This is a genomic window from Cellulophaga geojensis KL-A (assembly GCF_000568425.1).
In the GTDB taxonomy this organism is placed as follows: Bacteria; Bacteroidota; Bacteroidia; order Flavobacteriales; family Flavobacteriaceae; genus Cellulophaga; species Cellulophaga lytica.
Map to the genome: position 1 here is coordinate 1 of NZ_ARZX01000026.1, position 50433 is coordinate 50433.

The 50433-nt window shown below is 32.7% G+C and carries 29 protein-coding genes; 12 read left to right on the forward strand and 17 right to left on the reverse strand.

Going from position 1 to position 50433, the window contains the following annotated elements; all coding sequences use genetic code 11:
* Positions 1-175: 175 nt before the first annotated feature.
* The 3 genes from KLA_RS15345 to thrA all read right to left on the reverse strand — a co-directional run bounded on the left by KLA_RS15345 (position 176) and on the right by thrA (position 5696).
* Entirely contained in the window at positions 176-2164 is a 1989-nt protein-coding gene (locus KLA_RS15345) for a DUF349 domain-containing protein (RefSeq protein WP_034646807.1), read from the reverse strand.
* Between the two features lie 158 nt (positions 2165-2322).
* Positions 2323-3249: a homoserine kinase gene (locus KLA_RS15350; RefSeq protein WP_034646808.1), complete on the reverse strand. Its 927-nt coding sequence runs from the start codon at positions 3247-3249 to the stop codon at positions 2323-2325.
* Between the two features lie 2 nt (positions 3250-3251).
* Positions 3252-5696 (reverse strand): bifunctional aspartate kinase/homoserine dehydrogenase I, encoded by a 2445-nt coding sequence (gene thrA / locus KLA_RS15355; RefSeq protein WP_034646811.1) that lies wholly within the window; start codon positions 5694-5696, stop codon positions 3252-3254.
* A gap of 269 nt (positions 5697-5965) precedes the next feature.
* Between thrA and KLA_RS15360 the strand changes: the two genes are divergently transcribed.
* Positions 5966-7510: a bifunctional ADP-dependent NAD(P)H-hydrate dehydratase/NAD(P)H-hydrate epimerase gene (locus KLA_RS15360; RefSeq protein WP_034646813.1), complete on the forward strand. Its 1545-nt coding sequence runs from the start codon at positions 5966-5968 to the stop codon at positions 7508-7510.
* Between the two features lie 28 nt (positions 7511-7538).
* Here KLA_RS15360 and KLA_RS15365 read toward each other — a convergent pair whose 3' ends face one another.
* Positions 7539-7961, reverse strand: coding sequence for a hypothetical protein (locus tag KLA_RS15365; RefSeq protein WP_034646815.1), 423 nt, complete (start codon positions 7959-7961; stop codon positions 7539-7541).
* A gap of 206 nt (positions 7962-8167) precedes the next feature.
* Positions 8168-10720, reverse strand: a complete 2553-nt coding sequence (locus tag KLA_RS15370; RefSeq protein ID WP_013621973.1) for an ATP-dependent Clp protease ATP-binding subunit — start codon at positions 10718-10720, stop codon at positions 8168-8170.
* A 257-nt stretch (positions 10721-10977) separates the two neighbouring features.
* Between KLA_RS15370 and gyrA the strand changes: the two genes are divergently transcribed.
* Both gyrA and KLA_RS15380 read left to right on the forward strand, forming a co-directional pair.
* Complete coding sequence (gene gyrA / locus KLA_RS15375) at positions 10978-13533, forward strand: DNA gyrase subunit A (protein ID WP_034646818.1); 2556 nt, start codon at positions 10978-10980, stop codon at positions 13531-13533.
* A 33-nt stretch (positions 13534-13566) separates the two neighbouring features.
* Positions 13567-14832 (forward strand): tetratricopeptide repeat protein, encoded by a 1266-nt coding sequence (locus KLA_RS15380; RefSeq protein WP_013621975.1) that lies wholly within the window; start codon positions 13567-13569, stop codon positions 14830-14832.
* An 81-nt stretch (positions 14833-14913) separates the two neighbouring features.
* On the opposite strand, the gene KLA_RS15385 is transcribed toward KLA_RS15380, so the two are convergent.
* Together KLA_RS15385 and KLA_RS15390 are read right to left on the reverse strand one after the other, a co-directional pair.
* Entirely contained in the window at positions 14914-15666 is a 753-nt protein-coding gene (locus tag KLA_RS15385) for an NlpC/P60 family protein (protein WP_034646820.1), read from the reverse strand.
* Positions 15667-15689: 23 nt separating this feature from the next.
* Positions 15690-16865: an acetyl-CoA C-acyltransferase gene (locus KLA_RS15390; protein ID WP_013621977.1), complete on the reverse strand. Its 1176-nt coding sequence runs from the start codon at positions 16863-16865 to the stop codon at positions 15690-15692.
* A 131-nt stretch (positions 16866-16996) separates the two neighbouring features.
* Here KLA_RS15390 and KLA_RS15395 point away from each other — a divergent pair, with 131 nt between their 5' ends.
* Genes KLA_RS15395 through KLA_RS15410 form a run of 4 tightly spaced genes read left to right on the forward strand, consistent with a single transcriptional unit; the run spans position 16997 to position 22584 of the window.
* Positions 16997-19033 (forward strand): HD family phosphohydrolase, encoded by a 2037-nt coding sequence (locus tag KLA_RS15395; protein WP_034646843.1) that lies wholly within the window; start codon positions 16997-16999, stop codon positions 19031-19033.
* 41 nt (positions 19034-19074) lie between these two features.
* A complete protein-coding gene (locus KLA_RS15400) occupies positions 19075-19554 on the forward strand; it encodes a biotin/lipoyl-containing protein (protein ID WP_013621979.1) in 480 nt (159 codons plus the stop codon).
* 2 nt (positions 19555-19556) lie between these two features.
* Positions 19557-21035 carry an acetyl-CoA carboxylase biotin carboxylase subunit gene (gene accC, locus KLA_RS15405; RefSeq protein WP_034646822.1) on the forward strand — a complete coding sequence of 493 codons (1479 nt, stop codon included), beginning with the start codon at positions 19557-19559 and terminating at the stop codon, positions 21033-21035.
* A 1-nt stretch (position 21036) separates the two neighbouring features.
* The gene (locus tag KLA_RS15410; protein ID WP_013621981.1) at positions 21037-22584 is read left to right on the forward strand and encodes an acyl-CoA carboxylase subunit beta; all 1548 of its coding nucleotides are present in this window, start codon (positions 21037-21039) and stop codon (positions 22582-22584) included.
* 69 nt (positions 22585-22653) lie between these two features.
* Here KLA_RS15410 and KLA_RS15415 read toward each other — a convergent pair whose 3' ends face one another.
* From KLA_RS15415 to KLA_RS15445, 7 genes are all read right to left on the reverse strand, one after another.
* Entirely contained in the window at positions 22654-24087 is a 1434-nt protein-coding gene (locus KLA_RS15415; RefSeq protein ID WP_034646824.1) for an alpha-amylase family glycosyl hydrolase, read from the reverse strand.
* A 2-nt stretch (positions 24088-24089) separates the two neighbouring features.
* Complete coding sequence (locus tag KLA_RS15420) at positions 24090-25052, reverse strand: alpha/beta hydrolase (protein ID WP_034646826.1); 963 nt, start codon at positions 25050-25052, stop codon at positions 24090-24092.
* Positions 25052-26977, reverse strand: coding sequence for a glycoside hydrolase family 13 protein (locus KLA_RS15425; protein ID WP_034646828.1), 1926 nt, complete (start codon positions 26975-26977; stop codon positions 25052-25054). Before KLA_RS15425 ends, KLA_RS15420 begins: the two co-directional genes overlap by 1 nt.
* 14 nt (positions 26978-26991) lie before the next feature.
* Entirely contained in the window at positions 26992-29295 is a 2304-nt protein-coding gene (locus KLA_RS15430; protein ID WP_034646829.1) for a glycoside hydrolase family 65 protein, read from the reverse strand.
* 56 nt (positions 29296-29351) lie between these two features.
* A complete protein-coding gene (pgmB, locus tag KLA_RS15435; RefSeq protein WP_034646832.1) occupies positions 29352-30008 on the reverse strand; it encodes a beta-phosphoglucomutase in 657 nt (218 codons plus the stop codon).
* Between the two features lies 1 nt (position 30009).
* Entirely contained in the window at positions 30010-31386 is a 1377-nt protein-coding gene (locus KLA_RS15440) for an MFS transporter (RefSeq protein WP_013621987.1), read from the reverse strand.
* A 135-nt stretch (positions 31387-31521) separates the two neighbouring features.
* Complete coding sequence (locus KLA_RS15445; protein WP_013621988.1) at positions 31522-32559, reverse strand: LacI family DNA-binding transcriptional regulator; 1038 nt, start codon at positions 32557-32559, stop codon at positions 31522-31524.
* 265 nt (positions 32560-32824) lie between these two features.
* Between KLA_RS15445 and KLA_RS15450 the strand changes: the two genes are divergently transcribed.
* From KLA_RS15450 to KLA_RS15470, 5 genes are read left to right on the forward strand one after another with little or no spacing between them, the layout of a single operon-like run.
* Positions 32825-35908 carry a SusC/RagA family TonB-linked outer membrane protein gene (locus KLA_RS15450; protein WP_013621989.1) on the forward strand — a complete coding sequence of 1028 codons (3084 nt, stop codon included), beginning with the start codon at positions 32825-32827 and terminating at the stop codon, positions 35906-35908.
* A gap of 4 nt (positions 35909-35912) precedes the next feature.
* Positions 35913-37448, forward strand: a complete 1536-nt coding sequence (locus KLA_RS15455; RefSeq protein ID WP_013621990.1) for a RagB/SusD family nutrient uptake outer membrane protein — start codon at positions 35913-35915, stop codon at positions 37446-37448.
* A gap of 19 nt (positions 37449-37467) precedes the next feature.
* Complete coding sequence (locus KLA_RS15460) at positions 37468-38832, forward strand: SusF/SusE family outer membrane protein (RefSeq protein WP_013621991.1); 1365 nt, start codon at positions 37468-37470, stop codon at positions 38830-38832.
* Between the two features lie 55 nt (positions 38833-38887).
* Positions 38888-42229, forward strand: coding sequence for an alpha-amylase family glycosyl hydrolase (locus KLA_RS15465; RefSeq protein ID WP_034646835.1), 3342 nt, complete (start codon positions 38888-38890; stop codon positions 42227-42229).
* Entirely contained in the window at positions 42229-42936 is a 708-nt protein-coding gene (locus KLA_RS15470) for a hypothetical protein (protein ID WP_034646837.1), read from the forward strand. The genes KLA_RS15465 and KLA_RS15470 overlap by 1 nt, the downstream gene beginning before the upstream one ends.
* 63 nt (positions 42937-42999) lie before the next feature.
* Here KLA_RS15470 and KLA_RS15475 read toward each other — a convergent pair whose 3' ends face one another.
* The 3 genes from KLA_RS15475 to KLA_RS17700 all read right to left on the reverse strand — a co-directional run.
* The gene (locus KLA_RS15475; protein ID WP_013621994.1) at positions 43000-44943 is read right to left on the reverse strand and encodes an OmpA family protein; all 1944 of its coding nucleotides are present in this window, start codon (positions 44941-44943) and stop codon (positions 43000-43002) included.
* A 1-nt stretch (position 44944) separates the two neighbouring features.
* Positions 44945-45898 (reverse strand): type IX secretion system membrane protein PorP/SprF, encoded by a 954-nt coding sequence (locus KLA_RS15480; RefSeq protein WP_034646840.1) that lies wholly within the window; start codon positions 45896-45898, stop codon positions 44945-44947.
* Positions 45899-45907: 9 nt separating this feature from the next.
* Positions 45908-50433, reverse strand: a 4526-nt coding sequence (locus KLA_RS17700) for an Ig-like domain-containing protein (protein WP_152536857.1), incomplete at its 5' end; no start/stop codon positions are given.

Below are 50433 nucleotides of genomic sequence, written 5' to 3' on the forward strand. Positions count from 1 at the left end.
TAAGGGCTTTTTTTTGCTTTAAACTTAAAATTAAGCTATTTAAAACCATTTAAAAGCTAATCACTAATACATACAAAAAAGCCCTAGAAAATATATTCTAGGGCTTTTGGTGTTTTATATGGGTAGAGTATTAAATGTAAAAAAAAGGAGAACATTAAATGCTTTCCTTTTTTATTTATTCTTCCTCATTAGAAGTATTTTCATCTTCTTTATTAATGCTATTTTCTAATATATTAAGCTTTTTTAGTTTTGCTTTCCAAGTATTTAAAGATTCTTTTTGATTGTTAATATTCTTTAAAACATTTTTAACTAAAGGGTTATCTTCAGATGCATTAGAGAAGAATTGTAAGTTATTTTCTAATTGACGAATTTCGTTTTTACTTTCATCTATTTTTCTTCTAATAAACAATCTTTCTTTATAAATAGCATTTTCATTATCACTAGCAGATAGCTTTTGTATTTTATCGCCATACTTTAGTAATTCTGACTCTTGTTTACTAATATCTAATTTTCTAAAAATAGCATCTAGGATTGTATTGAATTTGTTATTAATGTTTTTCTTTTTAAATGGTACATGACCATATTTTTTCCATTCATTAATAAATCCTTTTATTTCAGCTAAATCTTTAGACCTGTCTCCAGATAATTGAAATTCTTTTAGTTTATTTAAGCAGGCAGTTTTATGTTCTAAATTTTCTAATTCTTCTTTACTCGATTGGTTTTTTAGAGAATGTAATCTATCAAAATAATGATTGCAAGCACTTTTAAATTCATTCCAAATTTTATCAGAATATTTTCTAGGAACGTGACCAATAGTTTTCCATTCGCCTTGTATACGTTTCATTTCCTTGGTAGCAATGTCCCAATCTTCACTATCTTTTGTTTTTAGTGCAATGTCTAATAGTGCTCTTTTTTTATCTAGATTGTCTTGTTGTTCCCTTTTTAGATTTTTGTAAAATGCATTTTTAGATTTGTTAAATGTTTTTACAGCATCTTTAAAGGTAGCCCAAGTTTGCTCATTATATTTTTGAGGGACTTTTCCTGCTTTAAAAAACTCTTCTCTTAAGGCTTCTATTTGTTTTATTTGTTTTTGAAGCTCTTTATGATTGCTAGAAGTATTTTCTGCTATTTCTTTTATTTGAGAAATTATTTTATGCTTCTTTTCTAAGTTTACTTCATAAACTTTATCTAATTCTTTATAATAGTCTTGCCTTCTTTGGTGCAATACTTTAGTGGCGTTACTAAATTCTTCCCATATCTGCTCTCTATGCTTTTTGCCAACAGGACCAATATCTTCTTTCCAGATTTTATGCAAAGTCTGTAGTTCTCTAAAAGCTTTATTTAAATCGGGTTCATTGGCTAGTGCATTGGCACGTACTATTAATTTTAATTTTTCTTCTAAATTATGTTTAAAATCTAAATCCCTTAGCTCTCTATTTAAGTGTAAGAAATCGTAAAAAATTTCGATGTGATGATGGTAAGTTCTCCATACATTATTGTATTCTGTTCTAGGTATAGGACCAGCATTACGCCAATTTTCTTGAAGATCTTTAAAGTTTTTGTATGTAGTATTAATGTCTTCTTCAACATTAACCAAACCTTTTAATTCTTCAATTATTTGTATGCGTTTTTCTAAGTTACTCTGTAAATTTTGTTCTAAATTTTTGTAGTAAGCATCTCTTTTTTCTCTGTAATCTGAATACACTTCATTAAATTGTCTTTTAGTTACGGAGTTGTATCTAAAATCAATTTCATTACCACCATTGGTGATAAATTCTTCCTTTTTATGTTCTAGAAATTCTTGAAACTTTAAATCAAATTCATACTTGATACCGTCAACATGCTTTTTAATAGCTTGTACTTTTTCATTTTTTACTAGACGCTGTAATTCGCCTACTAAATTTTCCATACTCATAGCATGGTAATCTAGTAAAGGTATCTCATGTCTTTGATGATTGTCATTATCCTCTGCATCTTCGGCATTGGTTTCTTCAATTTCATCTAAGATTTCTTTATCACCTTGCTTGTCATTAGATGATATTTCTTCTGAATTATTACTTTCTATTTCAGTGCTTTTCTCTGAAACAGTTTTAGCATCAGTAGTTTCTGAATTTTCATCACCCCCTACATTGTTTTGTAGTTCTTCTTTGCTGTCTTCCAACATAATTATGTGTATTTGGATTTCTTTATAACGGTAATATACTAACAACCAAACAAACGGCAAAACTTAATATGTTTTTTTAGGAGTCTAATAATCAATATATAGTACCTTAATTTTATTTAGTAGACGAAATAATTTATGGTTTGTTACAGGTGTTGTTTTTATGATATGGTTTTTATTCCTTCAGTATTTACTGTAGATACGTGTGTGTCATAAGGAATACCTACTTTATTATAAACATTTTGCATTGCCTGGGCTACTTTTTCTGCTGTTTCTTTGCCTTTGCTAAGGGCGTAAATAGAAGGCCCTGAACCCGAAATGCCACAGCCCAATGCGCCAGCATTTAACGACGCGGATTTAACATTATCAAAAGCAGGAATTAGTATAGAGCGTATTGGTTCTATAATATGATCTTCTAGTGACCTGCTAATTAAGTCATAATCTTCTGTGTATAAACCAGCTATTAATCCACCAACATTACCCCATTGTTTTATTCCGTCCGCTAAAGAAATTGTTGTTTTTAATATTTTTCTAGAGTCAGATGTTTTTATCTCTATTTGTGGATGTATTACAGTAGCGTATAATTTTTTAGGAGTATTTATTTTTATAATATCTAAGGGACTATAACTGCGAACTAGGGTAAAGCCACCATATATAGCCGGTGCAACATTATCTGCATGTTGCACGCCACTAGCAAGTTCTTCTCCTTTCATTGCAAATTGTACAAGTTCTAAATTACTAAAAGGTTCTCCTAGTAATTTATTCATAGCGCAAACAGCACCAGTAGAACTAGCAGCACTACTGCCTATACCGCTTCCGGCTTTTATTTTCTTATATATTTCTATTTCAAAACCTCCTTCATAATCAGATGCAGATAGTAACGCCAATCCGGCTACGCCAGCTACATTTTTATGTGTTTCTAAAGGTAAATTTTGACCTTCAATTTTTGTAATAGTAATTCCTTTTTTGCTGGTTTTTTTAACAACCATTTCATCTCCAACATTGTCTAATGCAACACCTAGTACATCAAAACCACATGAAATGTTTGCGATGGTAGCCGGACAAAATACTTTAATTTCGTTTTTCATACTTAAAAGTTTCCTATTCTTATTATGTCTGCAAAAATACCGGAGGCAGTTACGTCTGCGCCAGCACCTGCACCTTTTATAATTAATGGTTGGTTAGGGTATCTTTCTGTAAAAAATAATACAATATTGTCACTTCCTTCAAGGTTGTAAAAATCATGTCCTTTAGGGATATGTTGTAGACCAACGCTTGCTTTTCCGTCTTCAAATTGCGCTACATATTTTAGTTTAGCATCTTTATTTGCTGCTTCTGTATACATTTCTTGAAAAGAAGGTTCGAATTTTATTAGTGAAGCAAAAAAGTCATTATTATTTGTTGTTTGTAAACTTTCTTCAGGTAAAAATGATTTGTTTGTGATTTCATCTATATCTAGTTTGTAACCACTTTCTCTAGCTAAAATTAAAATTTTACGAGCTACATCTATTCCGCTTAAATCTATTTTAGGGTCTGGTTCTGTATAGCCTTCTTCTTGCGCTTGTTTAACAATGTCATGAAATGTGGTTTTATTGCTAAAGTTATTAAATACAAAGTTTAAGCTACCAGAAAGTACGGCTTGTATTTTTAAAATTTTATCTCCGGAAGCTATTAGGTGCTTTAAGGTGTCTATTATAGGTAAACCTGCGCCTACATTGGTTTCAAATAAAAATGGAGCATTGTATTTTTGAGCTAAATATTTTAGTTTACTGTAATTTGTGTATACAGATGAACACGCAATTTTGTTGCAAGTAACAACAGAAATACTGTTGCTTAAATAATCTGCATATGTATTAGAAACTACCTCGCTAGCTGTATTGTCTACAAAAATACTATTTCTGTAATTTAAGCTATTTACTTTGCTAAAGAATTGTTCTTTATTTGCTTTTTCTCCTTTAGAAAGTAATGATTCCCAGTTTTTAAGAGATATTCCGTCTTCATCAAAAAACATTGTTCTAGAGTTTGATATTCCAATTACTCTAACATTAAGTTTGAGGTTTTCTTTTAAATACTTTTTTTGTTGTTTAATTTGGTGAAGTAATTTGGATCCAACATTACCAACACCCATAATAAATAGGTTAAGTTGCTTAATGTTTTCTTCAAAGAATTTTTCATGAAGAGAGTTTAATGCTTTTTTTACATCAGCCTTGTCTATAACTGCAGATATATTACGCTCTGATGAACCTTGTGCTATAACTCTAATATTTACATTGTTTTTACCAAGTGTACTAAACATTTTGCCACTTAAACCTTGGTGATTTTTCATAGAGTCTCCTACCAAGGCAATAATGGCTAAATCATTTTCTACTAAAACAGGTTTAATTTTTTTTAATGAAATTTCATACTCAAATTCATTATTAATGGCTTCTTCTGCAAGAGCCACATCATTTGCATCTATAGCAACACAAATAGAATGTTCTGATGATGCCTGAGTTATAAGTACAATGCTTATTTGAGCTAAAGAAAGTACTTCAAAAAAACGTTTAGAGATACCAGGAATACCTACCATTCCTGAACCCTCTAGAGAAATAAGACTTATGTTTTCTATATGGCTAATACCACGTACTGTTTTGCCGTTTTTATCTAAATTTTTAGTGATTGTAGTGCCAATAGCATCTGGGTTAAAAGTATTTTTAATGGCAATAGGAATCCCTTTACTTAATACAGGTTGTATTGTAGGAGGATAAAGAACCTTTGCACCAAAATGAGATAGTTCCATAGCTTCCTGGTAAGAGATGTTTTCTATAGCTTTAGCTTGTTTAACTAGTTTAGGGTTAGCGGTATACATACCACTTACGTCTGTCCAGATTTCTAAACTTTTTGCATCTACTGCAGCAGCAATAATTGCTGCTGTATAGTCAGATCCACCACGCCCTAGTGTAGTAGAATCTCCTTTAATTGAAGAAGCTATAAAGCCACCAAGAACAGTAATTTGGTTGTTGTTATAGTTAAAGTAGTTTTGAATTAAACTGTTTGTTTCTTCAAAATTATAAATAGCAGCTTTACCGTAGTTTGTATTAGTTTTAAGTAGTTCTCTACTGTCTTTGTAGCTGGCGTTTAGGCCTTCCGCAATAAAGTATTCACTAATAATGTATGATGATAATAGCTCACCATAGCTTACAATTTTATCTGATAATTTAGGTGTTATTTCGCCAATAAAAAAAGCACCTTCTAAAAGTGTTTCTAAAATGTTTAATTCACTTTTAACCTTACTAAGTACTTTACTTTGGTTAGAAACTGGGATTAATTCTTTTATGGTAGAAATATGTCTTTCTTCAATTTTTAAAAATACATTTTTGTATTCTTTATTATGAGTAGAAGCTAATTCTGCTGCATTTAAAAGCAGGTCTGTTACGCCACCAAAGGCAGACACAACTACTGCAGTTTTATTTTTTGAGTTTTTAACTATATTTTTAACTAACTCTATGTTGTTGGCGTTGGCAACCGAAGTTCCGCCGAACTTTAATACTTTCATGGTAAAATAATTATAGATTTTTATAAGTTGTATTGATAAAACAATACATATAACGGACGTGTATTATATAGCAGATTACCCCAAAGGGGTAATTGTTGTGTTTGTGATAACACAAGTAAAAATTGTAGTAGAAAATGTAGTTACGTTGTCCAAAATGTTTGTTTAAGCTTTGCTTATTAACAAGTCAAATGTAGTACTTTTGTATTTTTAAACAAATGATTTCTAAAACTTTTACCAATTTAATAGTAAAAGCTTAATATTTTTATAGAATGAAGATTTTTACAGGAGAACAGATATACCAAGCTGATAAATTTACAATTGAAAAACAGCAAATTACAAGTGATGAGCTAATGGAGCGTGTAGCAGTACAATTGTTTAATTGGTTGCATTTACGTTTGCAAGGCGCACAACCAAAAATACATTTGTTTTGTGGTATAGGAAATAATGGAGGAGATGGTTTAGCTGTAGCGAGACATTTACAAGAGCATGGCTATAATATAGAAGTGTATATTGTAAATTATAATGAAAAACGTACTGATGAGTTCTTAACAAATTTGAAAAGGCTAAAGGATAGAAATGTTTGGCCTAATTTTTTGTCTAAAGAAACTGAGTTACCGGCTATAAGTAGAGAAGATATTGTTGTAGATGCAATTTTTGGTATAGGACTAAATAGAACTCCAGATGATTGGGTGGCTAGTTTAATGACGCACATAAACAACTCTGAAGCTTTTGTGTTAGCTGTAGATGTCCCGTCTGGGTTGTTTTTAGATAAAGTTGTAGAAAATCCTAATGCTATAATACACGCTAACCATATACTTACATTTCAGTCTCCTAAGTTGGCGTTCTTTTTACCACAAACAGGTATTTATTGTAACCAATGGGAAATAATTGATATTGGAATAGATGTAGAATTTTTAACTGTTACAGAAACCACATATACTTTAATTAGTAAAAATGAAGTTTTACAGAGTTATATGCCCAGAGAAAAGTTTGCTCATAAAGGAACTTATGGTCATTCTTTAATAATAGGAGGAAGTTACGGTAAAATAGGGGCAACTATTTTAGCAGCTAAAGGAGCATTAAATTCTGGTAGTGGTTTAGTTTCTGCTTTTTTACCACAATGTGGTTATATACCTATGCAGAGTGCTATGCCAGAAATTATGGTGCAAACAGATGTTAATGAAAATACTATAACAGATTTTCATTTTAATTTAAAACCTACCGTTATTGGTGTTGGACCTGGTTTAGGAAAAGCATCAGAAACAGTAGAAGCTTTTACAAAGTTTTTGCAAAATAATAAAATACCACTTGTAATAGATGCAGATGCGCTAAATATTATATCTGAAAATAAAGATTTGCTTAAGTTGATACCAGAAGATAGTGTGTTAACCCCACACCCTAAGGAGTTAGAACGTTTAATTGGTGTATGGGATAATGATTTTGATAAACTAGAAAAAGCTAAACTATTTTCATTAGAATTAAAATGTGTTTTGGTTATAAAAGGGGCGCATACAATAGTTTTGTATAAGGGTAAAGGTTTTATTAATACATCTGGCAATCCGGGTATGGCAACTGCTGGCAGTGGAGATGTTCTTACAGGGGTAATTACTGGTTTAATAGCACAAGGATATCCAAAAGTATTGGCGGCAATTTTTGGCGTTTATTTACACGGTAGTGCAGGGGATTTAGCTGTAGAAAAATTAGGCTATCAATCTTTAACGGCTTCTTCTATTGCAAACACTATTGGAGGGGCATTTATAGAGTTGTTTAAAAGGCCTGAAGTTCCTCAGCAACAAGAACAACAGCAGGCATAAAATATAATCTATTAAAGTGGCGCTTAAACTATTCTTTAGTTTTTGCTGCCGCTGCTGTAGATAATTTTCTCTTCACCCAAGTTAATGCGTTAGAATATTCTATAAAAAACTTCATTGGTTTTTTGTAGAACATTTTTTCAATTTTAAAGTTATGCATATCAATTTCTTTAACAGAAACAATTGCAAATGCTTTTAGGTTTTCTAAACCTCTAACAAAATTATATACAGTTGGGTCTATTGCATAAGAATTTTTACGCAAACTAATGTATCCAAAATCTTTATCTCTAAAGTGTATTTCTGAAATTCCTATAATTTGAAAAGCTTTTTCTAACGTTATGGTAGTTCCTTCATCAAAAGATGCTACCATATAGTTGTCATATATGTATATTTTGCCAGACTCTAATTGATATTCTTTAACAATTACAGCCTTTTTGGTTTGCCCCATCTTCATATTCTGTATGTAATAAAATAGTGTTCAGAAGCTAAATTAATTTTATGTTAAGATAATTTGAAAAAAACTAGATAAAAGGTTAATATATCCTTTAACAGTTGCTAATATGCTCTGTTGGCTTATATTTTCTTACGTTTAATACAATTTGTATAAAAAAAGGAGTCAATAAAAATTGACTCCTTTGTACTTATTAACTTACGTTTTTTTTAAGCTTCAGATGCTTTTCCTTCTTTCTTAATTTTTATGGTAAGTTCGTTTTTTTCATCATTTAAATCCATAAAAATACTGTCACCTTCTTCTAGCTTAGAGTTTACTATTTCTTCAGCTAAAGCATCTTCAATATACTTTTGAATTGCTCTTTTTAAAGGTCTTGCTCCATATTGCTTATCAAATCCTTTGTCTGCAATATAGTCTTTAGCTTTTTCTGATAATGTTAAGTTGTAACCTATATCTTTAATTCTTGCATAAAGTTTGCTTAACTCAATGTCAATAATTTTATGGATATCTGCTCTTTCTAATGGGTTAAATACTATTACGTCATCAATTCTGTTTAAAAACTCAGGAGCAAATGCTTTTTTAAGTGCATTTTCAATAACACTTTTCTGGTGTTCATCTGCTTGTGCTTTTTTTGCAGAAGTTCCAAAACCAACACCTTGTCCAAAATCTTTTAATTGACGTGCACCAATATTAGATGTCATTATAATAATAGTGTTTCTAAAGTCTATTTTACGACCTAAACTATCTGTTAAAAAGCCATCATCTAATACCTGAAGCATCATATTAAACACATCTGGATGTGCTTTTTCTACCTCGTCTAATAAAACAACAGAATAAGGTTTTCTGCGTACTTTTTCAGTTAATTGTCCGCCTTCTTCATAACCAACGTATCCTGGAGGCGCACCAACTAATCTAGAGATTGCAAATTTCTCCATATACTCACTCATATCAATACGTATAAGTGCATCTTCAGAGTCAAATAATTCTTTAGCAAGTACTTTTGCTAATTGTGTTTTACCAACACCGGTTTGACCTAAAAATATAAACGACCCAATTGGCTTGTTAGGATCTTTAAGTCCGGCTCTGTTACGTTGTATGGCTTTAGATACCTTTGCAACAGCATCATCTTGACCAATTACGTTGCCTTTAATTAAGCTTGGTAATTCTGCTAATTTATTAATTTCAGTTTGCGCAATTCTGTTTACAGGAATACCACTCATCATAGAAACTACATCTGCTACATTTTCTTCTGTAACTGTTTCTCTATGTAATTTGCTTTCTTCTTCCCATTTTTCTTGAGCAAGAGCTAAATCTTTTTCAATTCTTTTTTCATCATCTCTAAGCTTAGCAGCCTCTTCATAACGTTGTTTTTTAACAACGGTATTTTTTAGTTCTCTAACATCTTCTAGTTGTTTTTCTAACTCTAAAATTTGTTTAGGTACATCCATATTAACTATGTGTACTCTAGAGCCAGCTTCATCTAGCGCGTCAATAGCCTTGTCTGGCAAAAAACGATCTGTCATATAACGGTTCGTTAATTTTACACAAGCAACTAAAGCTTCATCTGTATAATTTACATTGTGGTGTTCCTCATACTTGCCCTTAATGTTTTGCAAAATTTCTATTGTTTCGTCTACAGAAGTAGGCTCTACAATTACTTTTTGAAAACGACGTTCTAAAGCACCATCTTTTTCTATATACTGTCTGTATTCATCTAATGTTGTGGCACCAATACATTGTATTTCTCCACGGGCTAATGCAGGTTTAAACATATTAGAAGCATCTAAGCTTCCTGTAGCACCACCAGCACCAACAATAGTATGTATTTCGTCAATAAAAAGAATAATATCATCATTCTTTTCTAGCTCATTCATAACAGCTTTCATACGTTCTTCAAACTGTCCGCGATATTTTGTGCCAGCAACTAAAGAGGCTAAATCTAGTGTAACAACGCGTTTGTTGTATAAAATTCTAGAAACCTTTTTGTTAATGATACGTAATGCTAAACCTTCTGCAATGGCGCTTTTACCCACACCAGGTTCACCAATTAAAAGCGGGTTATTTTTTTTACGACGAGATAATATTTGAGATACACGCTCTATTTCTTTTTCTCTACCAACAACAGGGTCTAATTTGTTTTCCTCTGCCATTTTGGTTAAGTCTCTACCAAAATTGTCTAAAACTGGTGTTTTAGATTTTTTGTTAGATTTTGGTCCAGCTGTAGCACCTCCACCAAAGTTTTCTTTTTCATCATTATCACTATCTGCATCACCAGGGAAAGACTCTGCTCTTGGAGAATCTATATAGTCTTCATCTTTAGTAATAATGGTTTTAAATTCACTTTTTACATTATCGTAATCTACTTTTAGTTTGTGTAAAAGCTTAGTAGTAGGGTCGTTTTCGTTTCTCAAAATACATAGTAATAAATGCGCTGTATTAATAGAAGAGCTTTGAAAAAGTTTAGCTTCTAAAAATGTTGTTTTTAATGCGCGTTCTGCTTGCCTTGTTAAGTGCAAGTTTTTTTTATCTTTTTGCAAATTGTCAGAGCTAGGATTTGCTGGGCTAAGTATTTCCACCTTGCGTCGCAAATGATCTAAATCTACCTCTAATGCATCTAATATATTAATTGCTTTTCCGTTTCCGTCTCGTAATAAGCCAAGCATTAAGTGCTCGGTACCAATAAAATCGTGTCCAAGTCTTAATGCCTCCTCCTTGCTGTACGCAATTACATCTTTTACTCTAGGTGAAAAATTGTCATCCATAAATTAATCCTTAATCAATTATAAAAGTAATAAATCTATTTTTATATAAGGCAAATACTGTTCCTATATTCGTTAAAGTTTGATTATTTGTCGAAAAAAACAGCTTTGGCTGTCATAATTTAAATAATTATTAACCATTTGCCTATTAAAAAGTGTTAATAAATATTGTATTAAAGTAACTAAATATTGCTTTTCTCGTGATGATTTTATGTATATTGGCATCAATTTTTAATCAAATTAGTATATAAGATTTTAATATGGCAGAAGGGGAAAAAATTATTCCAATAAACATAGAAGACGAAATGAAATCTGCCTACATTGATTATTCAATGTCGGTTATTGTATCACGTGCCTTACCAGATGTAAGAGATGGTTTAAAGCCGGTACACAGAAGGGTTTTATACGGTATGCATGAGTTGGGTGTTCGTTCCAATAGCGCACATAAAAAATCTGCCCGTATTGTGGGTGAGGTTTTAGGTAAGTATCACCCTCACGGAGATACTTCTGTTTATGATTCTATGGTACGTATGGCTCAAGAGTGGAGTTTACGTTATATGCTTGTAGATGGCCAGGGTAACTTTGGTTCTATAGATGGTGATAGCCCTGCAGCAATGCGTTATACAGAAGCACGTATGCGTAAAATTGCCGATGACATGTTGGCAGATATAGAAAAAGACACTGTAGATCACCAATTAAACTTTGACGATTCTTTAAAAGAACCAACAGTTTTACCTGCAAGAATTCCTAACTTATTAGTAAACGGAGCTTCTGGTATTGCAGTTGGTATGGCAACAAATATGCCACCACACAATTTATCTGAAGTTGTAGATGGTACTGTTGCATACATAGATAATAAAGATATAGAAATAGATGAGTTAATAACACATATAAAGGCTCCAGATTTTCCAACAGGAGGTATTATATATGGTTATGACGGCGTTAGAGAAGCTTTTAAAACAGGTAGAGGTAGAGTTGTAATGCGTGCAAAAGCTACTTTTGAAGAAGTTCAGGGTAGAGAATCTATTGTGGTTACAGAGATACCTTACCAGGTTAATAAGGCTGATATGATTAAGAAAACAGCCGATCTTATTAACGATAAAAAAATTGAAGGGATTTCTACTATTAGAGATGAGTCTGATAGAAATGGTATGCGTATTGTATACATTTTAAAAAGAGATGCTATACCTAATATTGTATTAAATACATTATTTAAATATACAGCACTACAAACTTCCTTTAGTGTAAACAATATTGCCTTAGTAAACGGAAGACCACAGTTACTTAATGTTAAAGAAATGATTCACTATTTTGTGGAACACAGACATGAAGTAGTTGTACGTAGAACTAAGTTTGAACTTAAAAAGGCAGAAGATAGAGCTCACATATTAGAGGGTTTAATTATTGCATCTGATAATATAGATGAAGTAATTGCCATAATTAGAGGTTCTTCTAACGCAGATGAAGCAAGAGAGAACTTAATTAAAAGGTTTGAGCTGTCTGAAATACAAGCTAAAGCAATTGTAGAAATGCGTTTGCGCCAATTAACAGGTCTGGAGCAAGACAAGTTAAGAGCAGAGTATGATGAGATTATAAAAACCATTGCAGACTTAAAAGATATTCTTGCTAATGAAGAACGCAGAATGCAAATTATTAAGGATGAACTTTTAGAAGTTAAAGAGAAATACGGAGACGAAAGAAGGTCTGAAATTAATTTTGCAGGAGGTGATTTAAGTATTGAAGATATGATACCTGATGAGCAAGTGGTAATAACCATATCTCATGCAGGATATATTAAACGTACTCCTTTATCTGAATATAAAACACAAAATAGAGGTGGAGTTGGGCAAAAAGCATCATCAACAAGAAATGAAGACTTTTTAGAGCACTTATTTGTAGGTACTAACCACCAATATATGTTGTTCTTTACACAAAAAGGTAAATGTTTCTGGATGCGTGTTTATGAAATACCAGAAGGTAGTAAAACATCTAAAGGTAGAGCAATACAAAATCTAATTAATATAGAGCAAGATGATAAAGTAATGGCATTTATATGTACTCAAGATCTTAAAGATGAAGATTACGTTAACAGTCACTACGTTATTATGGCAACCAAAAAAGGTACTGTTAAAAAGACCTCTTTAGAGCAATACTCAAGACCTCGTTTAAATGGTATTAATGCCATAGGTATAAAAGAAGGAGATGAGTTGCTAGAAGCTAAACTAACAACAGGTACTAGTCAAATATTTTTAGGATTAAAATCTGGTAAAGCCATTAGGTTTGAAGAAAGTAAAACAAGACCAATGGGTAGAAATGCCTCTGGTGTTAGAGGTATTACATTAGCAGATGATAATGATGAAGTTGTGGGTATGGTATCTGTACACAACTTTGATGATGATATTTTAGTAGTTTCTGAAAAAGGATACGGTAAACGTTCTAGTTTAGAAGATTATAGAATTACTAATAGAGGCGGTAAAGGTGTTAAAACCATTAGCGTTACAGATAAAACAGGTGGTTTAGTAGCTATTAAAAATGTTACCGATTCTGATGATTTAATGATTATTAATAAATCTGGTATTGCAATACGTATGGGTGTAGAAGATTTACGTGTAATGGGTAGAGCAACACAGGGTGTTAGGTTAATAAACATTAAAGGAAAAGATTCTATTGCAGCAGTTGCAAAAGTTATGAAAGACGAAGATGCTGTAGATGAAGAAGGTTTAGAGGGAGAAGCTCCTGATACTGCAGAAGGTGATGCTTCTACAGAAGATGGCACGGCTCTTGATAATGATACAACGGAATCAACTGAAGAATAAATTTTTTACACTAATTATTTAATAGAAATTGAAATGAAAACTAAATTTTTAATATTAACAGCAGCAATGTCTTTTTCTGCAATGTCTTTTGCTCAAAAGAACGAAGTTAAAGCTGCTGATAAAGCATTAAAATCTGATAATGCAGCAGAAGCTAAAGCTGCTTTAGAAAAAGCAGAACCGTTATTAGGATCTGCAGACGCAAAAACAAAAGCGTTATACTACCTAGTTAAAGGTAAAACATACTCTAAATTAGCTAAATCTGGAGAAGAAGGTGCTTTTAAAAAATCTATAGCAGCTTTTAAAGATTTAATTGCTTACGAAGAAGAAGTAGGTAAAAAGAAATACACAGTAGAAGCTAAACAAGCAATGACTGGTATGACAGGAGATATTGTTAATGCAGCAATTAAAGATAACAACGAAAAAAAGTTTGATGCTGGTGCAGACAAATTATACCTAGCTTATAACTTAAGTAAAAAAGATACTGTTTACTTATTTTACGCCGCAAACAGTGCTGTAAATGCGCAGAATATGGAAAAAGCTCTTAAATATTACAATGAGCTAAAAGACATAAACTATGACGGTAGTGAAGTTAAGTACTCTGCAGTAAATATTGCAACAGGAGAAAGAGAAGAAATGGCTAAATCTCAAAGAGATTTAATGGTTAAGTCTAAGCAATACAAAGACCCTAAAGAGGAAAAGTCTCCATCTAGAAAAGCAGAGATAGTTAAAAATATAGCACTTATTTACACTCAATTAGGAGAAGATGAAAAAGCATTAGAAGCTTATAAAGATGCAAGAGCTAATAATCCTAGTGATGTAAACTTAATTTTAAACGAAGCTAACCTACAATATAAATTAGGTAACAAAGACAAGTTTAAAGAGTTAATGGCAGAAGCTACAAGAGTAGATCCTAACAATCCAGATTTATTTTACAACATTGGTGTAATAAATATGGAGCAAGAAAACATAGAAGAGGCAAGAGCTGCTTATGAAAAAGCAATTGAGCTTAACCCAGGTTATGTTAACGCACAATTAAACTTATCTACTACCTATGTTAACGAAGGTAACGGATTAATTGATGCTATGAATGCATTAGGTAGTTCTAGAGCAGATATAGCTAAGTATGATGAGTTAAAAGCTAAAAAAGATGGTTTGTTTAGAGAAGGAGCACAAATTTTAGAAGATGCTTTAAAACAAACTCCAGGTAACCAAGCGTTGTTATCACAGTTAAAAAACATTTACGGTGCATTAGGTGATACTGAAAACTTTATGCGTCTTAAAAAGTTATTAGGAGAATAATCTTTTTAATAACACAACATAAATAAAAAAGCCTTCAGAAATGAAGGCTTTTTTTATGCATTAAAGTAAACTAACTTTAGTTTAAATTATTTTTTTAATAACACGTAATTGGTGCGTATATTTTTTTAGTTCGGCATTAAAAATTCCTGTGTGGTCTATACGATCTATACGTACTTTACCGTGGCAGTGAATAATGTAGTTGTCTTGCATAATAATACCTACATGATCTATAATACCTTCTTTGTTGTCAAAAAAGGCTAAGTCACCAGGTTCACTTTCTTCAATAAAACTTAAAGGTTCTCCTTGTGTAGATTGTTCTTGCGCTGTACGCAATAACTTGTATCCATTTATTTTATAAACCATTTGTGTTAAGCCAGAACTATCTGTGCCAAAAGGAGTTTTTCCTCCGGCTAAATAAGGACTATTTAAATACAATAATGCGGTATTTACAAGTTTACTTTTACTTTGTATGCCTTGTATATAATTACCCTCAAAAGAATGATTTAATATAGGTATGCCATTTAAAACAGAACCTACAATAATTGGCATTAAATCGTTTTCTGATGCAGATATAAATGCAACTAAGTCAGAGCTTAGTGCTATATCTGTAGTAGCGTCTAGGGCATCATAATCATCTTCATCAATAAAGCTAAATTGATTGTTACTAACCCAAGCCTCTACACCATCAAAAGCAATTCTTATTCTACTCCAAAATTTACGATGCTCCAGAACCTTAAAATGGTCGCCATATAAAAGCTGAGCAACCATTTCTGAATTTTCTTCTGGAGTAAACCTTACAGGAACTATACTAAGATTACAAATACCGTATTGCATACAAATTGTTCTATTCCGCTATATTACGCTTTTTCTAAAACAATTGCAGAGGCACCACCACCACCATTACAAATAGCAGCTGCTCCAATTTTTCCGTTATTTTGTTCTAAAACACTAAGTAAAGTAATTACAATTCTAGCTCCAGAGCATCCTAACGGATGTCCTAAAGATACAGCCCCACCATTAACATTTACGTTGGAGTCATTTAAACCTAATATTTTCATATTGGCTAGGCCAACAACAGAAAATGCTTCGTTAAATTCAAAATAATCTACGTCTCCTATTTCTATACCTGCTTTTCCTAAAGCTTTTGGTAACGCTTTAGATGGTGCTGTTGTAAACCATTCTGGTTCGTGTGCAGCATCTGCATAACTTTTTATTTTAGCTAAAGGTGTTAGGTTTAATTCTTTTGCTTTATCTGCACTCATAAGTACAAGAGCAGCAGCACCATCATTTATGGTAGATGCGTTAGCAGCAGTTACAGTACCTTCTTTTGTAAAAGCAGGTCTTAATGCTGGTATTTTTTCTAGTTTAACGTTTTTAAATTCTTCATCTTCAGAAACTACAACTGGCTCACCTCTTCTTTGTGGTACTTCTACAGGTACAACTTCATTATTAAATTTCCCTTGTTCCCAAGCAGCTGCAGATCTTTTGTAAGACTGTATTGCAAAATTGTCTTGGTCTTCTCTACTAAATTCATATTCTGTAGCACATGCATCTGCACAAACGCCCATAGCGTTTTGGTCATAAGCATCTACTAAACCATCTTTTTGTAAACCATCTACTAATGATGTTGGTCCAAATTTTTGTCCGTTTCTTAAATGTACGTAGTGTGGCACCATACTCATATTTTCCATACCACCCGCAACAACAATATCATTATCACCTAAAGCAATAGATTGCGCAGCTTGCATTATAGTTTTCATTCCAGAAGCACAAACTTTGTTTACTGTTGTGCAAGGAACTGTGTTTGGTATACCAGCGTATATAGCCGCTTGCCTTGCAGGAGCTTGCCCTACACCAGCTTGTACTACATTACCCATTAATACTTCTTGAACCTGAGATGGCTCTAGTTTTATTTTATCTAATGCGCCTTTTATAGCAATTGCACCTAATTTAGGGGCTGCAACACTAGATAATGATCCTAAAAAACTCCCTATTGGAGTTCTTGCCATAGAAACTATAACAACATCTTTCATAAATTCTAAATTTTAGTGTTGCAAAATTAATAAATTAATGCACATAGAGTAGGGTTCTTTTGCCAAAACCATTATTTAAGCGCATAATTTTCTATTTTTGGAAAAAGTTACTTTTAACTACAAAATCTATCTTGGAGAAAATTTATAAAAATCAATCGTTACTATACAAGTGCTTTCTATACGTAGGTACCATATTTTTAATTGTATTTTTCTTTCCTAAAGGGGGAAAGTTTAAGTATGAGTTTCAAAAAGGAAAGCCATGGCAGTATGAAAATTTGTATGCACCTTTTGATTTTTCAATACAAAAAGATGTAGTAGAAATAGAAAAAGAAAAACAAGTAGTTAAAAATAACCATTTAGATTACTATACTTATAACCAAGACATAGTAGCATCGGTTACCAAAAATTACAATGCTAATTTTAGCAAAGTATTTAATAGTTTAGATCTTAACTCAGAAGAAAAAAGATATTTAAAGTCTGTAGGAGAAGAGATAATAAATACACTTTATTTAAATGGTATTATAAAGAAAAATAAGGTTGCTGCTAAAACTCAAAAGTTTTTTTTATTACGTAATAATGAAGCAAAAGAACTAAGCTTTAAAGAAGTTACAAGCATACAAAGTATAGATAAAGTAATAAACTCGGTTTTACGTAAAAAGCAGCTAACAACATATAACTCACAATTTAAAAAGCTATTTTTTAACATAGTAAAACCCAATGTTTTTTATAACGATAATATTTCTAAAAAAACATTGAATGAGGAGTTAGCCAAAATTTCTGTTACTCGTGGTACTATTGATGAAGGTAAGCTAATTATAGTTAAAGGAGAAGTAGTAGAGGCAGATAATTATAAAATATTAAACTCTTTAAAACAAGAGTATGAGTCTGAGCTTTGGACCGATAATAATTATTACATAATTGTATCTGGTTACACAATTTTGGTGGCTCTTGTATTGCTAATGTTGCTTTTGTTTTTAAAAAAATATAGGGCTTCAGTATTTAAAAATAATACTAAGGTTACTTTTATCTTTTTTAATATTTTACTAATGGTTTTTGTAACCACAATGGTTATAAAGTATAATGAGGCATACGTTTATGTAGTACCATTATGTATTTTACCTTTAATATTAAAAACATTTTTTGATGCCCGTTTAGGACTTTTTGTACATGTACTTACATTGTTAATTTTAGGGTTTGTTGTACCTAATAGTTTTGAGTATATTTTTCTTCAGATAATGGCGGGTATAGTTACTATTTTAACGGTATCTCAATTGTATAAAAGAGCTAATTTATTTATATCTGTAGGTCAAATTACTTTAATATATATAATAGGTTATTTTGCTTTTCATATTATACATGAGGGTAATTTAAATAATATGTATGCAATTACGTTTGGTGTATTTTTATTAAACGGAATGATTACTCTTTTTGTACAACCGCTTATTTATATTTACGAAAAGATTTTTGGATTAGTGTCAGACGTATCATTGTTAGAATTGTCAGATACTAACTCTAAACTTTTAAAAGAACTGTCTAACAAGGCTCCAGGTACATTTCATCATTCTTTACAAGTAGCAAATTTGGCAGAAGCAGCAGCACAGGAAATTGGTGCAAATGCTATGCTGGTAAGGGTAGGAGCATTGTATCATGATATTGGTAAAATGAATAATCCAACTTATTTTACAGAAAACCAAGTAACTAATGTAAATCCGCATAATGAGCATACGCCTATAGAGAGTGCTAAAATTATAATTAACCATGTTTTAGACGGAATAGAAATTGCACGTAAAAACAATTTGCCAGACCGTGTTATAGATTTTATTAGAGTGCACCACGGAACCTCTAAAGTGTATTACTTTTTTAAAAAACAGTCAGAGATTGATGAAGATGTAAACGAAGACGACTTTAAATATCCTGGGCCACTACCTTTTTCTAAGGAAACTGCAATTTTAATGATGGCAGATGCGGTAGAAGCAGCTTCAAAAAGTTTAAAAAATCCTACTTTTTTAATGATTGATGAGTTTGTAGATAAAATTATAGATGGACAAATGAGAGCCAATCAATTTTCTAATGCAAATATTACATTTAAAGAAATTGTAGAAATAAAAAAGGTGTTAAAATTAAAGTTAACCAATATTTATCATCTTAGAATTGAATATCCAGAATAAAAAATTCTAACTAAACACAAATATTTATAAACCATTATAGTATGAAAACATATGTTGTTTCAGTAAATGATGAAGAAATAACAGTAAATAGCAAAGAGGTTTCTAAGCTAAATATTGTTAAAGATTCAGATGAAGAATACCATATTTTAGAAGACAATAAAAAGTACAATGCTAAATTAATTAGCGCAAATTTTTTAGAAAAAACCTTAAAAGTTGAGGTTAATGGTAATAGTTATACAATTGCCATTGCAGATGAGTACGACCAGATGGTTAAAAAAATGGGCTTACTTGCTGTAAATACAAAAAAAGAGAAAAATATAAATGCTCCTATGCCAGGGCTTATTTTAGATATTTTGGTAACAGAAGGCCAAGAAGTTAAAGAAGGAGAGCAAGTTTTGGTTTTATCTGCTATGAAAATGGAAAATATTATTACGGCACCTAGTGATGGTGTGGTTAGTGTAGTAAATGTTGCTAAGGATGATGCTGTGGAAAAAGGACAATTATTAATAGAAATAGCATAAATATGAAAAAAATATTAGTTGCTAACAGAGGAGAAATTGCATTACGTGTTATGCGTTCTGCAAAAAAAATGGGAATTAAAACTGTAGCAGTTTTTTCTGAGGTAGATAGAGAAGCACCACACGTAAAATATGCAGATGAAGCTATTTGTTTAGGTGCTGCACCATCATCAGAGTCTTACTTGGTAATGGATAAAGTTATACAGGCAGCAAAAGATACTGCTGCAGATGGTATACACCCAGGTTACGGCTTTTTAAGTGAAAATGCAGAATTTGCAAAAAAAGTTACCAATGCAGGAATAACATTTATAGGTCCCAAACCCCACGCAATAGAAGTAATGGGCAATAAACTAGCAGCAAAAGAAGCTGTTAAAGATTATAATATTCCTATGGTACCTGGTATTGAAGAAGCTATTACAGATGTAGACTTAGCAACTAAAATAGCTAAAGAAATAGGTTTCCCTATTTTAATTAAAGCAGCAGCTGGTGGTGGCGGAAAAGGAATGCGTGTTGTAGAAAATATAGAAGAACTAGCAGACCAAATGAAACGTGCAATTAGTGAGGCAGAATCTGCGTTTGGAGATGGTTCTGTTTTTATAGAAAAGTACGTAGCATCACCAAGGCATATAGAAATTCAGGTTTTAGCAGATAATCACGGTAATGTAGTGCACTTATTTGAACGCGAATGTAGCATACAACGTAGACATCAAAAAGTTGTAGAAGAAGCACCATCTGTTGTATTAACACCTGCCATTAGAGAGGCTATGGGAGATGCAGCAATTAAAGTAGCAAAAGCCTGTGACTATGTTGGTGTTGGTACAGTAGAATTTTTATTAGATGCTGATAAAAATTTCTATTTTTTAGAAATGAATACACGTTTGCAAGTAGAACACCCAGTTACAGAACTAATTACAGGTGTAGACTTGGTAGAGCAACAAATTAAAGTTGCTAGAAATGAAACGCTACAAATTACTCAAAACGATTTAAAAATTAAAGGTCACGCTGTAGAAGTTAGGGTGTATGCAGAAGATCCCTTGGATAACTTTATGCCTAGTATTGGTACTTTATCAACCTATAAAAGACCAAGAGGTAAAGGTATACGTTTAGATGATGGTTTTGAAGAAGGTATGGAAATACCAATTTATTACGATCCTATGTTATCTAAATTGATAACCTACGGAGATACCAGAGAAGAAGCAATACAATTAATGCTTTCTGCTATTGAAAATTATAAAATTGAAGGAGCATCTACAACCTTGTCTTTTGGTAAGTTTGTTTGTGAGCATCCTGCATTTTTATCTGGAGATTTTGATACACATTTTGTTAAAAAATACTATTCTGCAGATAAGTTAATAGCTGCTCGTTTACCAGAACATAAAGTGGCGGGCTTATTTGGCGTGCACTTGTTTAATGAGTACACTAAAGTTGTAAAAACGCCAGAACAACAAACTTCCAATTGGAGAACTAACAGAAATACAAAGTAAAATGGGAGAGCAAAGCAAAGAAAATATATTACAGTCTAAAATAGATTTAGCTAAATTAGGCGGTGGCAAAACACGTATAGAAAAACAACACGCTAAAGGTAAATTAACTGCCCGTGAGCGTATTCATTTTTTGTTAGACGAAGGTTCTTTTGAAGAAATGGGTATTTTAGTAACCCACAGAACGTCTGATTTTGGTATGGACAAACAACAGTTTTATGGAGATGGTGTTGTAACTGGTTACGGAACAATAAATGGTAGACAGGTTTGTGTTTTTGCACAAGATTTTACTGTTTTTGGCGGTGCATTATCTGAGACTCACGCAGAAAAAATATGTAAAATTATGGATATGGCTATGAAAATAGGTGTGCCTGTAATTGGATTAAATGATAGTGGAGGAGCAAGAATACAAGAAGGTGTACGCTCTTTAGGTGGTTATGCAGATATTTTTCATAGAAATGTAATGTCTTCAGGTGTTATTCCTCAAATTTCGGCAATAATGGGGCCTTGTGCAGGTGGTGCTGTTTACTCGCCAGCTATGACAGATTTTACACTTATGGTAGAAAACTCTAGCTATATGTTTGTAACTGGGCCAAATGTTGTAAAAACAGTGACTAATGAAGAGGTAACCTCAGAGGAATTAGGAGGCGCAAAAACACACGCTACAAAATCTGGTGTAACACACGTTACTGCTGCCAATGATATAGAATGTATTAGCCAAATTAAGCAAATGATTAGCTATATGCCTCAAAACTGTGAGGATAAACCAGCTAAGCTTCCTTATACTTTGGGTGATGAAATTAGAGAAGAATTAGAAACTATGGTTCCAGCAAATGCAAATCAGCCTTATGATATGCGTACCGTTATAAACGGAATTATAGATAAAGAATCTTTTTTTGAAATTCATAAAGATTACGCAGATAATTTAGTTGTTGGTTTTGCACGCTTAGCAGGTAGGAGTATAGGTATTGTAGCTAACCAGCCAATGAGTTTGGCTGGAGTATTAGATGTAGAAAGCTCTAAAAAAGGAGCTCGTTTTACACGTTTTTGTGATTGTTTTAATATTCCGCTAGTTGTACTAGTAGACGTACCAGGATTTTTACCAGGTACGGACCAAGAATGGAATGGCATAATTACTAACGGAGCTAAATTATTATATGCATTAAGTGAAGCAACAGTGCCAAAAGTAACTGTTATTACGCGTAAAGCTTATGGTGGGGCATATGATGTTATGAACTCTAAACATATAGGTGCAGATATGAACTATGCTTGGCCTGGAGCAGAAATAGCAGTAATGGGAGCTAAAGGAGCTAGTGAAATTATTTTTAGGAAAGAAATACAAGCTGCAGACGACCCAGTAGCTAAACTTGCAGAAAAAGAACAAGAGTATGCAGATACTTTTGCAAACCCATATAGTGCAGCCCAAAGAGGATTTATAGACGAGGTTATTTTGCCAAAAGATACTCGTAAAAAACTTATAAAAGCTATGGCTATGTTAGAGGATAAGGTTGTAAACGTACCTAAACGTAAGCACGGTAATATTCCGTTATAAGTATATTTGAAAAAGTAAAATCGCCAATTTTTATTAAAATTGGCGATTTTTTAATGCGTGTTATTTTTATTATTTAGCAGTCAAAATATGGTATTCCCAAGGTGCTAATGTTAAGCTTTTTTCTTCATTAATATTAAAATCAGTACTAGAAATATAATCTGTAAAGTCTCCTGTAATACTAACAGTAACGTTTTGTTCTTTATCAGTTAAGTTAGCTATAAAATATACTGTTTCACTATTTTTTTCTCTTTTAAAAGCTAAAACAGCTTCATTTTTAGAGGTTTGTATTCTAGTGTAATTTGCAGCTTTTTTACCACCATTTAAAGCTGAATTGCTATTTTTTAGTTCACCTAATTTTTCTAATAAGGCAAAATATTCACCTTTAGTTTTAGGTATGGTATCTTTTTCAAAAAAACGTAATCTGTGTGCCATATCATATTCCTGTCCAGAATATATTAATGGCATTCCTGGCATAAGGTATGTTAATGCAGTAAATACTTCTTTGTTGTTTGGCATTCTTTCTAATAAAGTACCATTCCAAGAGTTTTCGTCATGGTTTGTAACAAAGTTCATATTAATGTCATCTGCTTCTAAAATAGTATCTAGTTTTACCATATAGTCATCAAACTTAGTAACGTTGGCTTCACCTTTAGCTATTTCATTAAAAATATGATGAACCTCCCAGCCGTATTGCATGTCAAAACCATTTTGTAGCAAATCTGGTTGTTCTGCTTCCGCTAGCATAAAAACAGGTTTTACAGTTTTCATTTCTTTTATAGCGGTATTAAAAAAGTCTACAGGTACTTTGTGTGCAACATCCATTCTAAAGCCGTCTATATCTGCTTTTTCTACCCAAAATTTCATATCACTAATCATTTCCTTGCGCATTTCTTCATTGTCGTAATTTAAATCAGCAACGTCTGTCCATCCCCATGATTCTCCTGTTTCTGGGTTTATTGGATCTATAATTTCTCCTTGTTCATTTTGAGTGTAATATTCTGGATGGTCTGTAATCCAAGGATGATCCCAACCTGTATGGTTTGGTACCCAATCTACAATAACTAAAATACCATTGTCATGTGCAGTGGTTACCATATTTTTAAAGTCATCAAACGTTCCAAACTCAGGGTTTATAGCTTTATAGTCAGATACTGAGTAGTAGCTACCTAAGTATTTTTTACGCTCTTCTTCGTCTTTAATATCGCTAGTAAACTGTCCGTCTGTAGCTTTACGTTTAATTTTAGATATAGGATTAATTGGCATTACCCAAATAACTTTAACTCCAAGTTTTTTAAGTACAGGAATGTCTTTTGTAAAAGCATTAAACGTACCTTCTGGTGAGTATTGGCGAATGTTGGCTTCGTAAATAACACCATCTTCCATAACTTCTGTTACAGCAATTGGTTCTTTTTCTACAATTACATTGTTTTCTTCTTTTTTAACTTTTTCCTTGCAGGATATTACTACTGCAAATAAGGATAAAATTGTAATTATTTTTTTCATTTTTAATTGTTTTTAAGTAAAAAAGTTAGTGGTATTTTTATGCGTTTTTGCCAAGAGTTTTCACTATGGTTTTCGCCTTCAAATTTTAGATTTTTATAATTTTTTTGTGTGTAGCCATTTTTTAAATAAATACTATCTACAGTGTTTGCATATTTTAGGTAGTAAGCATCTAGAGTTTCTGTGCCATAGTCAAAATACAATTTATGTGTTTTAGAGTCTGGTATATTAGATGCTGCATACTTAAAAATTAAATTAGGTAGCACATTATTGTCCATAGGCTTAAAGCCTAGCCAATGCGTAGATAAACAAGCAGCTCCGCCAAATATATTTGGATATTCTGATATGGCATACATAGACATTAAACCTCCCATACTAGATCCCATAACAAATGTATTTTTGGCATCTTTTTTTACAGAGAATGATGTGTCTATTATTGGTTTTAGCTCGGTAACCATAAATTTTAAATACTGGTCTCCAGTAAGCTTGTCAATATCAAAATTATCGTTTTTAAAATCTTGTACTAATGATTTGTTTATAGCGCTTACGTTGTTTGTTATTGCTTTTTTGGGAAACAAATCTTGCCATCTTAATTCCGCTATATTATGTACAGCAACAACTATAAATTTTTTAATGTTTTTATCATTATTTAATTTAGCAGCTACTTCGTCTACTTTCCATTCTTGTTTATTCCATGTTGTGGTGCTGTCAAACAACATTTGGCCATCATGCATATAAATAACAGCATATTCCTCTTTGGTAGTATAATTATTAGGTAGCCAAACATCTACTGGTCTAGGTGTTATGTATTTAGACGCTATATTATTTAGCCTTACCAGTTTTCCACTAGCTAAATTTATTTGTTCTACTTCAGCAAATGGTAAATTAGTTTTTACTTCTTCAGTTTTTTGTTTGTTTGTACAAGAAAGTAAACAGCCTAGTATAAAAATATATAATATTGGTTTCATTATTTTTTTAGCTTATTGGTAGTTAGTATGTAACATCCTTTTTTAGGAAGTGTTATATTATTGTCCCAAACTAAAGTTTCGCCAGTAAAAATATTGGTTACTTTTTTACCATCTAAACCAACCTCTTTAAACCTAGAAAGATCTAATTGGTATGGATCTTCATTTTTATTTAAAATGATGGTAACTATTTCATTATTTAAAATTCTAAATAACACATAAATACCATTTTGAGGTGCAAAATGTATGGTTTTTCCTTTGTGTATGGCTTTGCTTTGTTTTCTGAAATTTAGCAGGTTACTCATAAAACGCTGCATTTCTTTTTGATTATTAGTTAAGCCTTTACCGGTAAATGCATTTGTTGTATCTGTATCCCATCCGCCAGGAAAATCTGTTCGTATTAATCCATGATCTCCTGGTTTAGCAGTGTTCTGCATTAATATTTCTGTACCGTAATAAAACTGAGGAATACGTGGTAGGAATGCTAAATAAGCAACAGCCATTTTTGTGTTTTCTACATTTTCATTAAGTTGAGTATAAACGCGGTCCATATCATGGTTATCTAAAAAAGCCATAATATCTATAGGAGACTGATATGCAAAATCATTAGCTAATCCTTCATATGTTTTTATAAATCCTGTTCCCCAAGTTTCATCTTCGTTTAAAGCGTCTATAATATTTTTTTGCATAGCAAAATCCATTGTAGAGGTTAAGTTAGACTCATAACCATCTTTATTAGGATTATTTTTTTGCCAATATGCAATTAATAAAGGATTGTAACTCCATTCTTCTCCTACTATTGAAAAATTTGGATATTCTTCCATAATAGTTCCAGCCCAATTAGCCATAAAGTCTTTATCTGGGTAAGGGTATGTGTCTTGACGAATACCTCCTAACTCTAAAGTCTCTATCCACCAAATACTATTTTGAATAATATAAGTTGCTAAAAAAGGATTACGTTGGTTAAGATCTGGCATATGATTACCAAACCAACCGTCTGTCATTTCTTTTTTATCTGCTTTAGAGGCATATATGTCTTGGTTACTTGTTCTTTTGTGGTTTGCTATAGTTACAGGTTTATTATTTATAAATTTGTCTTGATAATTTACCCAATCTTTAAATGGTAAATCTTTCATCCACCAGTGCTCTAACCCACAATGGTTAGCCACTTGATCCATTATTAATTTAATTCCTTTTTCTTTAGATTTTATAGCTAATTGCTTGTACTCATCTAAAGTTCCAAACCTAGGATCTACGCCATAAAAATCTGTAATTGCATATCCGTGGTACGATTGTTTTGGCATATTATTAGTTAATAAAGGACTAGGCCATATGGCTGTAAAACCTAAGGAGTCTATATACTCTAAATGTGTAGTAATTCCTTTAATATCTCCACCGTGCCTTGCATAGTCATCTGTACGATCTATATTTTTCTCAAGTAAAGAACTATTTATGTCATTAGAAGTATCTGCGTTAGCAAACCTATCTGGAGTAATTAAATAAACTGCATCTGCACTAGAAAAACCTATATAATCTTCAGCTTTTTTAACTCTGTTTTTAAGTTCATAAGTTTTCGTTTTTGTAGCGCCATCTTCAGATGTAAAATCAATATTAAATAAGCCTGCTTTTGCTGTTTCACTAATCTCTACATCAATAAACAAATAATTAGGACTATCTGCTTTAGTTACTTTTTTTATAGAAATACCTGTTTTAGAAATCTTTGGAGTACTATTGGCTATATTAGGATTTTTAACCAATAATTGCAGTTTGTTGTTTTTAAAACCTACCCACCAATGTGGAGGCTCTACACGTTCTATATCATTAGAAACTGTAATAGGAGCTTCTTCTTGTTTCTGTTCCTTTTTAGGAGAACAAGAAACAAAAAGAGCAAAAACTAATACAAAAACACTTAAAAATCCTTTTTTCATAGCTTAAATAGTTTTTATGCGGTAATTAAGTTATTTTGATTAATAGTTATAGACTTACCATTAATCATTAACGTAAGCTCTTCTCCTTTTAATAGTTCAAAAGTATTTTTATTTTGTGTTACACTTACTTTAATAGTGTGGTTTCTAAAATTCACTTTAAATGAATAACCATCCCATTCTTTAGGTATTTTAGGGCTAAAAGATAAAGTGTTATTGCGTACGCGCATACCACCAAAACCTTCTATAATGCTCATCCAAGTACCAGCCATAGATGTAATATGTAAGCCTTCTTCTACCTCTTTGTTGTAATCATCTAAATCTAGTCTAGATGTTCTTAAGTAAAAACTATATGCTTGGTCCATACGGTCTAACTTTGCGGCTAAAATACTATGTACACAAGGAGAAAGTGAACTTTCATGTACTGTAAAAGGTTCATAAAAATCAAAATGACGCTCTATCTCTTCAATAGTAAAATTGTCTTCAAATAAATAAAAACCCTGTAAAGTATCTGCTTGTTTTATATATGGTGAACGTAAAATTCTGTCCCAAGACCATTTCTGATTAATAGGGCGTTGAGAATTTTTTAAGCTAGAAGCCGGAGTTAGTTCTTTATCTAAAAAACCGTCTTGTTGTAAAAATACATTATGCTCCTCAGAAAACGGAAAATACATATTATCTGCAACGTCTTTCCATTTTTTAATTTCATCGGAATTTAAATTAACTTTAGACATTATACGGTCATAATCTGAAGCATAATTTTCTTTAATATTAGCAATAGTTTCTACGGTATAATTAATACACCATTGCGCCATATAGTTTGTATACCAGTTATTATTTATATTGTTCTCATACTCATTAGGGCCAGTAACACCAAGAATAACATATTTATTTTGCTTGGTAGAAAAAGTAGCTCTTTGGTGCCAAAAGCGTGCAATTCCAATAAGAACTTCTAATCCTTTTTCTGGAATGTAACTGTAGTCTCCCGTGTATCTGTAATAATTGTAAATAGCAAAAGCAATGGCACCGTTTCTGTGTATTTCCTCAAAAGTTATTTCCCACTCGTTATGGCATTCTTCGCCATTCATAGTTACCATTGGGTACAATGCAGCTCCGTTAGAAAAATCTAACTTTTCTGCATTCTCTATTGCTTTTTCTAGGTGATTGTATCTGTATGCTAATAAATTACGACCAACATTTTGGTCTTTAGTAGCCATATAAAAAGGCAAACAATAAGCCTCTGTGTCCCAGTACGTACTACCGCCATATTTTTCGCCAGTAAAACCTTTAGGTCCAATATTTAGCTGTGCATCTGTACCTAAATATGTTTGGTTTAACTGAAAAATGTTAAAACGGATACCTTGCTGCGCTTTAACATCACCGTTAATGGTAATATCTGATGTTTCCCAGATTGTTGCCCATGCATTTTTTTGAGATTCTAATAAAGCATTAAAACCAGTAGAAGTAGCTTTTTCTAAAGCTTTTGTAGCAGCAGAAATAAGCTTGTCTTTAGGGTGGTTTCTATCTACAGTATACCCAGCAAATTTGTGTATAGTAAAAGAAGATTTTGCATCTACATCTGCAGTGTAATTGTATGTAATTTTATTTTCTAGCTTTTCTATTTTAGGAGTAATATCTGTTTTTTTATCATTTAAAAAACACTCAGACTCCATAAAAGTACAGGTGTTAAACTCTGTTTTTAAAGTATGTGCCTCTATAAATGCTTTATTGTCTTTAGAATTTATGCTAGTTATTTCCCAAAATTTATCATCCCAGTTGGTGTCTTCATTGGTAATGCCTGCATCTAAATAAGGACTATACGTTATTGTTGCATCTACGTTTACAGGAGTAATGGTGTAATTAATAGCACCAACTTCATCTAAAGTTAAACTTAAAAAGCGTTTTGTTTTTACAGTAACAACTACATTATTTTTTAGGGTAGCGGTAAAAGTTCTAGACAGCCAACCTTCTTGCATATTTAACTCTCTCTTAAAATTATCTACTTTACACGTAAATAAATCCAGATTTTCTCCGTTAACTTGCACGTTAATACCAATCCAATTTGGAGCATTTAATACTTTTGCAAAATACTCTGGATACCCTTTTTTCCACCAACCAACTTTAGTTTTATCTGGGTAATAAACACCCGCAATGTAGCTCCCCTGAAACGTTGGTCCTGAGTAGTATTCTTCAAAATTTGCTCTTTGTCCCATTGCACCGTTTCCAATGCTAAACAAGCTTTCTGAAGATTTAACTCTGTCTGTATTAAAACCTTCTTCTATGATAGACCAGTTGTTTGGTATGATATAATCTTGATTCATAATTTCTTATGCTATTGATTCTTGTAAATAGTACTTTTAGTAAGTTAGTATCTACCTTATTTTTTTATTAATTCTTGTATAAAGTCTGATGAAATTTCTGTAAAATCTTTAAAAACGTAATCTGCTTCATGTAAAACAGAAGCATCTCCAATACCAATGCTAATCATATTTGCAGCATTGGCGGCTTTAATACCAGCAGTGGCATCTTCAAAAACAATACAATTTTCTGGAGCTATAGAAAGTGCCTTTGCAGCATTTAAAAACACCTCAGGATCTGGTTTACCTTTAGTAACCCCATTACCATCTATAATGGCACTAAACTTTTGTATTAGATGTACTTTTTGTAAAATAACCTCTGCGTTTTTACTTGCCGAACCTAAAGCAATACCTTGTTTTTGTTTTTCTAAAAGCTCTAAAACTCTAGGTACATCTGGTAAAATTTCTGAAGCGTCCATTTTTTCTATATGCAGTAAATAATCTTCATTTTTTTTAGCCATTAAGCCAGTAAACTCTTCGTTATCTAGAGTAATATTACCCCAGCTAAGTATTTTTTCTAAAGATTTTACTCTGCTAACACCTTTTAGTTGCTCATTTTGTTCATGAGTAAATTCAACACCAATAGAATTAGCTAGTTTTTGCCAAGCTAAAAAATGGTATTTGGCTGTATCTACAATAACGCCATCTAGGTCAAATATGAATCCTTTTCTTTTCATTTTATTCTTCTATTGTTTGATAAGAAATTGCACTTTTTTCGGTAATTAAGAAGTTGCATAAACCAGCAATAATTAAGCTTATACCAGCAATAATCATTGCATTTATAGCGCCTTCTCCTAATAAATTAGAGATAATATTTATGCCACCTATAGCAGCAATAATTTGAGGTATAACTATAAACATGTTAAAAATGCCCATAAAAACCCCCATTCTTTTAGGGTCTACAGCACTAGAAAGCATAGCATATGGCATAGATAAAATACTACCCCAAGCAAAGCCAATTAGTATAAAACATAAGGTTAAATATTCTGGAGACGGAATAAAATACATTAACAAAAAGCCAACACCACCAATAATTAAAGAGCACATATGTACTATTTTTCTATTGATTCTTTTTCTAGAAGTATACAATACTAATATTAGGGCAAATGCCATAGATGATAAACCATAAGTTCCCATATAAGAACCTACTAAGTTTGATGATTTCTGGAACGCCTCATTAGTAGTATTAAAAGCAAGTAAATCTTCAGCTATCTCCATATTATAATTAGCCTCTACTGGAGCAGGTGTATTAAAAACGTGTTCTGTTAGTGCTGGGTTAGCCATACTCCACATTGTAAAAAAGGCAAACCAGCTAAAAAACTGAATTACACCTAACTTTTTCATAGTAGAAGGCATATTGCCAATATTGTTTATGATATCTGAAATAAACTGATTTTTTTTAGCCTTTTCTCTTTTAAATTCTTCCATATCTTCTGGCGGATACTCCGATGTAGTAAATATGGTGTACAGTATGCTAATTAAAAATACAACCGCACCTATGGCAAATGCTACTTTTACAGACATTGGTACCACTCCAGAAGGAGCAGCATCACTTACACCAAGTTTAGATACCATCCAGGGTAAATTACTGGCAACCCAAGTACCAATACCAATAATTAATGTTTGTATAACAAAACCGTAAGAGCGTTGTGAGTCTGGCAATTTATCTGCTACTAAAGCCCTAAAAGGTTCCATAGAAACATTAATTGACGCATCTAAAATCCATAAAAAACCAGCGGCAATCCACAAAACAGGAGAGTGTGGTACTAAAAATAAAGCTAGGGAACTTAAAATAGCACCAATTAAAAAATAAGGTTTTCTTCTTCCCCAACGTGCGCTCCAAGTACGGTCACTTAAATAACCAATAATTGGTTGTACAACCAGTCCTGTTAAAGGAGCGGCAATCCATAAAAGAGGTATAGCATCTTTTTCTGCACCTAGCGTCTGAAAAATTCTGGACATAAAACCGCCTTGTAGGGCAAATCCAAATTGAATTCCCAGGAACCCGAAACTCATGTTCCAGATCTGCCAGAAACCAAGTTTCTGTTTTTCCATAATGTAAATATTTAGTATAAAAATACAGCGCCAGTTTTTGTGTCAGTGTGGCGTGTATAGGGTGCGAAGTATAAAAATATTAAGTGTTAAGTTTAATATTTTGATGGGGTAAAGATATAAAATTTTTAATACAGATTACAAAACTGTATTTTTTTCTGATGATTTTCTAACAATTAAATCGGTAGAAATAACTTTACGTTGGTATTCTTTATTTGCTGTTTTGTTTTGAATACGATCTAACAATAATTCTGCAGCGTGCTCGCCAATTGTAATACCGTGTTGGTCTATTGTAGATAAAGAAGGTGTTGAGAATGAAGATATTAATCCGTCTGTAAACCCAACAACACAAAGTTCATTAGGAATTTGTAAATCTTTTTCTTTAGCTATTTTTATAACATTTGCAGCATAAATTTCATTTACAGCAACAATACCATCATAACTTAAATTAGAGTTGTGCATAAATGTGCTTATTTGTTTGGTAATGCTAGAGTTGTCGTTTACTTTAAAAATAAGATTTTCATCTATAGCAATTCCTTTTTCTTCTAAAGCTCTTTTGTAGCCAATTGTGCGTAATGCACCAACATTTACGTGGTCTGGAGTAGATAATATAGCTATTTTTTTACAACCAACATTAAGCAAATGTTTGGTTGCTTTGTAGCCACCTCCAATGTCGTCTACAATAACTTTGTCACAATCTATTTTATCAGAAATTCTATCAAATAAAACTAAGGGAATATTGTAATCTTTTAATTCATTAAAATGCTCAAAGTCGCCTTTTTCTAAGGTTTCTTTAGCTATAGAAACAAGCAAGCCATCTACGCTTCCATTAGCCATCATTTGTATGTTTAACTTTTCTTTTTCATAAGATTCATTAGATAAGCATATCATAACATTGTAATCTCTGCCGTTAGCAATTTTTTCAATACCACTAATAACTCTAGAAAAAAAATGGTGCACAATTTCTGGAATAATTACGCCAATTACCATAGTTTTATTATTACGTAATTTTTGAGCAAGCATATTAGGCTTGTAATGATACAAGTCTGCAAAGGCTTTAACTTTTTTACGTGTTTCTTCACTAATTTCTGGACTATTTTTTAATGCTCTAGATACTGTAGAAGAAGACACACCTAGCTCTTTTGCAATGTCTTTTATGGTAATTTTGGCTTTCATAATATAAAGATACAACGTTTGTAAACATCAATTAAGTATTAACTCTAAATTGATAATACCTAATTTTTAATAGCAAATAAATAACAATCTATTAAAATTGGAGTCATTTTTTATGATAAAAACACACTTTTTGATAAAGTTGTTAACATGCAACGCGTTGCGTAACTCTGTAGATTTGTTAAATTAAAGTTAAGCTTATACTTTCACTGAGCGAAATATAAAAATGTGTTAAGTTTTAATCAAATTATTAACTCAAACTAACTTTATGAATAAACTAAAAAACATCTTTTTAGGTGTGTTTCTTTTTTTTCCACTGCTGTTTTTTGCACAACAAACAGTATCTGGTAAAATTACAGACAATGTAACAAAAGCTCCATTATTAGGAGTTAATGTTGTTGTAAAAGGAACAACAAACGGATCTATTTCAGATTTTGACGGATTGTACGAAATTAGAAATGTAAATATGGGTGATGTACTTTTATTTACTTCTATTGGTTATAATCCTAAAGAAGTGAAAGTTACTTCTAGTACTTTAAATGTAGAAATGACAGAATCTACAGAATTACTAGATGAGGTTGTACTAATTGGTTACGGTAGTGCCAAAAAAGAAGATTTAACGGGTTCTGTAGATGTGTTATCATCTAAAGACTTTAACCAGGGCTCTGTGGTTTCTGCAGACCAATTGTTAACTGGTAAAATGGCTGGTGTACGTATTACATCTAACGGTGGGCAACCAGATGCAGCACCAAATATTAGAATTAGAGGTGGTTCTTCATTATCTGCAAACAATAGTCCATTAATAGTTATAGATGGTATTCCAGTAGATAATACTAACCCTGCTGGTGTAGGCAACCCTTTGTCTCTAATAAACCCTAATGATATAGAAAGTTTTAGTGTTTTAAAAGATGCTTCTGCTACTGCTATATACGGTTCTAGAGCTTCTAACGGTGTTATTATAATTTCTACTAAAAAGGGTACATCTGGCGAAGTTAAGTTTAACTTTTCATCAGACGTGTCTGTTAGTAATGTTGCTAACTCTATAGATTTAATGAATAGTCAACAATACGTTAGTTATATTCAGCAATACCACCCAACTTACACTAATTTATTAGGTATAGATGATCCTAGTACAAATGTTACAGATAATTTGGCTACTCCAGGTATAGAAGGAAGAATACTTTCAGATACTGATTGGCAAGACGAAATTTATAGAACAGCAATATCTACAAACACAAACTTTAGTGCTAGAGCAAATTTAGGAGGTAAAATTCCTTTTAGAGGTTCTATAGGTTACACAAATACTGGTGGTGTAGTTAAAACTAACGATTATGAAAGAGTTAGTTTATCTGCCAAATTAACACCAACTTTTTTTGATGATCACTTAAAAGTAAGTTTAAATGCTAAAGGATTATATTCTGAAAAAAATGCTATTGATGAAGGCGGTGCTTTAGGAGGGGCTGTAAATATGGATCCTACAAAGCCTGTTTTTGATGTAAACCCAAACAACCGTTTTGGAGGATTTTACCAAAATACAATTGTAGATGGTAATAGATTATTGCTAGATGGCCAGAGTAATCCTTTGGCATTATTAAAACAAAGAGAAAGGCCAGAAGAAGTAAAACGTTTTTTAGGAAATATAGAACTAGATTACAAATTACATGCTTTGCCAGAATTAAGAGCAGTTTTAAATTTAGGTTTAGAAGCATCTAAGGCAAACATTGAAGAAAGGTTTTTAGATAATTCTATTGCTACTTACAGGTTTAATAACGCAGATACAGATATTAATACCAATTATTTGTTTAATCCAGGTGTTAATTATACAGAAAATCAAGATATTACAAATACAACACTAGATGCTTACTTAGTTTATACTAAAGAGTTTGATGGCTTTGTAAAAAGATTTGAAGTACAAGGAGGTTACTCTTACCAAAATTTTAAAAATGATGGAACATCTGTTCAATACAGATACAATGATGAATCAGGTTTAAGAGAAGAGTTAATAAATCCCAACAATTTAAATAATAGGTATTATAATGTACTAAACCTACAATCTTACTTTGGAAGAGCAAATATAGATTTAGCAGAACAGTTTTTAGTAACATTATCTTTTAGAGCAGATGGTTCTTCATTATTTACAGAGGAAAATAGATGGGGATATTTTCCTGCGGCAGCGGTTGCTTGGAAAATTGGTAATGCTGGTTTTGTAGAAAACTCTAATGTTATTAATGACCTAAAATTAAGGTTAGGAGCAGGTAAAACAGGACAGCAAGATATTACTGGCGCTGTTGGTTATTACCCGTCTTCACCATTATTTACTATTGGTTCTACTACTAGTCAGTACTTAAGTGGAGTAAACTTATACTCTGCTAAGGCATTTAATCCAGACTTAACTTGGGAAAAAACAACAACATATAATGTTGGTTTAGATTTTGATTTATTTGCAAACGGAATTGTTTCTGGTTCTGTAGATTTTTATCAAAAACAAACAAAAGATTTACTAGCAAGAACAGCTGTGCCTCCTGGGCAAGCATTATCAGATGCATTTGTACAAAATGTAGGTGAAACAGAGAGTAAAGGTTTTGAAGTAAATTTAAACTTAAGACCTATTAGCACAGAAGATTTTACCTTAGAGTTTAATTCAAATGTTGGGTACAATAGATCTGAGGTTACTAGTTTAAAAGATGTAACTAGAATTACTGCGGCAGAGTCTGGTTTACCAACAGGTACAGGAGTAAGTTTAGCATACCATGCTGTAGGTTACCAACCATATTCTGCTTGGGTATTTAAGCAGGTTTATGACACAAATGGAGATCCTATTTCTAATGCATTTGTAGATATTAACGGTGATAATGTTATAAATAATGATGATAGATATTATGAAACATTAAGGCCTAATTGGACTTTTGGTTTTGGTCTTAATTTTAACTATAAAAACTGGGACCTAAGTTCTAGCTTTAGAGGACAATTAGGAGGTCAAGTATACAACGCAAGAAGGTTAACTTCTGGTTGGATTGATAGAGCTATACCAAACAATAGTAATAGTTTAAGTAATGTATTGGATTTTAATTCTGATGCAGCTACCACTTCTTTTGCAAATGTGCAGGGTAATATTCCTTTCTCAGATTATTTCTTAGAAGATGCTTCTTTTTTAAGAATGGAAAACATTGTTATTGGTTTTAGAGTACCTAATTTCTTAAAAGATACTTCTTTAAGAATATATGGTGCTGCTAATAACCTTTTTGTTATAAGTGATTATAGCGGACAAGACCCTGAGAATTTTAACTCAATAGATAACAATTTCTACCCAAGACCTAGAGTATTTACCTTGGGATTAAATTTAGACTTTTAGGATTATGAAAAAAATTATAATAGCTTTTCTAGGTATAACTATGTTAGTTAACATAAGTTGTACAAAAGATTTAGATACAGATCCACTAGTAGAATTAACTTTAGAAGAATTAATTAACAGAGATCCTAATGCTGTACAAGGTATTGTTTCTAGATTATATGGTTCTTTTGCCTTATCTGGTCCAGATGGTCCAGGTAGTTCAGATATTAGTGATGATGCAGGTGAATCTCCTTTTTTAAGAGGGATTGTAAATTTACAAGACTTTACTGCAGACGGTATTAAAAACAGATGGGGAGATGATGGTTTAGACCAACTTACAACTACAACTAACTGGGATGAAAATAATAAGTTCTTTAGATACCTTTACAACAGAATTTATTATACAATTCCGCAATGTAATAACTTATTATCTGTATTAGATAATGTAGATACAGAAGGTAAAGAACAGGTAATTGCTGAGGTACGTTTTTTAAGGTCTTTAGCATACTACTACTTAATAGATACTTTTGGGAAAGGTGTACTGGCTACAGAAGAAAACTTTGGATCTTCGGCCCCATTACCAGAAGCTACAAGAGCAGAGTTATTTGCTTATGTAGAGTCAGAGTTACTAGATGTTGTTGAAACTTTACCAGATTCTAATGACTATGGTAGAGCAAACAAGGCTGTTGGCAATATGTTACTAGCTAAACTGTACATTAATGCAGAAGTATACACAGGTACAGATAAGTTTGCAGAAGCACTAACTTCAATAAATAAAGTAATTACAGATGGTGGATACAGTTTAGCAGATAGCTATGTAAGTATATTTTCTGCAGATAATAATACATCACCAGAAATAATATTACCATTAATTGCAGACGCAGTAACTAGTCAAAGCTACGGTAATACTACTTATATTGTTAATGGCTCTAGTAGTTCAGAAACTATGACTTTAGCAGACTATGGATTAACAGATGGTTGGGGAGGACATAGAGCATCTAAAGGTTGGTACGGTTTGTATGGAGATTTAGAAACTTCTACAGATGAAAGAGCTAGTTTGTTTTTTACAGAGGGCCATTCATATGAAATGAATGATTATAAAACTTGGACAGATGGTTACCCTCCAATAAAGTTTAGAAATACTAATGCTTTAACACCTTCAACAGCTCCAACACCTTTTTCTAGTACAGATTTTCCTTTGTTTAGGCTAGCAGATGCTTACTTAATGTTTGCAGAATGTGCTGTTAGAACAAATCAAAATTTAGGCGAAGCATTAGGATACGTAAACCAAATTAGAGAAAGAGCCAATGCAGAGCCAATTAGCGCAGGAGATTTAACACTAGATTTTATTTTGGATGAACGAGGTAGAGAGCTAAACTTAGAAGGACACAGAAGAACAGACTTAATCCGTTTTGGCAAATTCACAGGCAGCACATACCTATGGCCATGGAAAGGTGGGGTGTTAGAAGGTACATCAATACCAGATACATATAAATTGTTTCCTATTCCTTTACAGGCTTTAGAAGCAAATCCAAACCTAAAACAAAACAACGGATACTAAATAACTAAAAACCATAACTATGAAAAATTTAAAAATTATAGGATTATTTATCCTAGCTGTTGCAGGCTTATCTTCTTGTGAAGACGATGATAATTTAATATACACCGCACAAACACCATCTGAAAATGTAGCTTTTACTAGCACGTTTTTAAATGAATATGTTTTAACTGATGAAACTAAGGCAAACGTAGCAGAACGCTTTGTTTGGAACTCGCCAGACTTTGGTATTGCTACGCCCAATGCATATGATTTACAAGGTTCTGCTACCGAAGATTTTGCAGAAGTATTAGAACTAGGTTCTACACCAAATAACAATAAGGCAGTTACAGTAGAAGAGATGTTAGAGTTGGCTACAATTGCTGGTTTAGATAATGACCCTAGTACTGCAGATATGCCAAATACAGGTGTATTGTATTTTAGAGTTAGAGCTTATGTTGGTGATGGTGCAGAAAATGCTCCAGAAAGCTTTTCTGAAGTAACAGCATTAAATGTTGTACTACCAGAAGATACAGGAGCAGGTAGTGGCATAGAAATGTCTTCTTGGGGTATTGTAGGTTCTGCAGCTAATGATTGGGGTGCAACACCAGATATTCCTTTTTATACAACAGAAACACCAGATGTTATTGTTTCTTATGCAAACCTTATTGCCGGTGAAATTAAATTTAGAGAAAACAATACATGGGGAGGAGATTTAGGTGATGCTACCTTAGATGGTATTTTAGATGCAGACCCAGATAACAATATTGTTATTGCAGAAGCAGGTAGTTATAAAGTTACTATTAATTTAAGTGATAATTCTTATACTATTGAAGAATACTTTTGGGGTATTGTAGGTAGTGCAGCTCCTAACGGATGGGATGGTCCTAACGTAAAATTAGCGTATGACTATAATACAGATACTTTTAAGGCTGTAGTTCAGTTAATTGATGGTGAAATGAAAGTTAGAATGAACGATAAGTGGGATACTAGCTATGGTGACGGAAACTTAGATGGTGTATTAGATACAGACGCAGACAATAATATTGCTGTTACTGCTGGCTATTACTTATTAACGGTTAACTTTAATACTTTAGAGTATACATTAGAAGAAACTACAATTTGGGGCTTAGTTGGTTCTGCTACTCCTAACGGATGGGACGGACCAGATACTAAATTCACTCCAGATTTTGCTAATCCTGGCGTGTGGACTATAGATAGTATTGACTTAGTAGACGGGGAAATAAAGGTTAGAGCTAATGATGCTTGGGATACAAGTTATGGTGATTTAGAATCAGACGGAATATTGGACACGGAAAATGACAATAATATTAGTGTTGTTGCTGGTACATATAAAGTTACTATAGATTTTTCTGATGAAGCTTCTCCTACAATAGTAATAGAATAAAGTAAATAAACTTAAAAGGGTTGCACATAGTGCAACCCTTTTTTAATAACTGACTATGAAAAAAACGTTACTACTTCTTTTTTTGTTTTTTACTACGCTAGGTTTTGCTCAACAGCAAAATGTAACTTATTCGGTTTCTCCAGATACTTTTGGAGAAAATGAAGAAATTACGATTACTGTTTCTAATTTAGATGTATCTACTTGGGGTGTATCAGATGTATATTTATGGGCTTGGTCCTTAGATGCAGACGGTGAAAACTCTCAGGATTCTCCTACAAATGGTAGCTGGACAAACTCTAGCGAAGACCAAAAACTTACCGCTAATGGAGACGGTACTTATAGTTTTGTCTTTACTCCATCTAGTTTTTTTAATAGAACTAATATTGGACAAATAGGAATGCTAATAAAAGCTAAAAATGGCGACGGAGATAAAAAAACACAAGATTATATTTTTAATGTTGGTACGTTTCAATTTAACTTAAATTCACCAACAGAAACTACAACCGTATTAAATTCTGGAGATAATTTATCTATTGAGGCTACTTCTTCTATAAACGCAACATTTGTTTTAAAAGCAAATAATGTAATAGTAGACACGCAAACAGGAATTACTGCATATAGTTATACGTATACCATAGCAGAAAATACTAATTTTAGTTTAGAGGTTACTAATGACACAGAAACTAAATTGGCAACATTTAATGCTGTAGTTTCACCAACAGTAGAGGAAGCTCCAGTACCTGCTGGTATGTTAGATGGTATAAATTTAGATCCGCTAGATGCTACAAAAGCAACACTTGTTTTATATGCTCCTTTAAAAGATTTTGTGCACGTTATTGGTGACTTTAATAATTGGCAAATAAACAATAACTATCTAATGAAAAAAGATAGTACTACAGATAGGTTTTGGATAGAGTTAACTGGTTTAACGCCACAAACCAATCATATGTATCAATATTTGGTAAATTTTGAAATTAATGTAGCAGATCCTTATTCTACTTTAGTTTTAGATCCATACTCAGATCAATATATAGATGAGGTTACATATCCTAATTTACCTGCTTACCCAACAAATTTAACAACAGAAGCTGTTACCATTTTGCGTACTGGTGATGCAGATTATAATTGGCAAACAACAAATTTTGTTGCTCCAGATAAAACAGATTTAGTAGTTTATGAGGTATTACTTAGAGATTTTGATGCGTTGCATTCTTTTGAAGCTTTAGAAAATAGGTTAGACTATATACAAAAATTAGGAATAAACGCAATAGAACTTATGCCTGTTAGTGAGTTTGATGGTAATGAAAGTTGGGGATACAATCCGTCTTTTCATATGGCATTAGATAAATATTATGGCACAAAAGATGCTTTTAAAAGTTTGATTGATGAATGCCATAGTAGAGGTATTGCTGTAATCTTAGACGTAGTTTACAATCACGCTAGTGGTCAAAACCCATATTTTAGGTTATGGAATGATAGCAATGGTGGTTTAGGCGGTAAGGTTACTGCAGATAATCCATTTTTTAATGAAGAGGCAAAGCATTCTTATAGTGTTTTTAACGATTATAATCACCAATCTACAGCTACACAAGAGTATGTTAAACGTACTGCTCAATATTGGATAGAGGAATATAATTTAGATGGTTTTAGATGGGATTTAACAAAAGGATTTACTCAAAATTGTACTGCAAATGACGAGAGTTGTACCAATGCATATCAGCAAGATAGGGTAGATGTCTTAAAACAATATGCAGATGACCAATGGGAAGTAAATGATGATTTTTATATCATTTTTGAACATTTAGGAGGTATAACAGAAGAAGAGCAGTGGGCAGATTATAGAGTTGCAGAAGGCAAAGGCATTTTACTTTGGAACAAACAAACAGAGGCTTATAACGAGGCTTTAATGGGGTATAATACAGGCGGAAAGTCTAATTTTTCTGGTGTGTCTTATGCTCAAAAAGGATTTAAGCAAGCGTCTGCAGTATCTTTTATGGAAAGCCATGATGAGGAACGATTGCTTTACAAGAGTTTAAACTTTGGTAATGAAGAAGGTAATTATTCTACTAAAAATTTAAATACTGCTTTAGCGCGTTTGCAGACGGCAGGAGCATTCTTCTTTACAGTTCCGGGACCAAAAATGATATGGCAGTTTGGAGAATTAGGGTATGATATTTCTATTGAAGAAAATGGTAGAGTAGGCAACAAACCAATTTTATGGGAGTATGCAAATAACCCTAATAGAAAAGCAGTTTACAATAGCTGGAGCAAGATTATCAACCTTAAGAAAAAAGCAGAAGTATTTAGCACTACTAATTTTACTGTTGATGCATCTAATGCTAGCGGATTAAAAAGGATTCATTTAACATTAGAGAGTGCTACAACAGACCAAATAAAGCATATTGTTGTTTTAGGTAATTTTGGAATGTCTGCTCAAAGCATAACTGCAGATTTTCAAGAAACTGGTACGTGGTATAATTTATTAGAAAAAAATACTCCTTTAGAGGTAACAACAACCGCTACAGGCTTAAATTTAGAGGCAGGTGAGTTTGTAATTTATGCAGATAAACCTTTTGTAGACCCTAATGATTTGGATAGTGATGGTGTTGCAAATGTAGACGACGCCTGCCCAAATACTCCAATTGGTACTACTGTAGATGTTACCGGATGCAGCTTGTTTACATTGCCAGTTACCAACTATCAAATAGCTACAGTTAGTGAAACTTGTAAAGATGCTAACAACGGAAAAATTGCTATTACTACTACAGAAAATTTAAATTATACGGTATCTATAACCGGTCCTAGTGGTTTTTCTTCTACTGAAGATTTTACAACAGAATTTAGCTTAGAAAATTTAAATGCAGGCACGTATACTGTTTGTTTTACTATTAATGGTGAAACTGGTTATGAGCAGTGTTTTACGGTACTTATTTCAGAACCAGAAGATTTATCGGTTTCTTCTAAAATAAATACTTCTGATAAAAGTGCTAGTTTAACCCTTAAAGGAGCGGATGTTTATTTTGTAACCATAAATGGCGTTACGTATGAAACCACAGAAAACAATATTAACTTAAACTTACAACCAGGAATGAATAGAATTTCTGCAGAAACAGGAATAGATTGTCAGGGTAAGTTCACTGAAGAGGTTTTTGTATCTGAGGAGGTTAGGTTTTTTCCTAACCCAGTACAAACAGAGTTAAAAGTGTATTGTGCTGGTAAGGACTTAAATGTAACATACACTTTGTATGATTTTACAGGAAGGCAATTAGAGTCTAACACAAAAGAGGTGGATGCTAATAGAGAAATTTCAATTGCTACTTCAGCCTTAAAAAAGGGTAAATATGTAGTAACTGTAAAAGGAAAAACTATACGTAAAACATTTAAAATTATTAAGTAATGTATACAAAGTATTTTAAAATATACGGATTTATAATAGCCATACTTTTAACAAGTTGTGGCGGAGGAGGAGATGATAGTCCGTCTGAGCCAGAAGTTTTTCCACCAGCAGAAGCAGTATTAAGTTTACCTGCAAATGATGAGGTTTGTTTAACGGGCGTATCTATAAACAGTACGCAGGCTACAGTAACATTTACCTGGCAAACAGCACCTAATGCAGATAGTTATAGTGTTGTGCTTAAAAATTTAGCAACCCAACAAGTAAATACATTTTTAGCAACAACAGAAACAACAGATATTACTTTAACCAAGGGAGAACCTTACTCTTGGTATGTTGTTTCTAAATCTAGTACATCAACAGAAACTGCAGAAAGTGACGAATGGAAATTTTATTTGGCAGGAGACGGAATTGTAAATTATGCACCTTTTATGGCAGAAGCAATATCACCAGAGATAGGAGGAACAGTTTCTGCGTCTAATAATAAAGTAACTTTAAGTTGGCGTGGTACAGATGTAGATAATGATATTAAAGACTATGAAGTTTTTGTAGCAACAACATCACCACCAGCTACAAGTATAGGTACAACTACAGATGCTTTTTTAGAGCATACTGTAAGTTCAGGAACGGTTTACTATTGGCAAGTTGTAACAACAGACCAAGAGAATAACAGTTCCAATTCACAAATATTTGAGTTTAAAGTTAATTAAACCAAGTGTGTTAGTAAGTTTTGTTTGGCCAGAAATAGTAGTATTTCTGGCCTTTTTTTATATTTATTTGTTTATAATTATAAATTCTGATCTCCTGTTAACTGCGTGTTCTTCATTGGAACATTTTACACCGTTTTTACATTTATTAAGTAGTTGAGACTCACCAAAACCAATACCTGTTATTCTACTAGCATCTACACCTTTAGATACAAGATATTTTACGGTAGATTTTGCTCTTCTGTTAGATAGCCATAAATTGTAGGTATCACTTTCTGTACTATCTGTATGTGCACCAACCTCTATAACTACTGTTGGGTTTTCTAACATATAATTAGCAACTTTGTCTAAATCTGGGTAAGACTCTACTCTTAAATACGAACTATTTGTATCAAAATAAATAGATTTTAATTTTAAATAGTTAGACAAGTCAGAGCCTACAGAAGTTGCTTCTTTAGAGTTGCTTAACTCCAAAACTACTTCTTCAATTTTGTTTTCATTTTTAGGAGAGTACATATATTTTACAGCATCTGTATAACCATTACTTTTAGCTATAAATCGGTATTTTTTTTCAGGTAAGTTAAGAGCTGTTGTAAAGGCACCATTTTCATCACTTACGGTTTCTATTAAATTATTATTTTCATAATCATAAATAGTTACAGTAGCATTTGCAACAAGTTGTTTGGTTGTTTTATCTATTACTATACCATTAATTTTTGCATTTAAAGATTGTAGCGGAGGATCACCAATAAAGGTATAAATGTCATCACTACCTTTACCTTTTGGTCTGTTAGAAGCAAAATATCCTTCGTTTTTAGATTCGTTTACAATTAAAGAAAAATCATCTTGTTTGCTATTTATACCTTTTCCCATATTAGCAACCTCAGCATTTTCTTGTTGTAGGTTGATGTAAAAAATGTCTAAACCACCCAAGCCAGGGTGTCCGTCTGAAGCAAAATATAAGGTTTCAGATTCAGATATGTAAGGGAACGTTTCTCTGCCTTCGGTATTAATGTTAGCGCCTAAATTTTGCGGAGTTCCAAAGCTTCCGTCACTATTAATAGCTACAACAAAAATATCTGAAGCGCCAAGCGTACCAGGCATATCTGAAGCAAAATAAAGCTTGTCTTCTTCATAATTTAACGTTGGGTTGGCCACAGAATACTCATCACTATTAAAAGGCAGCTCAGTAACATTTGCCCATTTTCCGTTTTCTAATGTAGCCTTATAAATTTTAAGTCTACTTAATCCGTTTTTATCTGGAGAAAATTTACCATTTTCTGAGTTATTTCTTGTAAAATATACAGTTTTGCCATCTTTAGTAAATGCAGTAGAAGACTCGTGTGTTTTAGTATTTAATTCTTTAGCAAAACTACCAAGGTACATAAAATTAGAACTGTCTTTTTTTGCAGTATGTAAATTTAAAAATGGCCTATTGTTCCACTCGTGTACATTATTTATTAAAAAACCAGTGTCTCTAGCACTAGAAAAAACTAAGGTATCTTTATAGAAAGATGGAGCAAAATCTGACTCTACAGAGTTAGACTCTAAATTGGTTAGAATATATTTTTGTGCTATGTTTTTGATGCGTTCTAAATAGTTTTGCTTTTCAATAAATTTAGAGGCTCTTAAATCTTTATTTTTAATAGCGTTAAATTGAAGCATTATTTTATCTGCTTCTGTGTAATTACCAGTAGACCTAAGTGTTTGTGCGTATTTAAACAAATATTCAGAATCAGAATTTTTAAGGTCTGGTGTTATTAGTTTAGCATAGCAATTAGCAGCTTCTTTATAGTTTGCATTTAGGTAATAAGCATCACCTAATTTTTTATAAATATCTATAGATGTTTCCCCTTTTTCTATTGCTTTAGTATAAGCATCTATTGCAAGTGCATATGCTTTGGTATTAAAAAGGCGGTCTGCCTCTGTTAACTGTTTTGTTTGTGCAATTGCAGTAAAATGGGTTATAGCTAATAAAAAACTACCAATTATAATTTTATGTATTTTCATATTAAAAGAATCTTGGAGTTAGTGCGTTTCTAAATTTAGATTTAAAATCGTATCTAAGAAAAACCTCAAAAGAGCCATCGTTAAAAGTAGTGCCTCCAAGGGCAGTAGTTTCTTTGTCATAGGCTAAACCTACCATTAATCTTTGTGTGGCTTGTATGCCAATAAGAGCACTTAAAGCGGCATCCCATCTGTAAGCAACACCCATAGAAAATTTGTCTTTGTATAAAAACGTAGTAGAAACATCTACTTGTAGCGGAGCGCCATAAGTTGTTTTTAATAGGGTAGCGGGTTTCATTTTTAAATCGCTATTTAAATTAAAAACATAACCTGTAATTAAATACCAGTTTACTTGTTCTTCTGCAATGTATGATGTGCTTGTAGACGACTCATCAAAATGTTTTGTTTCTAAAAAATTAGGAATAGATAAACCCGCATAAAATTTATCTTCGTGGTAATAAATACCAGCGCCAAAATTTGGAGAAAATTGTTTGTCTACGCCATTATCTGGTGTGGCAACTGTAGGGTTATTAGCTCTTAATTTATTGTGATCTATATTTAAAAAATGACCACCAGCTTTTAATCCAAATGAAACTTTCCCTTTTTCTGATGCTTTTATTGTATAGGAATATAAGGCATCTATATAGGTGTCTTGGTTAGTACCATTACCAATTTCATCATTAATAACAGAAATTCCTAAACCAGATTTAGCAGAAACAGGAGCGTGAATGTTAAATGTTTGTGTAACAGGAGCACCATCTAAACCAACCCATTGTGAACGGTGTAATGCAGCAATACTTAATGCACCTCTAGAACCAGCATAAGCTGGGTTTATAGAAATTGTATTGTACATATACTGCGTATATTGCGCATCTTGCTGTGCAATTGCGCCTATAGTAAGTAACAGTACACCAATTAGGCTGCATACGTGTTTTTTATGTTTATATATTGATATCATTTTTTACAATTAATTTAGGTATAAGTAGCCATTTTTAGTTTTAGGGTCTCCTTTTTTCACATAGTTAATGATGTAATAATACACACCAGCAGGTAATGTACTACTAGATTTAACTACTGCTCTACCATTAGAAATACCCGTAAATGCTCTTGAGGCATTGTCATAAGATTTTGTGCTATATACTTTTACACCCCATCTGTTAAATATTTCTACAGTATTATCAGGAAAAGCTTCTATGTTTACTATAACAAACGTGCCGTCTGTAGTACCAGGTGTAATATTTTCATTTTGTATTTCTATATCACAAGCAACACCTAAAGGAGGTGTACCACCAACCGAGTCACAAGCATCTAATGGGTCTGTGTTATCTGTAACTTCTTGCCCATCTAAAATTCCGTCTTTATCTGTATCAGGATCTTCAGGATCTGTGCCAATTGCATTTTCTTCTGCATTAGTTAAGCCGTCAGCATCACAGTCAGACGTATCTAAAGGTGTTCCGTTAAGAGAATCACAGTCATCCAAAGGATTGGTGTTATCTGCAATCTCTTGTCCGTCTGTAACACCATCATCATCTGTATCTGCGTCATTAGGGTCTGTGCCAAGTGCAGCTTCATCTTCATTAATTAACCCATCATTATCAAAATCATCTGTAATAAAAATAACAGCTGTATTTGTATTACCTGCTGCATCAGAAACAGTAATATCTAATGTACTAGGAAAACCTAAACTAGGTAAAGTACCACTAATTGGAGTAGCCGTGTTTGTATCTAAACTAAAGTTACCTGCAGCATCTGTTGTAACTGTATAAGTAACTTCTGGTGTACCGTCAGCATCAACATCAATAGCAATAGTTAAAGTTTCATTTGCACTACCAGTACCAGTAATAACAGGAGTAAGGTTATCTGTTATTTCATCGTTTACAATAGGAGCTACGGTATCTATAACAATAGGGTATGCTGCAGAAGAAAAACTAATGTTGCCAAAAGCATCACTTGCTACTGCAGTAATATCATAGTTTCCATCTGGTAAAATAGTTGCACTGTGGTCTAAAGTCCAATTACCTGTAGCATTAGCAGTTGTAGTACCTATTATTACACCATCAATATAAATATCTATAATTCTATTTGGTTCAGATGTTCCAAAAATGGATAGTGTATTGTCAGATGTAATTGCATCATCAGGAATATTTGTATCAATACTAATGCTACTAATAACAGGTGTAGCAATAGTTGCAGTTTGTACATTGTATAGTTTAATAGCAGCAACTGTATTGTTATTGCCTGCAGAGTCTGTAGTAGTTAAATTAGCATCTATAGTAGTATCTGCATCTAAAGCTAAATTATTTCCAGACACTATTATACTAAACGTTCCGGTATTACTAACAGTACCTGTTGTAGAAACACCGTTTATTAATAATGTAACCGTATCTCCGGTATTAAATTCTCCTGTAGCAGAACCTGTAATTGTTATATTTTGAGAAGCTTCAATAGCATTAATGGTATTATCAGTAGTTACATCATCAATAATAATTGTAGGTGTAGGAGCTGTAATATCTAAAGCATATATTTTTGTTGCATTAATTGTATTACTATTACCAACACTATCTGTGGTAACCAAGCTAGCGTTTATTGTTACATCTGCATCTGCAAGAAGATCTCCACCACTAACGGTAATGCTAAAAATACCAGAAGCATTAACAGTACCTGTTGTAGAGACACCGTTTATTAATAGTGTAACTGTATCTCCGTTATTAAATTCTCCTGTAGCAGTACCTGTAATAGTTATGTTTGATGTTGATTCTGCGGTATTTATAATATTATCTGCAGTAACATCATTAATTGTTAGCGTAGGTGTAGGAGCAGTAACATCTACATTATATGTTTTATTTGTTGTTCCAGTACCTGTGTTTCCTGCTGTGTTTGTTGTACTAACACTACCATTTACAGTTAGGTCTGCATCTGCAGTAAGCTCTGTCCCCGGAATAGGCATACTAAAGTTGCCTAAAGCATCTATTGCATTGGTGTATGATATGCCGTTTACTACTAAAGTAACCACATCACCAGTTAAAAAGTCGCCACTAATATTACCAATTACTGTTATTGTGGTTGTAGCTTCAGTAGTATTAATAGTATTGTCTGCCGTAATATTGTTAATTGTAATAACAGGCATAGGCAAAGTAGTATTTACATTATAAATTTTACTGTTTGTAGCAGTACCAACATTACCAGCCACGTCTAAGGTATTTACCACGCCATTTATAGTGAAATCTGCATCTGCAGCAAGATCACTACCACTAACAGGAATGCTAAAATTACCAGAAGCATCTACACCATTAAAATATGAATTTCCATTTATAGTAATAGTCACAAGATCTCCAGTATTAAAATCGCCACCAACAGTACCTGTAATAGTTATAGTTGATGCTGCCTCATTGGCATTTACTACATTGTCTGCAGTAACATCATTTATTGTTAGTGTAGGTATAGGAGCTGTAACGTCTACATTATATGTTTTAGTTGCATTTACGGTATTGCCATTTCCAGAGCTATCTGTAGTTGTAATTGAAGCATCTATTGTTGTGTCTGTATCTGCAGCAAGATTACTACCGTTAACAGAAATACTAAAATTACCAGAGGCATCTACAGTTCCAGTGCTTGAAACACCATTAATAACAAGGGTTACATTGTCTCCAGTATTAAATTCGCCACTAACAGTACCTGTAATGGTTATGTTTGATGCTGCTTCTGTAGCATTTATAGTATTATCTGCAGTAACATCATTTATTGTTAGTGTAGGTGTAGGAGCAGTAACATCTACATTATATGTTTTAGTTGCATTTATGGTATTTGTATTACCAGAATTATCTGTAGTTATAATTGAAGCATTTATAGTTGTATCTGAATCTACAGCAAGATCACTACCATTAACAGGAATACTATAGTTGCCAGAAGCATCTACACTTCCAGTGCTTGAAACACCATTAATAACAAGGGTTACATTGTCTCCAGTATTAAATTCTCCTGTAACAGTACCCGTAAGAGTTATGGTTGATGTTGATTCTGCTGTGTTTATAATATTATCTGCAGTAACATCATTTATTGTTAGTGTAGGTGTAGGAGCAGTAACATCTACACTATAAGTTTTAGTTGTATTTACTGTGTTTGTGTTTCCAGAATTGTCTGTGGTTGTAATTGATGCATCTATTGTTGTATCTGCATCATCTACTAAGTTGCTACCACTAACAGGTATGCTAAAGTTACCAGAGGCATCTACAATTCCTGTATTAGAAATACCATTGATAAGAAGAGTTACATTGTCTCCAGTATTAAATTCTCCTGTAACGGTACCTGTAATAGTTATGCTACCCGCAGCCTCTGCTGAGTTTACGGTATTATCTGCAGTAACATCATTAATTGTTAGCGTAGGCGTAGGCGCAGTAACATCTACATTATAAGTTTTAATTGCTGTAGCTGTTCCTATATTACCTGCAGTATCTGTTGTACTGACACTACCATTTATGGTAGTATCTGTATCAGTAGCAAGATCACTACCGTTAACAGAAATACTAAAGTTACCAGTAGCATTTGTAGTTCCAGTGCTTGTAACACCATTAATTACCAGAGTAACCGTATCACCTGTATTAAAATCATCACCAACAGAACCTGTAATAGTTACGGTTGATGCTGCCTCAGTGGTATTAACTACATTATCTGCAGTAACGTCATTTATTGCTAGTGTAGGTATTGGTAGTGTAGTATCTATCGTTGCAGAATCGCTTCCGTTTGTACTTGTATTTCCTGCAGCATCAGTGACTGATGCTGTGACAGTAATGGTATTACCATCACCCGGACTAACAAAACTTGTAGTTACAGTACCAGCAGTAATGTCGGCAGCAGTTAAAGTCTGATTGGTACCGTTTATAGTTAAAATATCATTTTCTACAGCTTCAGCAGGTAAAGTAATGGTAACATCAATATCACCTACCAATTCTGTACTGTTTATAATAGCGTCGTTATTAATATCTTCACTAATTACAACTACAGGAGCAGAAGTAGCAGCAGTGTCAATTACAGCAGAATCGCTTCCGTTTGTGCTTGTGTTTCCTGAGGCATCAGTTATTGATGCTGTAACAGTAATGGTATTACCTTCACCCGGACTAACAAAACTTGTAGTTACAGTACCAGCAGTAATGTCGCCCGCAGTTAAAGTTTGATTGGTACCGTTTATAGTTAAAATATCATTTTCTACAGCTTCAGCAGGTAAAGTAATGGTAACATCAATATCACCCACCAATTCTGTACTGTTTATAATAGCGTCGTTATTAATATCTTCAGTAATTACAACTACAGGAGCAGAAGTAGCAGCAGTGTCAATTACAGCAGAATCGCTTCCGTTTGTGCTTGTGTTTCCTGAGGCATCAGTTATTGATGCTGTAACAGTAATGGTATTACCTTCACCCGGACTAACAAAACTAGTAGTAACAGTACCAGTACTAATATCTGTGGCAGTTAAAGTTTGATTGGTACCGTTTATGG

Excerpts from the sequence above, each read along its gene's own strand:
- KLA_RS15345 (WP_034646807.1), bottom strand. The coding sequence starts at position 2,164 with ATGTTGGAAGACAGCAAAGAAGAACTACAAAACAATGTAGGGGGTGAT.
- KLA_RS15350 (WP_034646808.1), bottom strand. The coding sequence starts at position 3,249 with ATGAAAAACGAAATTAAAGTATTTTGTCCGGCTACCATCGCAAACATT.
- thrA (WP_034646811.1), bottom strand. The coding sequence starts at position 5,696 with ATGAAAGTATTAAAGTTCGGCGGAACTTCGGTTGCCAACGCCAACAAC.
- KLA_RS15360 (WP_034646813.1), top strand. The coding sequence starts at position 5,966 with ATGAAGATTTTTACAGGAGAACAGATATACCAAGCTGATAAATTTACA.
- KLA_RS15365 (WP_034646815.1), bottom strand. The coding sequence starts at position 7,961 with ATGAAGATGGGGCAAACCAAAAAGGCTGTAATTGTTAAAGAATATCAA.
- KLA_RS15370 (WP_013621973.1), bottom strand. The coding sequence starts at position 10,720 with ATGGATGACAATTTTTCACCTAGAGTAAAAGATGTAATTGCGTACAGC.
- gyrA (WP_034646818.1), top strand. The coding sequence starts at position 10,978 with ATGGCAGAAGGGGAAAAAATTATTCCAATAAACATAGAAGACGAAATG.
- KLA_RS15380 (WP_013621975.1), top strand. The coding sequence starts at position 13,567 with ATGAAAACTAAATTTTTAATATTAACAGCAGCAATGTCTTTTTCTGCA.
- KLA_RS15385 (WP_034646820.1), bottom strand. The coding sequence starts at position 15,666 with ATGCAATACGGTATTTGTAATCTTAGTATAGTTCCTGTAAGGTTTACT.
- KLA_RS15390 (WP_013621977.1), bottom strand. The coding sequence starts at position 16,865 with ATGAAAGATGTTGTTATAGTTTCTATGGCAAGAACTCCAATAGGGAGT.
- KLA_RS15400 (WP_013621979.1), top strand. The coding sequence starts at position 19,075 with ATGAAAACATATGTTGTTTCAGTAAATGATGAAGAAATAACAGTAAAT.
- accC (WP_034646822.1), top strand. The coding sequence starts at position 19,557 with ATGAAAAAAATATTAGTTGCTAACAGAGGAGAAATTGCATTACGTGTT.
- KLA_RS15410 (WP_013621981.1), top strand. The coding sequence starts at position 21,037 with ATGGGAGAGCAAAGCAAAGAAAATATATTACAGTCTAAAATAGATTTA.
- KLA_RS15415 (WP_034646824.1), bottom strand. The coding sequence starts at position 24,087 with ATGAAAAAAATAATTACAATTTTATCCTTATTTGCAGTAGTAATATCC.
- KLA_RS15420 (WP_034646826.1), bottom strand. The coding sequence starts at position 25,052 with ATGAAACCAATATTATATATTTTTATACTAGGCTGTTTACTTTCTTGT.
- KLA_RS15425 (WP_034646828.1), bottom strand. The coding sequence starts at position 26,977 with ATGAAAAAAGGATTTTTAAGTGTTTTTGTATTAGTTTTTGCTCTTTTT.
- KLA_RS15430 (WP_034646829.1), bottom strand. The coding sequence starts at position 29,295 with ATGAATCAAGATTATATCATACCAAACAACTGGTCTATCATAGAAGAA.
- pgmB (WP_034646832.1), bottom strand. The coding sequence starts at position 30,008 with ATGAAAAGAAAAGGATTCATATTTGACCTAGATGGCGTTATTGTAGAT.
- KLA_RS15440 (WP_013621987.1), bottom strand. The coding sequence starts at position 31,386 with ATGGAAAAACAGAAACTTGGTTTCTGGCAGATCTGGAACATGAGTTTC.
- KLA_RS15445 (WP_013621988.1), bottom strand. The coding sequence starts at position 32,559 with ATGAAAGCCAAAATTACCATAAAAGACATTGCAAAAGAGCTAGGTGTG.
- KLA_RS15450 (WP_013621989.1), top strand. The coding sequence starts at position 32,825 with ATGAATAAACTAAAAAACATCTTTTTAGGTGTGTTTCTTTTTTTTCCA.
- KLA_RS15455 (WP_013621990.1), top strand. The coding sequence starts at position 35,913 with ATGAAAAAAATTATAATAGCTTTTCTAGGTATAACTATGTTAGTTAAC.
- KLA_RS15460 (WP_013621991.1), top strand. The coding sequence starts at position 37,468 with ATGAAAAATTTAAAAATTATAGGATTATTTATCCTAGCTGTTGCAGGC.
- KLA_RS15465 (WP_034646835.1), top strand. The coding sequence starts at position 38,888 with ATGAAAAAAACGTTACTACTTCTTTTTTTGTTTTTTACTACGCTAGGT.
- KLA_RS15470 (WP_034646837.1), top strand. The coding sequence starts at position 42,229 with ATGTATACAAAGTATTTTAAAATATACGGATTTATAATAGCCATACTT.
- KLA_RS15475 (WP_013621994.1), bottom strand. The coding sequence starts at position 44,943 with ATGAAAATACATAAAATTATAATTGGTAGTTTTTTATTAGCTATAACC.
- KLA_RS15480 (WP_034646840.1), bottom strand. The coding sequence starts at position 45,898 with ATGATATCAATATATAAACATAAAAAACACGTATGCAGCCTAATTGGT.